Genomic DNA, 57,671 nt, shown 5'->3' with positions numbered 1-57,671 from the left:
GTGATGGACACCGAGGACATGGTGCGCGGCGCTCTGCGGGACGAGGCGGCCCGGGTCGCGGTGGCGCACTGGTCCGCCGGGCCGGTGCGCGATCACGTGCGCCGCCAGCGGCGCCGGCGCCGGGTGACGATGGGCGCCTCGGCCGTGGCGGTCGCGCTCGCGGTGGTCGCCGGGACGGGGGCGGTACTGTCCGCGCAGCACGGCCCCCGGGCCCTCGGGCCGGCCTCACAGGGCCCGCAGACCCTGCAACTACCGGTGGAGCCGGCCCCCGAGGCCCTGGTGGTGGAGCCGGGCCAGCAGCTGCCGCTGGGCCGCCAGGACTGGTGGATGCGGCTGAAGGACCAGGAGATCTGCATCCACGACGCCCCCGCCTACGGCAGCGGCCCGGACTGCGGCGGGCACTCCTGGATGCCGGGCGCGACCGAGATCACCATGCAGTACTACGGGAACCCTCCGCAGTACCACGAGGGCCTGTACAACCTCATCTACCAGGGGCCCGGGCAGGTGGCCCGGATGACCCTGGAGGTGGACGGCCGAGCGTACTGGGCCACCGTCGCCTCGCTCCCCGGCAACCCGGGCTACGCCACCGGCTACGTCTGGGGGCCCGGTAGCAGTACCCCCGACGATCCGACGGCCTACCCCCTCCAGGGCGTCAGGCTCGCCGCCTACGACGCCCAGGGGACGGTACTGGCGAGCAAGACGCTGTCGCCCTGACCCGGAGCGGGGTCGCGGCCCTGTTGCCGGCCGCCCGCCGCCGCTGCCCGCCCCGACCGGCCGGGAGCCGGTGACGTCCCTGGGGGTGTGGGGCGGTGTGCGGGCCGGGGCTTTGCGGGTGTGGTGAGGACAGGCGGGAGGGTCCTTCGGACCGTGAGTGGGGCGTCTGGACCAGGGTGTTGAGGGTTCTTCGGGCCCGAGCCCCACTCACGCTCCCGGACCCCCACGGGCACACCTGGCTTCGGTCACGGTCAGCAGCAGCGATTGTTCGCCGGTCTCGGCGGCAGTTGGTGATCGGCACGTTTGTGGATGCTCCGAGAACCGACGAGGGTGTCGCCTTGGGACGGTCAAATTCCGGTGCGTGACGTCCGGCTGGGTCTCAGACTGCGGACATGGATGAATCCACCGATCCCGCGGCCGTCGCGCCTGCAGAGCAGTCGAGTCAGCTACTGGGGTATCCACCTGATGCGCGGCTGCTGATCGTCAACTGCGATGACCTCGGGATGTATCCGGCGATCAACGCGGCAGTGATCGAGTCGGTCGAGGACGGCATCGCGAGTTCATGCAGCCTGATGGTCCCGTGTCCCGCAGCGCCGCAGGCCTTGGAGATGCTCAGCCGACGCCCTCGAATCCCATTTGGCATCCACCTCACCCTGGTGTGCGAGCTCCCTGACATCAAGTGGGGGCCGCTGACCGCCAGGGAGCAGGTTCCCTCACTGCTGGACCCTGCAGGCGAGCTGTTCTCACCGTCGCCCGCCGGACGAGCGGCCTTGCTCGGCCGGGCTCGGCTCGATGAGATCGAACTCGAGTTCCGTGCCCAGATCAACGCCGTAGCCGACGCCGGACTCGCGCCGACCCATCTGGACTTCCACTGTCTGGCCGATGGCGGCCGCGACGACATCCTCGACCTGACCGTGGCGCTGGCCGCGGAGTACGGCCTCGCGGTCCGGGTCTGGCTCGATCCCGCGCGCCGGACGATGCGCAAACGCGGGCTGCCGGTCACCGACAACGACTTCTTGGACAGCTTCTCCCTGGGCATCGAAGGGAAGGCCGCACGATACGTTCAGATGCTGCGTGACCTGCCCGCGGGACTCAATGAATGGGCGGTGCACCCCAGTCTGGGCGACGAGGAGTCGCAGGCCGTCGACAGCGGCTGGCCCGTGCGCCGGACGGACTACGAGTTCCTGACTTCGCAGCAGGCCCGTGATGTTCTCCAACAGGAGGACATCGCCGTCATCGACTATCGAACGGTCCAGCAAGTCTGGTCCCGAGGCACGAGCTTCGGATGAACGGTCTGGTCCGTCACCCGTGGGGGTGACGGACCCGCGTTTGTCGGGGCGCTGGGGTCAGCCGACCTTGGCGGGCGCCTCGACCCGGGCCCGGGCCGAAGCGTCGCCGCCTGGCAGCTGCGCGAGCACCCCGGCGTCGAGATCGTGTGTCGCGCCCGCGCGCAGGTCTTCGCCGACGGCGCCCGCGCCCCGAACGCCTAGCACTGCGCGGACAAATGGCACGTCTGGCACAACCTCGCCGAGGCCGTCGAGCGCCTCGTCCCGCGCTACCGCACCCTGCTCCGCACCCTGCTCCGCACCCTGCTCGAATCCGAGCCCGAACAGCCGGAATGGCCGCCAGCTCCGGCCCAGGCGGCCACGGCCGACGAGGCGCCGCCCGAACCACATCCGACGGGGAAGTTCCTCGACCGGCTCCGCGATACCCACGCCGCGGTGCGGGCAGCCCAGGTCGAGCACGGTCTCAGCCTGCGAGAGATCGCCAGACGCCCGGGTCTGAGGCGCAACACGGTCCGCACGTACGCCCGTGCGGCCGATCCGGAGGCGACGCTGCACGGCCAGTGGCAGAGCCGGACCAGCAAACTCGACCCGTTCAGGCCCTACCTCGAGCAGCGGATCGTCGAGGGCCGTACGAACCTGTCCCGGCTCCACCGTGAGCGGCCCTCAAGCACAGCATGCTCGGCGAGCGAAGGCTCCTTTGCTCCTTTGCTCCGCAAGCGGCTCCTGCTGATCGCGGCCGGCCGACGCCCCCCCGCGGGGACGTTCCCCCCGACCGACTACGAGGGGGAGTGAAGCAGTTACCTGAGCGGCACGACACCGGTATGCCGGGCGTCCTCTGGCCTGGAAAGGAACACCCTTCGCTGCGGCCGCTCGACGTCCGTAACAACGACTGACACCTCGTCGCCGACCTGAAAGACCTCCGGCAGGCCGGCTGCGGGCCTGCCGTGGACCTCTTTGAAGGGCACCAGGCCGACGACTCCGTTTCCGACGTCAACGAAGGCGCCGAAGGGGAGCACCTTGACGACTGTCCCGCGAAGCGTCTGCCCCACCACCGTGCCGTCGGCGAACACCTGGAAGGGGTCGAGTGACAGCGCACGCAACGACAGCCTGGCTTCCGCGTTGTGAGTGTCGAATTGGAGGAACTCGCATGAGACGCGCTGTCCGATCTCCACGACGTCAGCCGGAGCTTCGATGTGGCGCCAGGACAGTTCGGGGACCGTGATGAACCCGACGCCGGGGAACAGGGGATGGTCCGGTCCGTTGTCCAAGGCTACGAAGACCCCGAACCGCTCTATCGCCGCGACGGTGCCGGAAAGGATCTCGCCGCGGTGCAGTGACTCCAGGAACGCCCAGAGATCCGGGCTCTCAGACTGCCAATCCATGCCCGCCACCTTGGCACACGCCGACGGTCGGCCACACCCCCGTGGGACGGCCACAGACCGTAACGGCCTCGCGATCGACTTCACGAAATCCGTGCCTGAACTCTGTTCAACCGCCGCCGACACATAGCCCGACAGCAGGGGCACGCAAGCACGGGCAGAGCGGCTTTCAGGAGCGCCATCACGGGCTGATGTCTGTCGTTCATGCCCTGGTGGCACCCAGCGGCCGACTGTCGGCCTCGCCATGCCTGCACGCCGCCGCCCGAAGGAGAGGGTGTGACTCTCCGAGTCGAGGGTCGCAAGCGACCGGCCGTCACCGAAGGACTACGCAGATGCCCCGTCTCTCGAGGATTTCCGTGATGAGGTCGAACAGCGATGCCTCGCCATCGCGGGTGGGCACACGCTCCGTCAACCGGGACCTGGCCTCGTCCGAGGACTCCCATCGCAAGGTGAATGGCGGGGCTGCGCCCCACCTGCCACTCAGGCAGTCGTCCAGAGCGTCGAGGTTCCAGCCGAAGTATCCGCCGGGACCGTTGATGGCTTCACCCATCGCGCAGTAGAAGCTGTCCTCGTCAACAATGTGCCGACCGTTCAGCGTGAACATTCGACCGGCGGCGAGGTCGGGCTTCCCCTGTCGTCGGTACTGATGGGACCACAGCGCCACCGACAGCCACGCTCGTTTGCCCTCAGGGTCCAGCTCGTGCCACATGCCGGTCCGATTCATACGATCCGTACGGACCAGGTCCCATATGCCGTCCGCCCGCGGCAGGGCGTTCTCGCACCAGAGCGTCACCGTGAGGTCGAGGAGGCCGGCTCCGTGCGCGGAGGGCTGAACATCGACGACGGTGACCCCGCCGACGAAGTAGGAACCCATGGTGGCACCGTCGGCATCGAGGATTTCGAACCAGGCGTTCCCCGCCATGGCGCGACGAGTGCCGACAAGATCAACGCTCTTCAGCAGACCGCCCTGCGGGAAGCAGCCCGTGAGGTGCACTCGCCGCGTGCCCTCGTCCCCTGGCAGCGGTGTGAACAACCCATCGGCCGCCTGGGCGAAGCCCCAGAAGTCGGCATCGTCTTCGTCCGAGGTCAGAGCGTAGTTCCGCCCCTGGTCATCCTGACCTGCTGCTCGCATCGCACTCCCGTACTGACTTTAGCGCTTCAAGGAGACTGACCTGTTCGCGCAGCTGACCGGCAGCTGCGGCAGTTCGGCTGTTCGTCCCGGCGAGGAGATCCGCGCCGGCTGCCCCGTACTCGACGCGGCCACCGACCACGTCCGCGACCTCGCCGAGATGATGCGCGATCTGCGAGGCGACCAACTGTTCCAGTGGATGGAGTGAGTCGACCACAACGGCCTGCCCGCACGGCACTCCCGGGTCAACGGCCTTCGCCGGGACCAGGACCGCCGTCGTCGCCGAACTGTCCAGCCCCTGGAGCTCTGGCCAGCTCGAGGGAGAGAACACGAGAGTGCGGCTCCTCAAGCGCGCCGGGTAGGGCCGCGCCGACTTCGAGCTCCGACGCAAACGCATCCTGCACGGAACCCGGCCCCCGGTCACAGGATCAGGGGCGTTCTCCCTGGGGGCGGTGGTCGCGGGCGGTCGGCTCGGAGGTCTCTGGAGCCGGTCTAGCCGTGCAGCCAGATCCGCAGCGGACCGATCGGCTCGAAGCCGTGGCGGAGGGCGACCGCCAGGTCGTCGCCGTGCTCGTAGCCGACCACCGGCAGGGTGGGGAACAGCCGGTGCACCGCGTCCAGAACGATCGGCCAGGCCGCGTCGGAGCCGCCGTCCGGCGCGAAGACATTGGAGATTCCGACCACCTGGTCGCTGCGGCTCGCCACCGCGCCGACGACCACCTGGCCGTCGGCGGACCGTCCGGCGAGTACGAACGTGGCCGGGTCGTCGAGCAGTTCAGGCCGGAAGAGGTCCGCGTTGCCGTCCCCGTCGTCCCAGGCGAGGGCCCAGGCCCGCAGGGTGTCCGGGTCGCCGACCACGTCCCAGGCGAGATCCGACGCGGTGGCGGGCGCACCTGCCGGGCGGTGGATCCACTGTGCCTCGAACAGCATCTGGAAGCCGGCCCCCGTCAGGTCGAGGTCGGCGAAGCTGTCCTTGACCGTGGCGCCGGGTGCGTCGGTGTCGATCCGGGCTGCCAGCACGGCCGGGTCGACACCCGACACCAGCGTCACCGCGTCGGGGTAGTACAACGGCGTTCGGGTCGGGGCGGACCAGGCCTGCTCCCCGAACCCGCTCGCCAGGCCGTGCGATCGGCTCATCGCCGCGCACCATTCGGCGTTGTTGCGGGCGGCGGCCCGGACCAGGGAGTGCTTCGGTGTCGTCACGAGTGCGGATCATGATCCATCCCGGTCGGCGCTGTCGAACGGTTTTCCGCCGCCCGCAAGACGCACGCTTCGAACGTCGGCCAGCTCCTGGGAACCACGGGCTCTGTCGCCGACCACAAGATCGGCGGCAGAGTCGAATGACGTGACCGCTGACACCTCGCCCGGACGAGCAGCAGTGACCAGGATGCTGTGCCCGGAGCCGCCCGGAGCCGCCCGGGTACCGGCCCGTAGGGCCGCGTCCTGGCCCCGGCGCTCATGGCCGGGTGTGCACCGGTGCGCGCCGTCACCGCCGTTCCCGCCGTCGAGCAGCCGATCGAGGGTGGACTCTGAAAGCGTCGGAAGCGCGCGGTCGGCATTCCACGGCTCGGCCACCCGGTCGACCGGTCGCACGCTGTGACCTGCGCGGATACCGGCGATCCCCGTGTGTGGTCGGGGTGCGACAGCTCGGCGTGACAGGCTCGCGGACGCGGACCGTCGGCATCGACCGAAATGTGGCGAGCGGGTGGAAGCAACGCGCGCGACAGTGGACGAGGTACGCCCGCTCCGGGCGGGCTGCGGTCAGCGGGTGCGGATCGCGGCGGCGACGGCGGCGATCGGGGGCCAGGTCCACTGGCCGGCGCGGGCGACCAGGAAGCTGCGGCGGGTGCCGGCCAGCGGGTCGAGGCGGCGGAAGGCCACATCCGAACGGTCGCGCTCGATGCCGGACTCGGCCAGCAGCGCCACCCCCAGGCCCGCGCCGACCAGGCTGTTCACGAGGTGCAGGCTGTCCATCCGGTGCGGAATCCGGGGGACGAAACCGGCCATCGCGCACACCCGGTGCACCAGCTCGTCGTCGTCCGTGCCGCGGGAGTTGGTGATCCAGCCGCGCTCGGCGAAGGCGGCGAGCTCCGACAGCGCGATCGGCCCCTGCGAGTCCGAGTGGCTGCCCGGTACGGCCAAGTACAGCGGCTGCGCCTCGAACCGCCGGGCGCTCAGCTCCGACGGCCACGAGTGCGGCACCAGGCTGTAGTCGTACACCACCCCGAGGTCGACCTCGCCGGACCGCAGCAGCTCCACCGTGCGCTCCGGCTCGTGCTCGGAGATCTCCAGTTCCACCCGCGGATGGAGCCGCCGCATCCGGGCCACCACCGGCAGGACCACCGGCTCCACCGCCGTGTAGAAGCTCGCCAGACGCACCCGCCCGGCCGGTTCCGCGCCGTCGCGCAACTCGGCCGTCGCTTCCTCCACCGCCGCCAGGATCCCCACCGCGCGCTCCACCAGCCGCGAACCCGCGGGCGTCAGCCGCACCCGGCGGCCGACCGGCCGCAGCAGGGGCACGCCGACCTCCTGCTCCAGCACCGCCAGGTGCTTGGAGATCGCCGACGTGCCGTACCCCAAGTGGTCCGCCACGGCCGCCATCGTGCCGAGCCGGTCCAGCTCGACCAACAGACGCAGCCGCGTGAGGTCGGGCAACCGACCGAAAGGTTCCATGACGGTATTGTCCACTGATAGTGGATGATCACTCCACCAATAGACCGTGGACGGAAACGGCCAGCAGGCGATCAAATGACATCGTGACCGCATCAACCACCACCGCTGCCGACGGCGCGCGCCAGACGGCCGTGAAGTCCCTCCAGCCGAACACCCGGCGCCGAGTGCCCGGCGCCGCACTCGTACTCGCCGCGATGGCCGTACTGCACACCGGCAGCGCACTCGCCACCGAACTCTTCGACTCCGTCGGCCCGGCCGGCACCACCTGGCTGCGGATCGCGTTCGCCGCCGCCATCCTGCTCGCCTGCACCGGCCGCTCGCTCGGGCCCGCGCTGCGCGCCGCGTCCCGGCGCGACCTGATCGCCACCGCGCTACTCGGCGCCGTCAGCGCCGCACTGATGCTGCTGTTCTCCGAGGCGACCGCACGGGTGCCGCTCGGTACGGCCACGGCACTCGAGTTCCTCGGCCCGCTCACCGTCGCCGTCGCCGCCTCCAACCGCCGCTCCGAGCTCGGCTGGCTCGCGCTGGCCGCAGTCGGCGTCCTGCTGCTCACCTCGCCGTGGACCGGTGCGATCAGCGGCGCCGGGGTCCTGTTCGGACTGGGCTCGGCAGCCTGCTGGGCGCTGTACGTGATAGGCACCGCACACGTCGGCAGCCGCTTCACCGCCCAGCACGGCCTGGCCATCTCGCTCACCGTCGCCGCCGCGGTCAGCGCACCGTTCGGCGCACCCGCAGCCGCCGCCAACCTCGACTGGGGCGTGGTGACCGCGGCGGCAGGCATCGCGGTCCTGATGCCGCTGCTGCCCTTCCTGCTGGAGATGACGGCCCTGCAGCGGATCGGCAAGACCACCTACGGCACCCTGGTCGGCCTCGAACCGGCCATCAGCCTGCTCGCCGGGCTCGTCCTCATCTCCCAGACACCGACCGCCGTCCAGGCCGGCGGCACCGCGCTGGTGGTTGCCGCCGGCATCGGCGCGGCCCGCAGGGAACGACGCGGCTGACGAGGGCACCCGTGAGGTCCTGCCGCCGGGCCGAGGCCGAAGGGGCCTTTGGTCACCGCGTCTCCAGTAGGCCTTCGGCTCGTCGACCGACGCTCCGAGCCGGTGTTCCTGGTCGGGCCTCCGTCCACGAGGGAGGCCCGACCGCTCCTGACCTGCCGACTTCGTCGATGGACGGGATTCATGCGAGAGTCCGGGAATCCCGCTGGCACGGGCGCCGCCCCGGCTGGCAGAGTGAGCACCGTGCACGAAACAGACACCGAGGACGGCGATCTGACGGTCCCGCAACTCGTCCGCCACAGGTGGGGGAGCGACCTGCCGGAGGCGGGCCTCCTGCCGCGGTTCACCGAGCCCGGCTGGACCTACCAGGAACAACTGCCCCGCCCGTGCCCCGACTGCGCCGCGGACCTGCACTCGCTGCGCCGCCCGTACGAGTCGGGCGGGCGCCAGTACCGCTACGTCGCCCTGGTCTGCCCCGTCTGCCCGCGCACCTTCACCCTCGCCGACCTCGGTGTGAAGACCTACGACAAGCTCTCGCGCCCCACACCCCCGGTACGGGCCGAGTCCGTCACCCCCGCCCCCGGGCGGCGCGGACGGACCGGTGTCCCGACGGTGACGGTCCGCGCCGCTGCCCGTCTGATGGCCGGACTGGACACCGGCCCGTGCCCGACCGGGCCCGGGGTGACGGTCACCGCGATCCGCCTGCCCCACCCCACCCGCGAACCCGCGCCTGCCCCGGTTGCCCCGGCGTGGCCCGAGGACCTGCCCCTGCCCGCCCGGGAGGAGACCCGGGCCCTGTGGTGGGCCAAGATCACCGACCCCGCCCGGCCGCTGCCCGAGCCGGCGCTGCGCGCAGCCGACGACGTACGGGTCATCGTCCCGGCGGGGGAGCGGTTCGACGGCCTGCGCCACACCCTCACCGGCCTCGGGGCCCGGGTGCGCACCGCCGCGCACTGGGTGGAGGACGAGTTGGTGGCCACGGTGTCCGACCTCGGCGCGCCCGTCGAGCTGGCCGCCTGGCCGGGCGGCGCGGTGACACCGGCCGCGGGCCCCGCCGCCTACGCGGCCCGGGACGCGTTCGCCGCCCAGTGGGACGCCCTGGACGAACTCCCCGCCGGTGACATCGAGGCGTTCGTGCCCGTCGAGGACCTGGTCCCCGAACAGTGGAAGGCGCTGCTGCCGCACCCGGCGTTCAACCCGGTCCAGGCCGCGGCCGTTCCCGCCGTCATCGACGGCGACGAGCACGTGGTGGTCGTCGCCCCGACCGGTGCCGGCAAGACCGCGATCGGCATGGTCGCCGCCCTCACCGCCCACCGGCGCGGCCGTAAGGCCGCCTGGCTCGTCCCCCAGCGGTCCCTGACCGACGAGCTCGACCGCGACCTCGCCGCCTGGCGCCGGGCCGGGCTGCGGGTGGTCCGCCTGACCGGTGAGGCCGCCGTGGACAATGACCTCGTCCGGGACGCGGACCTGTGGGTGGCCACCACGGAGAAGTTCGAGGCCATCTGTCGGGCCGGCTCCCTGCGCGCCGCGCTCGCCGAGGTCGGCTGCCTGGTCGTGGACGAGATCCACCTGCTCGGCGACCCGGTCCGCGGCCCGGTGCTGGAGGCTCTCCTGGCGCGGGTCCGCGAGGACGCCGCCCGGGTGCGGATCGTGGGCCTGTCCGCGACCGTCGCCAATGCCGACCAGCTCGCCGACTGGCTCGGTGCCCGCCTGATCCGCTCACCCTGGCGGCCCACCCGTCTGACCTGGCAGCTGCCGGAGATGCCGATCGACGCGGACGCCCCGGACTGGGCCACCCGCAACCACACCCGCATCCGCCGCACCGTCGACCTGGCCCGCCACCACACCACCACCGGCGGCAGTGTCCTGGTGTTCTGCGGCAGCAAGCGTTCCGTGCGCACCACCGCCCTCGCCCTGGCGCAGGACCGCGGTGTCGACACCACCGGCGCGGACCCGGACGACAGCGACCTGGTGGAGCGTCTGTGCACCAAGGCCGGCGTGCGCCTGCACTACCGGGACTGGCCCCACAAGCGTGACGCCGAGCAGGCCTTCCGCACCCGGGAGGCGGACGTCCTCGTCGCCACCTCCACCGTCGCCGCGGGCGTCAACCTCCCCGCCCGGGCCGTCATCGTCCGGGACACCCAGATCGGGATGAGCCGCATCGAAGTGTCGATGGTCCAGCAGATGTTCGGCCGCGCCGGCCGTATCGGCGCCGGCGAACGCGAAGGCCACGCCTACCTGCTCACCGCCCCGAGCGAGCGCCACCACTGGCAGGCCCTCCTCGCGGCCGGTTACACCGTCACCTCCCGCATCCGCGACCGCCTGCCCGACCACCTCCTCGCCGAGGCCGTCCAGAACCGCCTCGCCACCCTGACCCAGGCCGAGAACTGGTGGAAGGGCACCTTCGCCTTCCACCAGGGCCACCACCCCTTCGACCCCCTCCACGACGCCACCGACTTCCTCACCGAGACCGCCTACCTCACCCGCGTCCCCGACCCCGACGGCGAGGGCGGCGACAGGCTCGAAGCCACCGAACTCGGCCGTCTCACCAGCCGCTTCATGGTCGACGCCGACCTCGCCTCCACCCTCGCCGACGCCACCGCCGACCTCCCCGTCCCCACCGACCCGGACACCGCCGAGGACGCCCTCGTCACCACCCTCGCCACCCGCCTGCCCGCACTCGAGCAGGCCCCCTTCACCGAGCGCGCCAAAGCCGAGCTCTACAACGTCCTGCGCACCCTCGGCCAACCCGACCGCGCCGACACCGACGCGAACCAGGACGAGGACGACGACCGGCAGCCGGTCGCGGGCGACCTCGCCCGCGCCGTCCTGCTCCTCGTCGCCCGCGCGCCCCGCGCCTTCCGCGGCCGGCCCGCCTACGTCCGCGGCATTCCCGCCGACTCCATGGCACCGGTCCTCGACGACGCCCAGCGCTACCTCGCCTGGCTCGGCGCCCAGGGCCCCCTCGCCACCGTCCACCCCTGGATCGCCGTCACCGCCGCCGACCTCGCCCAGCGCATCCGCTGGCGCACCCTGGGCCCCTCGCGCGGCGCCGGCCGGCTGCTGTGGATGTGCGAACAGATGGCCACCCCCGCCCACACCCACGCCCTCGTCCCCGCCATGTGGCAGGCCGCCCGCGCCCGCGGCATCGACTCCCCGGACTGGCCCGGCACCACGGCGCCAGGCGCCTGCCGCCTCGGCCCCGCCGACTACCGCACCCTCCTCGCCTCACGGACCACCGGCACCGAGATCACCCTCCACGCCGACCACGCCCACATCCGCGCACCGCGCGGAGCCACCGTGATCACCTGGAACGGCACCGCCACCGCCCGACACACCACCACCGACGAGCCCGTCGACGCCCCCTACCCGGCACCGCGGCACGACGACCCGTCAGCGGGACGCACCGGCGCCGTCGTCCTCACCCGAGGAGACCGCAGCGCGGCCGGCTGGGCCACCGCCTACAACCGTGCGAACCGAACCGCGCCGGGGAACGCCTGACCGTCGCCGCCGGTGGGGCGGCGTCGGGCGGCCACCGGATCGTGGGGTTGTCTCCTGCGGCACCGGCACCGGCACCGGCAGCCGACCGCCACCGGGTACGCCGGCATCGTCGCCCGGGTGCGGGCGGACCTGGAGGCCGCCGAGGCACAGGTGATCGATGCGACCCGGGCGGCGGGAGGAGTGCGACACCACCTGTTCCTCCCCTCCAGGGCCGGCCTCCAGGGTCTCCACCGGTTCCTTGTGCGGGCGGGGACCCCGGGGGTGCCGCTCCCGCTCGACGGAGGCCGCCGGCACCTGCCTCGTCGTTCGGGTCAGTGGACATCACCCTCGGCCGCCAGGCCGGCCGGGGTGGGGTCCGTTCCCGGCCCGGGGAGGGTCGGTGGGGCTGGGACCGCCCGGCCGTCGGCTCCGGTTCGCGCCTCGGTTCAGTTCAGGTTGGCGGTGAGGACGGAGTCGTCCCTGGTGAGGTGTTCGATGGTGAGTTCGCCGGACGCGCCGTTGTAGGCGCCCGTCCCGCCGGTGACCGCGAACGTGTGGGACCACGGCTGGTAGCCCACCAGCACCTCGGTCACCGCCGGCAGCGGCCGTTCGAAGGCGCCGGTGGCGGACAGCGTCCCGTCGGTCAGGCGCAGCACGACGGTGGCGAGGACGAGGGCCTTGTCCAGGCCGACGGTGACGGGCATGCTGTTCGCGCTCTCGGTACCGGCCGGCTGACCGGCGGCGTCCCGGAGCTCGTAGTGGACGAAGTACGGTGTGCCGGCGGTGAGGACGCTCGGGATGTCGGCCGCGGCCCGTTTGCCGGTCAGGTGCACGTTCGTGGCCCGCCGGGCCGCGTGGGCGGTTCCGGTCGTGCCGATGGCTGCCCCGGCCCCGACGGCCGCTGCGGATGCCATGCGCAGGGCGTTCCTGCGGTCGATGTTCTTCATCATGATCATGTTCCCGATGCCTGGTGTGGTGGTGTGCGGGAGCCCGAGTGGTGGATCCGTGCCCCGGTGGACATGCGGCTCTCTTCCCGGTTGCGTCTGCCGTATTCCGTCGTCGGCGCGGGATTCCCCGGAAGGGAGTACCGGGGGAGGGGTGGACGGGGTCGCCGGTGACCGCCTGGTCTCGACAAGGCCCCCGGCGTGCGCGACGTCGGCCGGCAGGTGTTCCCGCCGAGAAGCGGGTCGCCGGCGCGCGGAAGGGGCTGGACGAGTTCACCGGCCGGCTCTCGCGTCGGGTGGCCGGGCTCGCGGGGTACGAGGGCGCCCAGGCATCCCTGAAATCAGACCTGCCCGGAGTTCCGGAAAACCGGGATGACCTCACGCGTCGCGATGTCGAATACTTCCCCTATGCAGGTCTTCCCCATGAACCCGGATCGGCTCGAAGCACCCCTGGAGCTGCTGGACGACGCCGGTACCGCGTGGCAGCTCCGGAAGAAGCGAGTCGATCTTCGGGCTGTGCGTCGGTTGATGAAGGACCGCGCCTCGATCGTCGTACTCGGAGAGAGCGGCGGGACTCGCCCCCGACTCGTCGCGGAGGACGAGCGCCCGATGCTCTGGGACAAGGTCAAGGACGACGGCAAGGGGCCCGGCGGAAGCCGGACGGCAGGACGCTACCTCGCGCACGAGTTCCGGGCGGACGCCGACCGCCGCATGCTCTATCTGGAAGAGCACTGCTGACGGCGGGACGAGTCACGCCTGGACGAGGATCCGGGTGCGGAGAAGCTGGAATGACGTCCGGCCGTACATGGCTCTCTTGAGCGTTTTGATCCGGTTTGCCTTGTCTTCGACCTTGCGGAGTGTGCCGTTTTCGGCCATCTGTCCTGTGCAGGACGGGCGCTGAACGTCGGGTGGGCTGGTGCTCCGAGGTGGTGCGGCGCGCGAGGAGAGGGGTCAGGTGATGGTGATCTTGAACGTGCGGCTGTTGTTGCCCGGCGTCGGGTCGTCCGGGAGCTCGGCCTCGACGGTGCCGTCCAGTACCTCGGGGTCCATGCCGGAGGCGACCGAGATCCGCACCTCGGCGGTGACCGAGGCACCCGGCGCCAGGCCGGCCGGGACGACGCAGGCGACGGTGTGGCCGAAGGGCAGCGTGGAACAGGTCGCGCCGGAGGACTTCCCGGTGCCCACCACCCCCGGCGGCAGGTGCACGTACAGCGTGAACGGTACGGCGGTGGCGGTGTCGCCGGCGTTGGTCACCACCGGGTGCAGCAGGGTGGAGCCGCCGTCGGCCACCGGGGCGGGGTCGGCGGCCGAGACCACGAGGTCCGCGCCGGCCGCGCACGCGTCGGCGGCCGCCGGTCCGGCGCCCAGCAGCACCGCCGCGCACGCCGCCCGCAGGGCCCTGGACAGCAGCAGTCGGGACATCACGCTCACCCATTTCGTTCGGTACCCGCCGGACCACGGACCGGGGCCGGCGGCAGGCCCGCTCGGGCCGTGCCAGGGCCAGCATCGGTGCCCCGCCGCGTCACCGGAGCGGGACACGACGGGGCACGACGGGGCACCGCCCGTACGGGTGACCCTCGGGCCGTCCGGTGCGGGATCGTCAGACCGTGGCTGCCCGGCACCCGGTCGCTGATTCTTCGCGTCGACGATCGCCCGGGTCACGATCGTCGTACGCTCCACCACGGTGCCGGGCTTGACGCCGTTGAACTCCTTGACCTGCACACCGCGGCTGCCGAGGTCCTGGTGGCTCTCCCGGTCGAGGCTCCACTCCGACCGTTCGCCGGTCCGGGGGTCGAGCCGCGCCAAGGCGATACCGTCGCGGCCGGAGGCGTCCTGCGCGTGCTCGACCACCACGACGCCCGGGATCATGCCGACGGCCTCGTAGCGCGAGGCGGCGAGGCCGGAGGGGACGAGCTGCTCGCGGATGATGGAGCCGATCTCGTTGAACGCCTGCTGGTCGTGGTCCCGATCGCCGCTCACCGTCGCGAAGACGGCTTCAACAGGGCGTCGGGGTCGGTCGGCTGGGCCGCGAGCCACCTGTAGGTCTATTTCGCGCTCACCCGCAGCCTGCGGGCCACCTCCCTCGGCGGGACCCCGTCAGCGAACAACACGGCTGCCTCCGGCCGCACCGACTTGCGGTACTGACGCGCCTTCGCCGCCAAACCGCCCCCATCCGCACAGCGCATACCAACGGCAGAGCGCGCAGATGACCGCCGGTCAGCTGCGCAAACAGGCCAATCACCCTGAAGCGCCAAGGTCAGTCATGTCTCTACATCGATGTCGTCGCTTCGTCCGTCGGCGCTTCCTCGGGCGTGGGGCGCTCCGGTGTCCGGAGGAGCGCCGAGCCGAGGAGCAGCCAGGCGGTGGCGAGCAGCCACCCGCCCAGGACGTCGAGCGGCCAGTGGACGCCGAGGTAGACACGGGTGGCGCCGATGACAGCGGCGAAGGCGATAGCGAGCGCTGCGGCGGCCCGGCGGGCCCCGGGGCGGGTGCGGGCGACGGCGAGGGCGAGCAGCCCGGCGCAGACCGCGGCGGTGAAGGCATGGCCGGAGGGAAAGGCGAACCCGTAGGGCGTGAACGCCCATGCCGAGGCGGGCGGGCGGGGCCGCCCGAAGGCGTGCATCAGGCCTTGACGCAGCAGTTGGCCTGCGACCAGCCACAGCACGGGTGCGAGCAGCAGGGTGGCTGCCGCCCGGCCGGAGCTGTGTGGTCGGTAGGCGCGGGCGAGGACGACGCCGGCGGCGAGGGCGACCAGGTACGGGAAGACGCCGGTGCCGAGGGAGGTGACGGCGTCGGCGGTGGTGACGGCGGCGGACGGCCGGTGGGCGACGGCCCAGTCGACACTCGCCCGCTCGAACCCCAGGGGAGCCCATTCGTTCGAGGCGAGGACCATGGCGATGCTGGCGAACGCCACGACGCAGACCGCGATCCAGGGCGCCGTCCGACGTGTGGTCATGCGGTCAGCCATCGGCGCAGCCTCCCTTCGCGGGCCCGTTCGACCAGGGGTGCGCCGCGGCCGGCGAGCCGGCCGAGGCCGTACCCGGTGGCGGTGCCGACCGCGGCGCCGAGGGCGACGTCGTGCGGGTAGTGGACGCCGACCAGCACGCGGGACGCGCCCATCGCGATCGCGAGGAGCAGGGCGGGCGTGGCGAGGCGGCGGTCGACCTGCCACAGCACGGCCGCGGCGGCGAAGGCGATGACGGTGTGGTTGCTGGGCAGCGACCAGTCGCCGGCGGCGGGGCAGGTTTCGAGGGTGCGTCCGGCGTCCAGCACCTGGCACGGGCGGGGCTCGCGCAGGACGGACTTGAGGAGCGTGTCGGCGGTGAAGGCGGCGACGACGACCAGCGGTGCGGCCACCGCCCGGGCCAGCGTCGCGCCGTCCGCTCGGCGGGCGCGCCACCAGGCGAGGAGCATCAGCACGGCGACCAGGGCCAGGCCGTAGGCGGAGAACGCGGCGACGGCGTGCTGGACGGGGGCGGGCAGGTGCTGGGCCCACTCGTCGATGCGCCGGTACAGGCCGCCGTCGATTCCGCGGCCGTCGAGGGCGAGCTCGCTCGCGGGGCCCCTCACTGGGCCTTGGCCTGACGGCGGGAGCGCAGCACTTCCAGCACCAGCGGCAGCAGCGACACCACGACCACCACGGCGACGATCGGCAGCAGGTAGTGGTCGACGTTGGGGACGGAGGAGCCGAGTGCGTAGCCGGCCATGACGAGACCGACCGTCCACACCAGGCCGCCGACGACCTGCCACAGGGTGAAGGTGCGGGCGTCGACGCCGAGCGCGCCGGCCAGCGGGTTGAGGACGGTGCGCACCACGGGGACGAAGCGGGCGAGGACGACGGCCTTGCCGTGGCCGTACCGGGTGAGGATCTCCTCGGCCCGCACCGCGCCGTCGTGCAGGTGCTTGCTGCGGGAGCGGGCGAGCAGGGCGCGGCCGCCGCGGCGGCCGATCAGGAAGCCCACCTGGGCGCCGGCGAGGGCGCCGACCGCGGCGGCGGCGAGGACCTGGCCGAGGTTCAGGTGGGGGCCGCTGTGTGCGCTGGTGGTGCAGAGCAGGCCCGCGGTGAACAGCAGCGAGTCGCCGGGGAGGAAGAAGCCGACCAGCAGGCCGGTCTCCGCGAACATGATCACGGCGATGCCCAGTGCGCCGAACGCGGCCAGCAGTGAGCCCGCGTCCAGCGGGTTGACGGCCAGCAGGGCCGAGGAGGTGAGCATCGTGGCGCCTTTCCGAGTGGGGCTACCCGCCGACGGCGCCCGGCCCGGTCGCGGGAGGTCCTCCCCGCGGTGGCCGGCGTCGTGTCCGGACAGTCGTGTCCAGCATGGCCGAGCGGCGCTGAAGGGTTCCTGAAGACCTGAAGGTGTCTTCAGGAACCGCTCGCGCGAGCCCCCGCCCGGAGGGGTCTCTCAGTGGACCGTGCCGGCGTTCGGAGCGGGGACACCTGCGGTGACCAGGCTGATGATCAGGGTGCGGTGGATACGGGGTGCGCCGGGGTGGACCCACCCGGTGCGCAGGCCGCGGCACCGGCTGAGCTCCTCCGGCCGAAGGCCGAGCCTGCGGCGCTTCCCGCCGGTCAGCCTGCGGGAAGCGACACCACGAATCTCGCGCCCTCCGACGAGGGCGCGAGGACGATGTCGCCACCGGCGGAGCGGGCGAGGCGGCGGGCCAGCGGGAGGCCCAGACCGGCGCCGTCGTGGCCGTCGCTGGGGTGGGCGCGGCGGCCCGCCTCGAACACGGCCGCGCCTGCGCTCTCGGGGACGCCGCAGCCGTCGTCGGCCACCGTCACCAGGACCCGGCCCGGTTCCCGCTCGCACTCCACGGTGATCCGGCCCGCCGCGTAGCGGCGGGCGTTGTCGAGCAGCGGCACCAGGATGCGCTCCATGAGCGCGGCGGAGACGCCGGCGGTTGCGCCGTCGCCGACCACGGTGACGGGCGGGGCCTCGGGGTGTTCCCGGGAGCTGCGCTCGGACAGTGCGCGGGCCACGTCGGCCACGGTGCTCCGGCCGGGTATCCGGTGATCGCGGGTGCGGGCTTCGGAGAGCAGCGTCTCGCAGATCTGCTGCATCCGGGCCGCGGCGGCGGCGATGGCCTCGTGGGAGGTGCGCTGGTCGTAGGGGCTGCGTGGGCGGGCTGTGAGCCAGTCGGCCTCGGCTGTGATCCGGGCCAGGGGGGTGCGCAGTTCGTGGGAGAGTTCGGCGGTGAACCGTTGTTCGTGGCGAAGTACGGCGGCCTGCCGGTCGAGGAGCTGGTTGAGGTTGCCGGCGAGGCCCGCGAGTTCGGCGAGGTGGCTGTCGGTGCCGAACCGCTGGGCGGTGCCGTGCTCGCTCCACCGGGCGGCGCGGTCGCTCATCTCGTCCACCGGTCGAAGTGCCCGGCCGACGACGGTACGGGTGACGAGGTAGACACCGGTGAGCAGCAGGACGCCGAGGCCGATGGAGCCGGCCAGGACCGAGCGGGCGGTGGAGCGGTAGGCGTCCAGACCGGCCGAGGCCACGACCGTGCCCGCCTGCCGGTCACCCGCCATGATCGGCAGGGCGTACAGGCGGAAGGCGTGGGGCTCGGAGGTGTCGGTGGAGGACTCTCCGGTGCCGGCGAGCCGGTCCGCGCGGTCCTGGAGCGCGTCCGGGGCGTTGGGGCGTTGGACGGCCGTGGTGCCGTGGTAGATCCATATTCCGACGTCGAGGGCCGTGTCGTCGGCGGGCTCGTGCTCGACGATCCGCCCGTCGGGCTGGGCCTCCATGGTCGCGGCCACCGCCGTCGCGCGGGTGCGCACCAGCTCGTCGGCCTGGTGGCGCAGGCGCGCCCCGAGCTCGATGTTGAAGGCGGCGGTGAGCACGGCGACCCAGACGGCGGTGGCGGCCACCGCGAGGAGGGCGAGGCGGCCGCGCAGCGTGGCGGGGGATCGACCGGTTCTCATGCGAGGCGGTATCCGACGCCGCGCACGGTCAGGATGCTCCGTTCGCTGCCCGCCTCGCGCAGCTTGCGGCGCAGCCGCAGCAGGTACTGGTCGAGGGTGTTGTCGCTGACCCGGGCGCCCTCGGGCCATCCGGCGCGCACCAGGGCCAGTCGGCGGACGGCTGCGCCGGGGGTGGACATCAGGGAGGCCAGCAGCCGGAACTCGGTCGGGGTGAGGGCCACCGGGTCGGCGGCCGGGGACCGCAGCACGTGAGCGACGGGGTCCAGGCTCAGGCCGTCGACCTCCACGCCGGGTTCGCGCCCGTTGCGGCGGATCGCCGCGCGCACCCGGGCAGCGAGCTCGGCCAGGTGGACGGGCTTGGCGAGGTAGTCGTCGCCGCCGGCGGAGAACCCGGACAGCCGGTCGGGCAGCGCGTCGTGCGCGGTGAGGAAGAGCACCGGCGCGTCGAAGCCCGCCGCCCGCATGGCATGGCAGACGTCACGCCCGTCGGAGTCGGGCAGGCCGACATCCAGGACGACGGCGTCCACCCGGTCGTCGAGCGCGCGCAGCGCGCCCGCCCCGTCGGCGGCGGTGAGCACCTCGAAGTGCTCCTCGCGCAGGCCTCGGGCGAGCACGTCGCGAAGTCCGTGGTCGTCCTCGACGACCAGCACCCGGTGGGCAGTCATGCGGGCCAGTATCGCCCAGCCGGCGCACCACCCAGGACCGGTGCTCAGGTAGCGTTCAGGTTCGCCGTGCGAGCCTCGCACGCATGGCTACCAATACGGAGCGACGCTCGGCCACTCCCGACGTCCAAGGGCTGCTGAACAAGGTTCCCGAGGTCACGGTCTGGTTCTGGGTCATCAAGATCCTGTGCACCACGGTCGGAGAGAGCTTCGCCGACTGGATCAACATGACCCTCGGCGTCGGACTGATCAACACCTCACTGATCTTCACCGCCGTACTGGCCGCCGCCCTGGCCTGGCAGCTACGCACCCCTCGCTACGTTCCGTTCGTCTACTGGCTCACCGTCGTGGTGCTGAGCGTGACCGGCACCCTCTACACCGACATCCTCACCGACAGCCAGGATGTTCCCCTCGCGGTGAGCAGCAGCGTGTTCGCCGTCGTTCTTGCCGCCGTGTTCGGGATCTGGTTCGCCCGTGAGCGGACCCTGTCGATTCACAGCATCGTCACGCGTCCCCGTGAGTTGTTCTACTGGCTCGCGATCCTGGTCACCTTCGCGCTCGGCACCGCGACCGGCGACTGGACCCTGGAGCTCACGGGCTGGGCCCCCGGCATCGCGGTACTCCTGCCGCTCGGCCTGATCGCCTCGATCGTGCTCGGGCGGAGCCTGGGCGCCGGCACGGTGCTCTCGTTCTGGCTGGCCTACATCCTCACCCGCCCGCTGGGCGCGAACCTCGGTGACTGGTTCGCTTCGCCCGGCGGCGACGGCGGCCTGGGCCTGGGGACCGCGGTGACCAGCGTGGTCTTCCTGGCCGCGATCCTCGCGACGGTCGTCCACCTCACCCGCAGCCGCAGTGATGTGATCGAGGCCGACGGCCGGACCCACACCGTAGGTGCGGGGAACCCGACGCGTGAGCGGGTCATGCTCGGCTACTACGCCGTCGTGGCGATCGCCACCGCGGCGCTCCTCATCCGGGCGCACCAGCTGCCGCACGCCGCCATGGCCGGTGAGGAAGGCGACACCGCGGGCGCGGCGTCCGCCCCGCTCACCCCCGAGCAGGCGACCACCTTGTTCCCCGCCGCCGAGGTGGCGAAGTTCCGAACCGTCACGACCGAAACCCTGGCCAAGCTGAACGCCGGTGACCAGGCCGGCGCGACCACCCGGATCGGCGACCTGGAGAAGGCCTGGGACGACGACCAGCCGACCTTGCAGCCGAAGAACGGGCAGGCCTGGACCGTCCTCGACGGGCAGATCGACCAGGTCCTCGGAGCCCTTCGCACCTCGAAGCCGGACAAGACCACCGAGGTCAAGGCGCTCACCACCCTCCTCACCTCCCTCGGCTGACCGGCCACAGGAGTGCGTCGACGCCCCGCCCGAGCACGGCGGAGGACGGCACCGGATGATCGGGTACCGCCCTCCGCTCGGGCGCTGCTGTCATGGTGAACAGGGCGGTTCCGGCCAGAATCCGGTGGGTGATCACCGTGGCCGGCCGGGCCGGAGGTCCGTCTGCTGGGTGCAGAGCCAGCCGTTGACTCGGTTGCCGGCTGGCTGCCGTGGGTACTGTAGGTCGCCGAGACCCTGCCGGGGAGTCGCAGGCCGCCGGGGATCCTGCTCCAGCGGGACCACTGGTCGGCGTTCCGGTCCCGAAGGAAGCTGTAGTGGGTGGCGCCGCCGTCGTCGCCGACGCGGTATATCACCAGGGGCCCGCGTCGCGGCTATCCCGCAGCGGCCAGACGGGTGCCGAAGAAGTCGGCCAGTTTCGCGACAGTGGGGGTGACGTACTGCTCCTTGTCGTAGAGGTCGACATGGGCGGCGCCGTCGATCCAGTGCAGTTCCTTGGGTCCGGTCGAGCGCTGGAACGCCCGTACGCTCATCCAGGCGGTCACCGCCTCGCGTCCGGCGACCATGAGCAGCGGGCGCGGGGCGAGCAGGGGGAGGGCGGCGAAGGCGTCGAAGGCGGCGATGCGGTCGACACTGGACCAGGTCAACTCCTTCGCTGCGCGGGGGTGTTCGGCACGGGGTGTGCAGTAGTACTCCCAGCCGTCATGGACATGCGGGCCTCCGCGGCGCGCCTCCGCCTCGGTCGCCGGGAAGATCGGGAAGGTCCGGACGCCCCCGTCCCGGGCCTCGGCGGAACGGGCCGTGGCGGCGGCTTCGAGCATGGCCCGGAAGACGGCCGGGTCCTGGGCGCCGTCGGCGCCGTCGCGGAACTGACGGGCCATGTCGGTGGCGCTGACGGTGGCGACGGCCCGGACCCGGTGGTCGGTCGAGGCGCCGGCCAGGGCGTAGCCGCCGGAGGCGCAGATGCCCAGCACCCCGATCCGGTCGGGGTCGGGCTCGGCGCGGGTGGTGAGGAAGGAGACGGCGGCCTTGAGGTCCTCGACCCGCTGCGCCGGGTCCTCCAGGCCGCGCGGCTCGCCCTCGCTCGCGCCCTGGAACGCGGCGTCGAAGGCGAGGGTGACGAAGCCGCGCTCGGCCAGGAGCCGGGCGTACAGTCCGGCGGCCTGCTCCTTCACCCCGCCGCCGGGGTGGCCGACGACGATCGCCGGACGGGGGCCGCCCGTGCCGCCGTCGTCAGGGGTGTACAGGTGGCCGGCGAGGTTCAGGCCGGCGCTGGGGAAGGTCACATCGGTGATCACGGTCTGCTCCGGTGGTGCGACGGGCGGGTCCGGCCGAGGGGGCCGGCTGCGGGGCCTTCTTCGGTGGCCGCTCCTCCACCGTGGCGCGGGGGTGTGCGGGGTGCCAGGGAGGACGCTGCCTATGCACGCCGGTACCAGGCACGGGACCGCGGCGGTGGCGACACTGGAACCATGACCGCCCGCGACCGGACCTCCCCCGACCGGACCTTCCACGGCCGGACCTCCCACGACAGCGCGCTGGGCGACTACCTGCGCGCCCGCCGTGCCGCCCTCGACCCCCGTGGCGCCGGCTTCCCCGACGACGGGCGGCCGCGCCGGGTGCCGGGCCTGCGCCGAGAGGAGCTGGCACAGCTCGCCCATGTGAGCGTCGACTACGTCGTCCGCCTGGAACAGGGACGCACCCGGCGCGTCTCCCGGTCGGTCCTCGACGCGCTCGCCGACGCGCTCCGCCTGGCACCGGACGAACGCGCCTACCTGTTCGCCCTGGCCGACGCGGTCCCGGCCGACCGCGCCCCGACCCCCGCCGTCGCCCCGCCGTCCGGGCGCCACGCCGTGGACCCGCAGCTGCGGCAGCTCCTGGCGACCATGCACGACGTCCCCGCCATGGTCCTCAACCGTCGGCTGGACGTCCTGGCCTGGAACCACGCGGCCACCGTCCTGCTCACCGACTTCGGCGCCCTCGCCCACGGGGAGCGCAACCTGATCCGCCTCACCTTCCTCGACGACGCCTACCGTGCGCTGTACGCGGACTGGCCCCGTGCGGCGCGCGACTGCGTCGCCACGCTGCGCATGGAGGCCGGGCGCCACCCCGAAGACCCTGATCTCGCCGCTCTGATCAGTGAGTTGATGACGCATGACGCGGACTTCCGGGCGTGGTGGACCGGCCACCGGGTCCGCGGCCCCCGGCCGCTCACCAAGACCTACGTCCACCCGCTGGCCGGTCCGCTGACCCTCGACGTCCAGCAGTTCACCGTCGACACCCGGCCCGACCAGCAACTGATCGCCTACACCGCACCTCCCGGCTCGCCGGCCCACGAGAGGCTGAGGTTCCTCCTCCAGTGGGTGCCCTCTCCACGCGGATGACGTTCACGCACGGAGCCTGTGCGGAACCGCGGGGGCCCGGTCAGGGCCGGACTCGAGCCGGGTGGCCGGTACCGATGGCAGTTCAACGCGCCGAACGGGCTGGTGGCGGTGTCGACCGCCGTGTTCGGGACTCCGGAACTGGCGGAGCAGAGCTTCGAGGACCCGCGGGCGGCCGCGCCGGCACCGACGGCCGGGACCACCCACATCGGTGACGGCGTCAGCTGGGAATCCGCGTCGCGACCCGGGGTGATCGGCACCGTGTTCCCGGCAGCCGGGACGCGCGGGCGCAGGACTCTCCGGAATCCCGGCAATGAGGCGCTTGCCGGTACACGGCGAGGAGCCGACATGTCTGGACTGTTCGAGACGAGTGTCGAGGTGGACCGCCCTGCGGGGGAGGTCCTCGGCTGTCTCGCCGACGGTCGCCACGACCCTGAGTTCAGTCCCCGGGGCCTGGAGATCGCGAAGACTCCGGACGGCCCGACCGCGGTCGCGCGAGGACATCGCCGTGCCGGGCGGTGTCGTTCGTGGCAGGTCGGATGCGGAACTGCTTCTCTTTCATGATCATCAGGCGCAGAATGGTCTGCATGACGATGACACGGGTGATCACACAGCAGGCCATCGGGGGTTCCGACGTGCTGGAACTCGCCGAGATACCCCTTCCCTCGCCGGGTCCCGGCGAGGTCCTTGTGCGTGTACGGGCCACCGGTATGAACCCTGCGGACTGGAAGGTCCGGATCGGCAAGGTGGACTTCTTCGGGCCGCCGCCGTTCGTGCTGGGCCACGAGTTCAGCGGGACGGTTGAGGGTATCGGCGAGGGCGCGACCCGCTTCGCGGTGGGCGAGGAGGTTTACGGCTGGACCGTCCCGCCGCGGGGCAGCCACGCCGATCACGTGGTGGTGACCGAGGACCGGATCGCGCCCAGGCCGCGCACCCTCGACCACGTCGGTTCCGCGGCGCTGCCGATCTCCGGCTTCACCGCCTACCAGGCCCTGATCACTCTCTCCGATGTCCAGCCCGGCCAGCGGGTGCTGATCCACGGCGCGGCCGGCGGCGTCGGCCACCTCGCCGTGCAGATCGCCAAGGCCCGCGGTGCGTACGTCATCGGCACGGCCAGCGCCGCCAAGCACGACTATCTGCGCGGACTCGGCGCCGACGAGCTGATCGACTACAGGGTGGAGGACTTCTCGGCGCTGCGCGACATCGACGCGGTGCTGGACACGATCAGCAACGACTACGGCCCGCGTTCCCTGCTCACCCTCAGGCCGGGCGGCATCCTGGTCGACGTCGTCGGTGTCGGCGTGGACCGCACCGAGGTGACGGCCCGCGCCGCGGAACTCGGCATCCGTTTCGTGGAGTTCTTCCTGGAACCCACCCCCGCGGTGCTCACCGCTTTCGCCGAACTCGTCGACACCCACGGCGTGCGTCCCACGATCGCGGCGACTCTCCCGCTCACCGAGGCCGCGAAGGCCCACGAGCTCAGTGAGACCGGCCGGGTGCAAGGCAAGATCGTCCTCGTACCGTAGCCCCGACGTCCTGGATCCTCCAGGTCGGGAAGGTGGCCGCCCCGGCGCCGGTAGCGGGGCGGCCGGTCCCTGCTCCAGGGGGTGATGGTGATCGGGTGACATCGGCTACCGCCCGCAGGCGGGTAGGCCGCAACACTTGGTGCGGGCCGAGTCGGCAGGATGCGCGTCGCGCACGGCCGCCAGCCAGTCCCACCGGGGGGCAACCGGGCAGGCCGGACCGTCCACGGTCCGGCCTGCCCGGCGACGGTCCGACGGCGCAGTACAGGCGGCGGCGAAGAACGGTCCAGCGCATCCGGGCGCTGGCCAGGGTGCGGTGGCGGAGCGCCGCGCTCGGCCACCCGGTCCGCCGTCGACCACAACGCCGTTGTGGTCGACGGCGGACCGGCCCGGCGGCAGGGCAGAACGGGGTCACTGCCAGGCCAGGGAGATCGAGGGGTTCCAGCGCCGTACCGGACAGGAGCCGGCCGGTCAGGGCTCGATGCGCACCGTGACGTAGAGGCCGTCGGGCTCACCGCCGTTGTAGCCACAGCCGCCCGGGCCGCGAGGTCGACGATCTGGTCGACGGGCGACTCCGGACGGGGCACCAGGTCATTGTCACGGCTACCGCGCGATGTCGAGTGCTTCGTCCCAGACGTCGCCTCCGTCCGCCCAGGTCCACAGCCAATGACGCAGCGACGGTGCCGTGTAGCGCAGGCCGTCGTGGGGGTCCTCGCCCCAGTCGGGCTCCCAGCCGTCACCGTCCTGGCCAAGCTCTCCACCACCCGCGCTGACCTCACCCGCCCGCCCACCTGAACCCGGCCCTGTTCGCGAGCCTAGTTGCCGGGGGGTTGTGGCGAAGGCGTCGGAGATGCCGGGGGCGTCGCCGGATACGTTCACGTGATCCTGCGCTGAGCACGGCCGGACCGGGGGCACCGTCCCACGCCCCTGTGGGGGTTCCGACGGCGGTCTTGGGCCCTCCCCGAAAGGGGTGCTGCCCGCTCCCGCACCCACAAAGGACGGCCCGGCCCGGGCGCAGGGTCGGGACGTCCCGAGTCGGCCGGCCTCTACGCCCCCGACCAGCCCATGGCCCCGGAGGGTACCGCCGACGGCATTACACGACACGACTATCCTCACGCGTGGGCGGCGTCGGCGGCCGACTCCCCGGGGCCGGCGGCACGACCGTCCGGGCGGTCGGCACGGTCGGCAGGGTCGGCAGGGTCAAGCGACGGAGGCCCGAAAGGCGCCCCCTTCCCCGGAGCGGAGTGCGTGACGGCCCGTCAGAACCGACCGGAATGCAGCGAAGGCCGACGCTGTCGGCGGAGATCCGGTTTCACCGGGAAATGAAATGGCAACACCCCTGGCGCTCATTTCGTATATCGCATATGTTGCGTCCACGGTTCCGGCAGTTGCACCGACGTTTCAACACCGCACCGCTTCGGAGCTGGATCGCAACCGGCCCCTCCCCGCCCCGCACGTACCGGGACGGCCGTCGGCCGCAGTCCGTCGCACAAGGAGACCCACGCCGTGGCACCACCGCTCCCAGACTCACCGCCATCTCCCTGACAGCCGCTTCCACACTCGCCGCCCAGGCCTGACCGTTCCAGCGGCAGGCTCCGGAACCCGCCGGCCCGGCCACCGTCGAGCCCCGAATCCCCGCGGTACGGACCCCGATCCGCCCCCCACGGTCCGACATCGCGAAGCACCGAGCGGGACGGCATCCACCCGCCGGGCAACCCCACGCTGCCGCCACCGGGCACCGCACCGGCCAACCGGTCGCCTGCCCGGAGCGCCAGAACACCTCCCGAAACCGGCCGCACCCCCTCAGCCGGCACCGACCACCTTCACCCCCGCCCACACACCCGTCCCCCACGGAGGAAGAACATGTCCAGACCCGAGCCGCAAGGCATCAGCCGCCGCTCCATCCTGCGCGGCGCGGCCGTCGCCGGCGCCGCAGCGGCCGTCTCCCCGCTGCTCAACCTCTCCAGCGCCGCGGCCGCCACGGCCGGCAACTACACCATTCGCTTCGACCTCGACTCGGCGAAGAAGCAGACCATCCTCGGCCTCGGCTTCGAGATCCAGTCCGACTCCATCAACTCCGGCAACGCCGGCACCAGCAACCTGGTCAGCGCCGTGCCCTACGACCTCACCCCGAGCGAGCGAGCCCGCTTCTACAGCCAGATGCTCAAGGGAGGCCGCTCCGACCGCGGCTTCCGCTACTGCCGCCTCGCACTCGGCCTCTACCACCGCGGCCTCACCCCCGACCGCAAGCGCTTCATCGACCGCTACCCGGGCCAGACCGACCTGCTCGCCGAGATGGTCCGCGAAGCAGGCATCGAAGGCCTCGGTGTCGAGTACTGGTCCCCGGCACCCGGCTGGAAGTCCAACAACCTGCTCGGGAATCCCAACTACGGGAACCCAACGCTTGCAAGCAGGCTCGCGTCCTTCGAACCCGCCTTCCTCAGCCAGCTGGGCGACGCCATGGTCGCCGACCTCAACTACCTGACCGGCCCCCCGGAGAACCCGCGGCTGAGAATCTCCTGGTGGGGACTGCAGAACGAGCCCTACCTGGACGCCTCGTACGGCGGCTGCGTGTACTCCGGCAACGAATACCTGCAGGCCTTCAACGCCATCGCCCCCAAGATCAAGGCCGCGTACCCCGATGTGAAGATCCACGCCACGAGCCACGAGGGCTGGGAACAACAGTGGGGTCAAGCCCTCAGGGGCTCCACCGACGCCCTGAACCACATCGACGCCTGGACCTACCACCGCATCGGGCACGACAGCAACGACCAGATCACCACCAACTACATCCCCGACCCCGCCGTCGTCGGCACCGCCGCCGTCAAGCCCGTCTTCAACAACGAGTTCGAGTACCAGTCGAGCCAAGTCACGGCGAACGCCGGTGAGAACACCCTCAACACCGCCCAGTCGATCATGAACTGGATGACCTTCCAGAACTCCCCCACCTGGTGGTGGCTGCACGCCCTCAAACCCACCACCAACGCCGAATCCAAGGGCTACTCCCTCGGGTTCTGGCGCCCCCCGCACGACACCGACTTCGGTCCCAACCACTTCCCCGACCTCCCGGTCGGCCACTGGACGTGGAACCCCCGCAACTGGAACGCCGTCGCCGGCTTCGTCAAGTTCATGCCCTGGGACTCCGTGCGCTACCACGTCGACGAACCCCACCCGAGCGACGGCGTCCTCAACCCGCTGCAGAATGCCAGGTTCAACCCCAACCAGCGCATCATGGCCTGGAAGACCCCCGGCGGCAAACCCGTCATCGCCATCACCAACCGCTCCGCCACGCCCTACACCTACACCATCGACACCGGAACCTCCGCCACCTTCCGCGGCTACCGCTACGGACCCACCACCAACCAGCAAGGCATCACCAACACGAACGGCACCTACGGCAAGAGCGGCCCGACCCTGGAGCTCACCGTCCCTCCCATGTCCATCGAGTTCTGGGTCCGCGACTGACACCAACCCGTCGGGGGCGGCACCACCACCCGACACCCCGCCCCCAACACCCCGACACCCCGCCCCCGAAAACCCCCAAGCAGACCACCACCGCGCCCCCGCGACCCACCCGCACGAACCCAGCACCCACTCCGGAAGCAACACGACGCCGTCGGCACCCCCGCCCGAACACCACGACCGCCGACCGGAACACGCCCCTTCCGATCCTCAGCTTCGTCCTCCCCCGCGGACCCACCTCTGCGGGCCCGACCCGTGGGGGGTCGAGGAAGGGACGAAACCGATGGGTGTGGGCGGAGCGTCTGTAGGGGCAGGGGTAGGGGCGCGGTAGCTTGTGGTCGCGGGCCCGGGTTGCCTCCCTGACAAGTCGCAGCCAGGGCCCGACCTTTAGACGTGGCGAAGGGCTGGACCGGACCGCGGCAGGGCAAGGATGTGCCCGCTGGTTCCGGGACGGGTGCCTCAGGGGTCGGATCCACGGCGAGATAGCATCAGGGCGCCGACTGACGGCTGCTCAGGTTCATCGGCCCTGTCGCGCGACTCGCGCGAGGCCGCCTTTCACCCCTGGAGGTCATGTGTCGACCATCAATGTGCTGGCGCCCGAATTCCCCGAGTCTCAAGGGGACGCCACCCTCTTGAAGTGGATCTACAAGGTCGGTGAGGGAGTCAAGCACGACGACATCATTGTCCAGATCGAGACCACCGATATTGTCTTTGACGTGCCTGCGGGTAAGGACGGCACTCTGCAAACGGTCCTGGTGAACGATGGCTCACTTGTCACCTCGCAGCAGGTCATCGCGACCATCGAGCTCTGACCGCCCCGCAGCAAGGCGGACCGAATCGCCCGTCGGCTCGACCCCGAACCGGGTGCCGTGCGATCTCTGATGTCGCTGCTGCTCCAGCACGACCTGCGAGGGTGCCGCATCCTGGTCCGGCAGAAGTCGGTGCCCGATGATTCCTGTCGACTCTGCAACAAGGGCGGCGGCACACTGCTCGGTGCCGAGCAGCCCGGACCCTGGGCTGCTCGGCACCTTCGCGGGTGCGGGAGCGGGATGAAGGGGCCCGAAGCCAGGCTCTGGTGGTTGGCGGCACTGGTCCGCGGCCTGCTTGGTCGCTGACAGTCCAGCCTTTCCGTGCTGTCGGGGGTGTGTCAGTTCGGGGTGGGGAAGAGGGATTTCTGGGTGGCCCGGTAGCGGTAGGACTCGGTGCCGGTCTGGATCAGGGTGCAGCGGAAGGTGATCCGGTCGGCGATGGCCGCGCTGAGGCGGGCGTCGCCGAAGGTCTTGTCCCATTCGGTGAAGGGAGAGTTCGACGACCGCGGTGGCCTTGCGCTCCTCGCGCTCGGTGAAGATCTGGAACAGCAGCTTGGCGCCCTTGCGGTCCAGATTGAGGTAGCCGAACTCGTCCAGGCACAAAAGATCGATCTTGCTGTAGCGGGCGATCACGGAAGACAGCCGGCGGCTCGCGTCGGCCTCAGCTTCTTCGCCTCCGTCGACGAGAAGCTGCACCGGATGGCGGCCGCCGCCCCCGGGGTCAAGCCGGGAGGCCAGGAAGTGATCAACCTGCTCGCCCGGCGGGCCGGTTCCCTGCACCTCGGGACGGCGAACTATTGCTGCTTCACCGACCCGTCCAAGGCCCTGTGCCTCGCCCTGGCCGGCACCCCTGCCGCGACGAAGCCGGCGGGGATGTGCGACTCTACGCGCTGCCCGCAGGCCACCCACCACCCCTGCCACCGGCCCGTCTGCGCCTCCAATGCCGAGAACAAGAAGGCCTTCTTCACCCGCGCCGTCGTGCCCCGCTTGGGCACAGGCAGGGTGAGCCCGCGCAGACCATGGGACCCAGATGCTGCAATCCCTCGAAGGTGGCCGCCTCGAATTGGGCGTCGCGGGTGGAGGTGGTTTTGGTGAGGTCGGCTTGGCCGAAGCGGGGCTTTGCGGCCAACTGAGGGAGTTCGCCGGTCTGGAGCTTTCCGTGGTTTGTGGGCCGGTTGTTTCCCGCATCGTTGGAGATCATTTCCCGGGGGAGCTTCGTTCACTCGACCCCGAGGGCATCCGGCCTCACGGTTCGGGGCGGGCGCCTGATCGGTGGGTCGGCGTCGGTCGGCGGCCTGTTCGTCTGTCGTTCGTCTGGCGTGGTTCCGCCTTGCGGACCCGTGTCTCGCTCTCCTTGACCGACCGGGCCCGGGTCGCGATGGTGCGGGGAGGCAGGGGGTGCGGGGTGGGGGTCAGTGGTGCAGGGTGAGGGGCAGTGCTTCCAAGCCGCGCAGCATCATCGTGTTGCGCCAGCGTAGGTCGTGTTCCTGGCAGGCCAGGGTCGTTCCGGGGTAGCGGGCGAGGAGCGCGGTGAGTGCGATCTCGGTCTCCAGTTTGCCGAGGAGGGCTCCGAGGCAGCGGTGGATGCCACCGCCGAAGGCGAGATGGCCGGTGTCCCGGCGGTCGAGGATGAGGCGGTCGGGGTCCTGGAAGCGTGTCGGGTCGCGGTTGGCCGCGCCGAGGGACAGCAGTACGAACTCGTCCTTCGGGATCTCCACTCCGCCGACGTCCACCGGTTCGGTGGTGAAGCGGGTGGTGGCCATACAGATGGGGGAGTCGTAGCGCAGAAACTCCTCGACGGCGCTGGGCATCCGGGTGAGGTCGGCGCGCAGCCAGGCGGCCTGGCCGGGGTCGCGCAGCAGTGCGAGGCAGGAGGTGCTCAGCAGGTTCACGGTGGTCTCGTGTCCGCCGATCAGCAGCAGGGCGACCATGCCCACGATCTCGTCGTCCGTCAGCTCTCCGCGCTCGCGGGCCTCCAGGAGCTCGGTGAGCAGGTCGGCGGGGCGGTCGTTGCGGCGGATACGCCGGTCGGCGATGGCCAGGGCGTAGGAGCCCATTTCCTGGACGGCTCGCCGGAACGCCGTGTGGTCGCCCTGCTGGGTGACGATGGCGGTCGACCATGTCCGGTAGAGGTCGCGGTCCTCGGGCGGGAAGCCGAGCAGTTCGCAGACGACGAGGATCGGCAGGGGGAAGGCGAAGTCACGTACCAGGTCCACCGTGGCGGTGGTGGTGCTGGTCGTGTGGCGGGCGGCTGCCGCGTCCAGCCCGTCGAGGAGTTCGAGGGTGATGCGTTCGACCATCGGCCGCATCGCCTCGACCCGCTTGCGGCTGAACGCCGCCTGGACCACGTGGCGCAGGCGGGTGTGGTCGGGCGGATCGCTGCTGAGCATGTGGGTGATCTCGCTGCCCAGGGTGGCGCCCTCGACCCGGCTGTCGGCCAGGGCCTGGGCGCGCCGCGCATCCTGGGCGAAGCGGCGGTCGGACAGCGCGGCCCGGACGTCGACGTAGCGCGGGATGATCCACAGCCGCGGGCCGCCGTCGATGTGCAGCACGGAGACCGGGGCGGATTGCCGCATCCTGGCCAGGGTCGGGTACGGGTCGCTGAGGAACGTCGGCGGGTTCCGGTGCGGTTCCGTCGTCTCGGGCTTGTCCGGCCGGTGCGTCTCCGGCCGGGGACCGTTCGTCCGGTGCGTCTCCGGCCGGGGACCGTTCGGCCGGGGACCGTTCGTGCGGGGTGCTGCCGTCGCTGCGGTAGCTGTGGTCATGGTGTTCTCCTGTCCTCACCGGCACGGCCGGCGCCGCGGCGGGGTGCCGGGCGTGGCACCCCGCTACGGCGCCGCTGGGGCTCACTGCAGAGGCGACTTCTCCTCCGTGTCCGTCTTCGTGCGGGTGGCGCAGGTCCGCGCCGGGCCGTTCGGCCGGACCGGGACCGCCTTGTCCAGGGCGGCCTGGGTGTGCGGCGGAATGATGATCCCGCGCTCGCGCTCGGTGGCGCTGATGGGGTCGACGCGCAGTCCGTGACGCTTCATGGGGTTGACCTTTCTTCGGTGTGGTGGACGGGGTGGTGCGAGCCGGTCCGCCCGTTGGTGCGGCGGTCGGCGGTTCTGGGGGAGGCGCGCAGCGTGTCGTCGGCGTAGCGCACCATGGCGGCCCAGGCGGCGGCGTGTCCGGCCGGGTCACGGCCCACGTCGTGTCCGCCGCCGAGCCACCGGACGCGATGCGGGACGTCGCGGCGCCGCAGCGCGGCGAGGTAGCGCTCGATCTGTTCCGGAGGGCACTTCTCGTCGTCCGCCGAGGCGGCGAGGAAGAGCGGGCCGCGTACGCGGTCCACGTAGGTCATCGGGCAGGCCGCGTGATAGCGGTGTGGCACCTGCTCGGGGGTGCCGCCGAAGAGGCGGTCGTCGACCTCCCGCAGTGCCGGGGTCGTCGCCCGGTACGCCGCCGTGTAGTCGGCCACCGGGGCGACGGCCAGCCCCACGTCCCACAGCCGGGGCTGGACGCCCATCGCCAGCAGCGTCAGATAGCCGCCCCAGGAGTAGCCGCACATGCCAGTACGGCCCGGCTCCGCGACTCCCGCGTCGATGAGGTGGCCGCGCACCGCGGCGAGGTCTTCGAGCTGGGCGAGGCCGACCCGGTGGCCGAAGTCGTCCCGCCAGCGGGGGCCGTAGCCCGTCGAGCCGCGGTAGTTGGTGCGCACCACGGCGAATCCGGCCCGGACCAGGGCCTCGGTCCGGGCGTCATAGGCGTCCCGGTCGTGGGTGTGGGGCCCGCCGTGGACGAGGAAGACCGTCGGCCAGGGGCGGTGGCCCGCCCCGCGTCCGGGCGGGGTGGCCACAAAGCTGTGGATCCGCCCGTACGGCCGCCGTGTCCACAGCTCGCGGCGCCCGGATCCGGTCGTTCCGCCGGGCGCCGTGCCGCGTGACGCCGTCGTGGAGGGGTCGGAGGGGTCGGAGGGGTCGGGGCGGTCGGAGCGGTCGGGACGTTCCGGGGGTTCCGGGTGCTCCGCACGTTCCGGGTTTTCCGGGTGGTGGATCAGTGGCCGGGGCGGTTCGCCGTCGCGGCTCCACAGGCAGTGGACCGTGCGGTCGGGTGCGCAGGAGAAGTCGATGATCGTGCCCTCGGGCGTGGGAAGCACCGTCGTCGTACCGCGGTCGAGGTCGGCGCGGAGCAGGCGGCTGCGTCCCGCCCGGTCCTGTTGGACCAGCGCCGTGCGGCCGGGCCCGTACCAGCAGGCGGTGATCTCCGTGTCGAAGTCGAGGGCGGAGCCGGGACCGTGCGTACGGATCCCCTCGCCCTGCCGCCAGAAGGCCAGGGTGTAGCGGCCCGCGCGTTCGAGGATCAGCAGCAGTTCCGGCCGTGCGGTGGTGAGGTCCGGGCGGAAGCCCAGCGCCCACACCGCGCCGCCGGCGCCGTCCCCCGCTGCGCTGTCCCCCGCTGCGCCGGGGACGGCGTCCACGAGGACGCCGGAGGCCGGTGACCACAGCCGGACCGCGGCCGGTCCGGCCGGGCCCCCCGCGGTGGCCAGCAGTCGGCCGCCGGGGGCCAGGCCCGCCACGGCCGCGTAGCCGGGCTCCTCGGCCACCAGGCGGGCGCGCTCGCCCGGCCGGCCGAGGTAGTACCGCGAGCGGTCCGCGACCCCGACGCCGACGGCGGCGAGGCCGCTGCGAGGGTCGAAGGCCAGGCCGTGCATCCGCCCGGCGGGTACGCCGTCGAGCGCCGGGCGCGGGTGGCCGCCCTCGAACGGCGCGCGCAGCCAGCGGCCTTGACCGCCGGGAGCGGCGTCGAACCACCACAGGCCGTGGCCGTCCGGCTCGATGGCGGCGGTCTCCACACCCAGCGGTGCGGTGGTCACCTGGCGGCGCTGACCCGTCGTCAGGTCCCAGGCCACGATCTGCGGGAGACCGTCCACATACCGGGTCTCGACCGCTCGCCCTCCGTCGCGGGCGGCGAAGGACGGGACGTGCACCGCCGTTCCGATGTCGCCGCTCATCGCCGTCCCTCCCTTCGTCGGTATCCGCTCCCGCCGCCGGTGGCCTTGGCTGTGGTGGGCTCCGACGGCCATCACGCTGCCGGACGGGCGGGCTGCGTGGCAGGGAAGAAAGCGCAGCGGCACCGACAGTGGGCTCCTGCCGGGCCTTCCCTGGCACCGGACGGTGGGCGGGCGACAGGGTACGGGGGCGACCACACGACCCGGACCCACCGAGGAGAAAGGGGCGACCCGATGACGATCGCGGCGACCCGGCCCGGCGCAGCCCCCGTCCCACCCGGCGCAGCGCCCGTGCCAGCCGGCGCAGCGCCGAACGGCACAGCGGGTGGCAGGCCGAGCCGTGCGCTGACGGCGGTCTATGTCGCGGGCGCGGTGACGGCGTTGGGCACCCAGATGACCATGCTCGCGCTGCCCTGGCTGGTGCTGGAGACCAGCGGCTCGGCCACCCGGGCGGGTCTGGTCTTCGCGGCCCAGGTGCTGCCCATGGCGCTGCTCGGCTTCGCGGGCGGGGAAGTCATCCAGCGCCTGGGCGCCCGCCGGACCATGGTCGTCTCCGATCTCGCCCGCGCCCCGGTCGTGGCGCTGATCCCGCTGCTGCATGCCCTGGGCGCGCTCGATCTGGCCGTCCTCGTGGCGATCGTCGTGGCGCTCGGGGCGCTGGCCGTTCCGTACCACGCGGCACAGCGGGTGCTGGCGATGGAACTGCTGAGCCCGCACGCCCGCTCTCTGGCCCGGGCCAACAGCGCGCTGGCAGGTGTGCAGAACGGCTCGGCGTTCGCCGGACCGGCGCTCGCGGGGGCGCTGATCCCGCTGGTGGGGACCACATCGGTGGTGTGGCTGGACGTGGCCACGTTCGCCTTCTCCGGGTTGCTGCTGCTGCGCCGCGTCCCGGCGGGCGGTGGCGGGGCCGCAGGGTCCGCGGCCGGGCCCCGCGGCCTGTGGGCGGGGGTGCGGCATCTGTGCGGTGACTGGTTCCTGAGCCGGGCGATGCTGTCCACCGTGGTGTTCGGGCTGATGCTGCGAACCCTGATGATCACCCTGCCGGTGCTGGCGTTCGCCCGGTTCGAGGGGGACGCCAGGGTCGGCGGCCTGCTGATCGCCGCCGATGGTGCCGGTGGCCTGGTGGGCGCGGTGGCCGCCTATGTGCTGGCGGCACGGATCGCCCCCGTACGACTCGCCCGTACGGCCCTGGTCTGTGTCGCTCTGCCCCTGTGGACGCTCCTGGTGCCCGTGCCGGCCGGCGTGCTCGCCGTCGCCGTCGGCCTGTCATCGGCCGCCGCGCCCCTGGCGAACGCGCCGCTGATGGGCCTGCTCTCCGCCCGGCTGCCGGACGGCTTCGGGCCCAAGGTGTTGCAGGCCGTGGTCACGATCAGCGCCCTGGCCGGGCCGCTGGGCTTCCTGGCCGCGGGCGCCGTGCTGGACCGGGCCGGTGTCGCGGCGACCCTGTGGGGCGTCGCCGCGCTCGCGACGTTCGGCAGCGGCAATCTGATCCTGGCCCTGCGCCGCCTCCAGGCCACCGGGGCCCCGGACTGACCCGGTCCTGCGGGAGGACCCCGGTGGACGAGGGTCACGCGGCGGCGGAGTTCACCGGAAGTCCTCCTCGCGGTCCTCCGCGTCCGAACCCGCCGCGGTGGCCTCGCGCAGCTCGATGCGGCGGATCGGGATGTGGTTTGTCCGGACGGTGAGCCGGGCGTGGTTGCGGGTTGCGGGTTGCGGGTTGCGGGTTGCGGGTTCCGGCGTTGGTGGCGGGGTCAGTGGCGGGTCTCGATTCGCAGGTTGCCGGTGGTCACCCGGCGGATGGGCTCGCCCGTCAGCAGTTCGTGCGGTTGGCCGAGGGTGATCGCGCTCGCCGCGTCGAGTCGGGCCTGTTGGGTGTTTGTCAGCTCGACCGTCAGGGCGCCCAGGTTGTCTTCCAGTTGGGCGGGGGTGCGGGCGCCGAGCAGCGTGCTTGTGACGCCCGGTTTCCGCAGGGTCCAGGCCAGTGCGACCTGGGCCGGGGTGCGGCCCAGCTCGTCGGCTGTCTTCCGGACGACCTCGGCGACGTCGAGGTTGTGTTCGGTGAGGGTGCCCAGGGCGAGGTTGTGGCTGCGGCGGGTGCTTCCGTCGGGGCCGGCGCCTGTTGTGCCGATGTCGTTCCGGCGGTATTTGCCGCTGAGCACTCCGCCGCCGAGCGGCGAGTACGGGATCACGCCCAGGCCCAGTTCCCGGGCCATCGGGATCAGGTCGCGTTCCGCGGTGCGTTCGATCAGGCTGTACTCGAGCTGCAGCGCGACCAGGGGTGACCAGCCGCGCAGGTCGGCGATCGCCTGCATCCGGGACACCTGCCAGGCCGGGGTGTTGGAGATCGCCACGTACAGTACCTTGCCCTGCCGGACGAGGTCGTCCAGGCCGCGCAGCACCTCTTCCACGGGGGTTCGGGAGTCCCAGACGTGCAGGTACAGCAGGTCGAGGTAGTCGGTGGCGAGCCGTCGCAGGCTGCTCTCCACGGAGCCGAACAGCGCCTTGCGGTGCCCGCCCCCGGAGTTCGGGTCGCCGGGGCGGCGCAGGGTCGAGTACTTGGTCGCCAGTACCAGGCGTTCGCGTTCCTGCTGGGCGAACTCGCCCAGCAGGCGCTCGGAGCTGCCGTCGGTGTAGGTGTCGGCGGTGTCGAGGAGGTTGCCGCCGAGCCCGACGTAGCGGTCGAACAGCTTGCGGGCCTCGGCCCGTTCCGCGCCCCAGCCCCATTCGGTGCCGAAGGTCGCGGTGCCCAGGGCCAGCGGTGAGACCCGCAGTCCCGAGCGGCCCAGCAGCCGGTAGTCGTCGAGGGCCAGTGCCATCGGGTTCTCCTGTGTTCGCGTGTGTTCGTGTTCCGTTGCCGGGACCGAGTCTGCGGCGGGGGCGGTCCCCGGATAAGGGAGGGGCTTTCCTGGGAAGGCCGGTCCCACCCCGGCGGTTGGACCGGTCATGACGACACGAACGGTGGACACCACCGAGGAACTGGCCGCCTTCCTGCGTGGCAGGCGCGAACGGCTGGACCCGGAGCGGCTGGGCCTGCCCGCGCACCGGCGGGCCCGGCGGACGCCGGGACTGCGCCGCGAGGAGGTCGCCGAGCTGGCCGGGGTCAGCACCGACTACGTGGTCCGGCTGGAGCAGGGGAGGGGGCTTCGGCCCTCCGCGGAGGTGCTGGCGGCGCTGGCCCGGGCTCTGCGGCTGGCACCCGGCGAACGCGACTACCTGTTCGACCTGGCCGGACACCGCCGCCCTGGCGGCACCCGGGGCGGGGCGGCCACCGGTGCGGCGCCGGCGCTGGCCCGTCTGGTCGGCGAGCTCTCCCCGCTGCCCGCCGCGTTGCTGGACCACCGCTACGACCTGCTGGCCTGGAACCCGGAAATGGCCCGGCTGCTGCCGGAGTTCGACGCCGTGCCGCCGCAGCGGCGCAACGCGATGTGGCTGTGCCTGCTGTACCCGCCGATGCGCGGCTTCTACGCCGATCGCGAGGGGGTGCTGCGCGACGGTGTCGCCCATCTGCGCGCGGCCTGGGCGGCCCACCCGCAGGACCGGGAACTGGCGGGGCTGATCGCCGAGTTCACCGCGCAGGACGAGGACTTCGCCCGGCTCTGGGCCGAGCGGGAGGTCCGTGTCAACGGCCGCGGTCGCAAGCTGCTGCGCCACCCGGCCGTCGGGGCGATCGCCGTCGACTTCGAGGTCCTGCTCCCGCTGGAGGACCCGGAGTTGCGGCTTCTGGTCTACCGTGCCGCGGACGACGAGAGCCGCGCAGCCCTGCACCGGCTGTGCGGCGCTGACGGGTGCCGAGAAGGCTGACAGCTCGCGGTTGGTCGCAGGAAGCGTGAGCAGGTGGTGCCGGCAAGGGTGTCCCAGGGAGTGGTGCCGGTAAGGGTGTCCCAGGGACCCGAAACCGCAGCTCGCCGGCCCTGACCGGTTCCGACTGACGTGTCCGGGCTCATCCGGTTCGCCTCGGGTGACGCGGGCCCGGATGCAGGCGGGGACGGCACGTCGCTTCCGGTCGTCGGTGATGGCCCGGTTCCCGGGCTGTTCCTGCGGTTGGGCGACCGTGTGGTTCCAGATCGCGGGCGTCGGTGTCCGGTGGGCGAGGCATGGGCGGCGGTGCTGGTGGTCGGTGCGGGGCGAGGCTTTGAGGTCGGCGGCGATGGCGTCCGGGGCGGGGTCGAAGGCGTGGGGGTTGTCCTGGGCGCGGGCCCACCTGCCGAGTCTGGTGGGCCCGGTGCCGTGCTCGCCGGCTTCGATGCCCGGGAACCGGGCTGCTTCGAGCGGGCCGCGGCCGCGAGCGCGTCGGACGAGGTGGGTGGCCCGCGTTGCGACGTGGGATGAGGCCGCCGGCGGCGGTGAACGCGCTGAGGTGCCGGTCGGCCCGTTTCTGGGGGAGGAGGGCCGGGATCTGTTCGGGCCGGTGGCCGACCTGGCTCGTGGGGATGCGCCGGGTCGGCTGCCGCCCGGTACGGCGATGGGTGGGGACGAGGGTCTCGGCAACGGCGCGGAACCGCCACGAGCACGACGGGCGTTGCCGCTTGAACACGTGGCCCCGGCTCTGGTGGCGGGTGGGGACGATGCCGGTGCGGGTGCGGTTCTCCACCGGGGCCGGGGGAGGCATCGCGGCGGCGGAGGCCGTCCGCGGTCAGGATGCTGTCGGCGGCGTGGAGGAAGGCGGCGCCGGCGCGGGCATCGGTGGGCAGGGTGTTGGAGTAATGCTCCTCGCCGGGGCCGTGGTGCTCGGCGGTGTATCGGTCGGCGGCCTCGGCGGTCTCGGTGACCGCGGTGGGTGTGCCGGGGCGGACCCGGGTCCAGGTGATGATGACCGGCGCGGCGACGGGCTGCGGCTCGGCGAGGTACTGGCCCGATGTGACCGCGGGGCGTTGCGGCGCGAGCATCAAGAGGATCTTCTCCTGAAGCGCGAGGGGTCCTGGACCGGGACGGGGTGCCAAGAGGTGGGACGGGCAGCCGGACCGGTGAGGCGGCCCACGGCCCGATCCCTCTCGCCCTCCCGTGGCGGCCTCCGGCTCCGAAAGCGGTCCCGTCTCGCCTCCTCGGCGGCTGTCCCGCAGGGTCGCGGTACGCCCGGCCGCCCGCGGCCCGCGGCCGGCCGCCCGCCGTCGCTGCCCGCTGCCGGTCGGCGCGGCCGCGGGCGGGAGCGGGGTCGGTCAGCGGTCGAGGTCGATCGTGAAGCGCCTCGTGCCCGCAGCCATCGTGTCGGCGTGGATCGAGCCGCGGGCGCGGTCGAAGTCCCCGGTGCCGGGTGTCGCGGGTGAACCTGGCGGGGCTGGGGGCCGCGTCGGTCGCGCTGACCGTCGCGTTCGTGGTGATGCCGCGCCCGGACGGCGAGGTCGACCTGCTGACTTACGGCCAGGGCTCGTTGGGCCGATACGTCTACTGGGTGTTGCTGACCGGCGACATCGCGATCGGCCTGGCTGCGGCGGCGCGGCTCTGCTGGATCCACGGCAGGCACGTCGCGCCCGGCCCGGCGCGGACCTCGTTGTGGCTGATGCGGGTCTCCACCCTGCTCGGGACGGTGTACCTGCTCCACCGCCTGGTGTACCTGACGGTGGATCAGGCGGGGTTCGACGTACCGCAGCCGGCCGCGATAGCCGGGACCACCCAGGTGCTGCTGGCGCTCACCCTGGTGCTGTTCGCACTCGCCGTCGTCTGGCCGGCGCTCGCCGAGTACCGGCACAAGCGCGCGGCCGCGCGGCAGGCGGAACGGATCGCGCCGCTGTGGCGGCTGCTCCAGACCGCGACGCCGGGGGTCGTCCTGCCATTGCCCGAGGAGCTGAGGCGCAAGAACCCCCGGTTGCGGCTGTACCGGTACGTGATCGAGATCAGGGACAGCGTGCTCGCCCTGGAGGGGCACCTCAGTGACGCCCATCCGGCCTTGGCCGAGCGGGAGTTGCGGGCGGCGGGCGTCTTTGGCGGCGAGCTGGCGCCGGCCGTGGAGGCTGTGCTGGTGCGCCATGCCGCCGCGGCCGAACTGGCCGGTCGGGCGGCGGCTTTCGGCGGCCGCACGCTCGTGCGGGGTGAACTGGACCTGGCGGCCGAGCTGCACTGGTTCGAACAGGTCGCGGCTGCGGTGGGCTCGCCGGCGGTGGTGTCCGCCGCCGAACGGCTGGACGCCGTACCCGGCGCGTCGGTCGGCGGACACCCGGGGTGACGGGTTGACGGGTCGGCGGACACCCGGGGTGACGGGTTGACGGGTTGGCGGACACCCGGGGTGACGGTTGACGGGGTGGGGGGTCCCGGGGTGCGGGTGGTGGTCGCACCCCGGGGGTGGGGGTTATCGGGGGTTGCCCCAGGCGATGTAGGTGGGGGAGCCGTCGTCGTTGCGCAGGTGGAAGGTGGAAGGTGGCGGTGGAGGGGCGCCAGATGCCGATGTTGGCGGCGGGTCCGCCGTTGCCGCCGTCCCAGTTGCCGGCGACGGGGATGTCGTTGCCGCCGCCCCAGTCGAGGAGGACGAGGCTGCCGTCGTCCATGCGGAGGTGGAACTGTCCGGTGGAGGGGCGGAAGATGCCGACGTTGTCGGGGCCGGTGCCGTCCCAGTTGCCGGAGACGGGGATGTCGCCGGGGCCGCCCCAGTCGACGTAGGTGGGGGAGCCGTCGTCGTTGCGCAGGTGGAACATGCCGTTGCGCCAGATGCCGACGTTGGAGGCGGGGCCGCCGTCCCAGTTGCCGGCGACGGGGATGTCGTTGCCGCCGCCCCAGTCGATGAGGACGAGGCTGCCGTCGTCCATGCGGAGGTGGAACTGTCCGGTGGAGGGGCGGAAGATGCCGACGTTGTCGGGGCCGGTGCCGTCCCAGTTGCCGGAGACGGGGATGTCGCCGGGGCCGCCCCAGTCGACGTAGGTGGGGGAGCCGTCGTCGTTGCGCAGGTGGAACATGCCGTTGCGCCAGATGCCGACGTTGGAGGCGGCGCCGCCGTCCCAGTTCCCCGACACCGGCCGGTCACCACCGGCGCCGTCGTCGACGATGCTGTTGTTCCGGACCGGCGCGTAGCTGCCGTGGCCGGAGAAGTACGGGTAGGGGATCTTCCGGTGGTGCACGCCGCTGGCTTGGCCTGACGGTCCGGGATGGATGACCTGGAGGGAAGTCCGTGCGGGGCTGTCCGGCCCAGGGTGTTCTGCCACCCCCTGCCGTCCTGCCGCCCTGCCCGGCCCGCCTTGCGGTCCCGGCCCGGCGCCGGGCCCGCCAGGGCCGGGTAGTCCGCCCCTGCCGTCCTGCTATCCCCTGCCGCCCCTGCCCGTTGCTGCGGTCCCGGCCCGCCCGCCTCGCCCGGCTCTGGTTGTCCTGTTCGGGTACTGGAGGGGGTTTCGTGACGGGCTGATTGTCACGGAACCAGGCCCTGCCCGGCCCGGCCTGGTCGGTCTTTGCCCTGCCGGGTCGGTCCCTGCCCTGTCCTGTCCGGGTGCCCGGTCCGGCTTCGGCCGCCAGGGCCTTGCCCGGTTTGGTGGGCCGGGCCCGCTTCTCGCCCCGTCGGGCTGGGTCCCGGCTGCTCGGCTCCAGCGGCTCCTGGCTGTCCGGCCGGGTGCCGGTCTGTGACCTCACACCGTTTCGAGCGCCAGGATCGCGTTCTGGTAGACCAATCCGGGTCGATGTGCCGGGCCCGGTCCGATGGTCCGGATCGCTGCGGGTGATGGGTGGAGTGTGGGTTGCAGCGTTGGTGCGCCGCCTGTTTTCAGTCGCTGGGCGGTGGTCGCTGCTGGTCAGTGCCGCGTATCGCTGAACGGTGGTGTCGTGTTCGTGCTGAAGAGCAGTGTCGTAGGCCGGCGAAGTTCCGGTGTCGCCTGTAACAGAGACCGCGATGCGAGCGGCGCGGCTTGTACCGGGGCGGTCACTGAGCTGCGGTGCGGTTCTGCCTGAGGTGGAGCTCGACGGAACGGCACAGGCTCAGCGCGTCGTGCGGGTCGTCGGCCCGGTGGCCGAACCGGCGGATGAGCACCACTGAGTCGAGCGTGACGCCTGCGCGGGCCAGCACGAACAGCAGGGTGAGCAGGGCGGCGCGGGCGTTGCCGTCGTCGAATGGGTGGAAGAAGCAGACATCCAGGTAGGTCCGGGCCGCCCTGGCGGCCAGCGAGAGCCGGCCGTCGGTGGCCTGCGTCAGACAGGCGTCGAGACGGGTGCGGGTGTCGGGGCCGATCCCGTAGCGCTCCTCGCCGTCTTTGGCGAAGGCGGGGCGGGCGCGCAGCGGTGGCGGCTCGGGTGTGCCCAGTACGTGCTGCTGCCAGCCGCGCAGTAGCTCGAAGTCGAGCGCGGCACCACGTGCCGCGTCGGCCCGCACCAGTTCCAGTGCGGCGAGCAGGCCGGCGGCGCGGGCGGGGTCCACTGCGGCGTCGAAGGAGCGGAAGTCCTCCGCTGCGCCGTCGCGGGCGGGGGTCGCCGGTCCACTGTCCGCGCTGTCCTCGCGGTTTGGCCACGGCACGCTCTCGCGCACCGCGAGCCAGCGCTCCAGGTGGTCCGGGAGCTCGCCCGGGTCCGGTGACCAGTGGGTGTCCTGCGGGCGCAGTGGGCCGACCAGCCGCTCAGCGATGTCCTCCGCCAGGACGGTGTCCGGCGCGGTCCAGCTCTTGAACCGGCCGCCGACCGCCTGTCGCACCAGCCGCTCGGCCAGCTCGGGGGCGACACCCCAGGAGCTGAGGAACCAGCCCAGGACCTGCTGGCAGTGCCCGTACCAGCCGCTCTCGGCGCCTGTCCGGTCGGCCACCTGCAGGATCAGGTTGCGGGCGGCGCGCTCCCACAGGATCCGGTCCGCCACCAGGGTCTGCGGGTCCAGGGGGTAGGCCTCGAACCACTGGGCGAGGTGCTCCAGCCAGTCGCGCCACTCGCACAGCGCCGCCGCGACGTGGTCCAGGGTCTGCTCCGGAGTGGTGATCGAGTGCGACCCGCAGCACCAGTTCCCGACCGGCCCGCCGTCGACGTCCCCCTCGCCGAGCGACCAGCGCCACCCCGCCGCCCACCGGCCGTAGCGCTCGATCAGCACATGCGTCATGGCATCGGACCAGGGCTTGGCCACCTCCCAGGCCCAGTTGACTTTGGTCAGATCGAGGTTGGGGTCCAGCCGTGAGGGCACCCGCCGTGCCGGGCCGAGGGAGTGGACCACCTGTGCCGCCGAAGCGCGGTCGAAGGGGTGGCCGGCGGGGTCGACCTCGTCCCAGGTCAGGCCTGTGGGGTGGAGCGTATTGAACACCCGGTCAGGGTGCCACGGGGGCCAGGGGTGTGAGCAACGCTATTTCCCTCCAGGCCGAGGCAAGGCGGACCGCCACCAGGACTCCAGCTCCGCCGGGTCGCCAGCTCCGCACCAGGGAGGGCCACCCGCCCGTCTCGCTGGTCCTCGTGCAGACCGCGGGGGAGTAGACCGTGGCGTGCTGACGAGACGCGCCGGGCGGTGTCCCAGGGACAACTGCAACGAGCCACGTCGTGCTGCTGAACGATGCCGTCGTCCTCACCCCACGGCTCCGGCCGCCGAAGGCCCCGGCCTCCGGATGTGCTGCTCCCGCTGAAACACGGCGCCGGGGGTGGTTCCGTCCATCGTGTGGTGCTGGTCGGCGTGTCGGGATGAGCGGTCGGTCCGCGGGACAGTCTCGCTTCCGTCGGACGACAGCGTCGTTTCAGCGGACCGGAGGTGCCGTGATGTCGGGACTGGCCAACCAGCCTTCGTCACCCGATCCGCGGCAGTCAGGACCGGCCGCCGTGGTGGGGCGTGAGGGATCGGTGGCCCGGCTGATGGATCTGGACAGCCGGGGTGAGTTGACGACCGCTCATGTGCGGCTGGTGGCATCCGCGTGGGGATGACGGAGAGGGCGGTCTGGTACTGGGTGGCTGCCGCCCGCACGGAGGGGCGGCTCTCGGCCCGGCCGCGCGAGCGGACGGTTCTCACCCCGGAGGTCCGGCGTCTGCTGGCTTTCTGGGGCGGGAACACCGCCGCGGTCCACCGCGAGCTTGTCGCTCAGGCCGCCGACAATCCCAACGTCTCCGTTCCATCGCTGCGCGCCCTGCAACGGGCGGTACGCAGGGATCTGTCGGTGGGGGAGCGGGCCGGCCTGAGGGGTGGGGAGGCGGCCCGCCGGGCTTATGACGTGTTCGGGAAGCGGCCGGCGTTGTGGAGGAACGCGTGCTGGGAGGGCGATCACAAGCACGTGCCGGTGCAGGTCGATGTCGAGGGCGAGTTGGTGTGTCCGTGGATCACCTGGTTCATCGACTGCGCCACCAAAATGATCACTGGGGTTGCGGTGACCCCGCACGCTCCGTCCAGGGACGCGGTGCTGGCCGCGCTGCGTACCTCGATCACCCGTACCGAACCGTTCGGCCCTGCGGGCGGCCTGCCTGCCCTGGTGCGCGTGGACCGGGGCAAGGAGTTCCTGTGCGCCACGGTGACCGCCGCGCTCAGTGCGTTCGCCGTCCCCGTCCATGACCTGCCGGCCTACAGCCCGCACCTGAAGGGCACGGTCGAGACGCTGAACGACGCGGTCGAGGAGATGTTCCTCGTCTCCCTGCCGCGCTACACCCACCGTCAGAAACTGACCGGAGGCCGGCTTGCTGATCGGGACGCGCCGCCGCTGGCGTTCGCCGCGTTCGTCGCGCTGCTCCTGGACTGGGTGCGCTGGTGGAACACCGAGCACCACCCGGCCGCCCTGGGCGGCCTGACCCCCCTCGAAGCGTGGAACGCGGACCCGACGCCGCTGCGCGACGTCCCGCCCGAGCACCTCGCGTTCTTCGCCCTGGAGGACGACGGCCGCACCCGCACGATCACCACGAACGGCATCTCCTGGCGCCGCCGTGCCTACATAGCCCCCTGGATGGTCGGCCACACCGGCACGAAGGTCCGACTTCGCCATCTCCCGCACCACGACGGCGAGATCGAGGTCTTCGACGCGTCCACCGGCCGCCACCTCGGCGCCGCCTATCTCGCTGAGCAGGCGAGCCCGGAACAGGTACGTGCTCTGCGAGCGGCCCGCACCGCCGCCGCCCGCCGACTGCGCGCGGATCTGAAGGCCGCGGAGGAACTGCGCCGCCGGCGGTTCGCCGCTGCGACCAGCCCGGCCCCGCCGCAGCCGCTCGGCACCCTGACCGCAGCCGAGGCCGACGCCGAGCTCGCGGCAGCCGACGGCCGGGACCTTCGGGCGCTGGCCCTGCCCGGGCTGCTCCCGCACGCCCCGGTCCCGGACGAATGGGTCCTGCCCCGCACCAGAGCGCATGCCGAGCCCGAGCACGCCGACGGCGGCCCAGCGGATCCGCCGGCCTGAACAGCCGCAGCCCGCACCACACCGCACCGCAGTCGCATCCGTGTCCTGCAACGCCCCGTTTCAAGCCCCGCCTATCGCCTCACCCCGGCCGGCCGGGCCGTGACCCCACTCAGACCTGCCGGCGCCTCATCTGCCCCGCCCGTTCCTGTCTCTTGAGTCCGTAGGAGCCCGCCGCCGTGACCACCGAGTACACCGTCCGCCCCGGCATGCTGCCGCCCGAGCGCGCCGACCACTACCTGCACCTGGAAGGCGCCCGCACCGTCGCCACCGAGGCGCTGCGCACCGCCCAGGACAACATCGCCGCCACCCTCGCGGCCAAGGCGATGATGTGCATCGTCGGTGCCGCGGGCAACGGCAAATCCCTGTCGGTGAACGCCTCGCTGCGCCTGCTCGCGCCGGACAACTCCTACCGGATCGCGTTCCGGGCCCGGCCCACCCCGCGCGACATCCGCCACGAGCTGTTCCGCGCCCTGCGCCTGCCCGGCGAGCCGCCGGGGCGGCCGATCGAGTTCGACACCATTCTCAGGAGCGCCCTGGCCCGCGGCTTCCACGTCCTGGTCTGCGACGAGGCCCAGTGGATGTCCCGCGAGTGCTTCGAGTACTGGCGCTACCTGTGGGACGACCCCTCAACCGACATCGCCGTCGTCTTCGCCGGCGGCGACGGCTGCGCCAAGGTGCTGCGCCGCGAGCCGATGCTCGCCTCCCGCATCTACATCTGGCAGCACGCCGTCCCGCTCACCCTCCCGGAGGTCCTCCAAGTGATCCCGGCCTTCCACCCGCTATGGGCAGGCGTCGACCGTGATCTGATCTCCCTGGTCGACAAGCAGGCCGCCCACGGCAACTTCCGTGCCTGGGCCCGCATCACCAAACTCGCCGCCGACGGCCTCGCCGCCCAGGGCCGCACCTGCGTGGACGAGCACCTGCTGCGCCAGGTCTACGGCCGCCTCGGCGTCGGGACGTGACCCTGCACCCGGTGCGCGGTGTCATCACCCTCGCCCTGGACGTCGGCGACGAAGCGGCCTGCACCCGGGCGGCGCTGGCCGCCCATCGACCGGGCGTCGGCCGGATCACCGTCCACCCGACCCTGGCCGCCGGCCACCCCGAGGACCTCGCCCTCGATGTCCTCGCCGCCCTCGGAAAGCCCTACACGGCCCCCGGCCCCTGGACCCGCCAGCCCGCTCTCCTGTGTGCGGCCGCGGCGGCGTGGATCCACACCCTGCCCGTCTGGCACCTGATCATCCTGCGCGCCCACCTGCTCACCGCCCCCAACTGGCATCACCTGCTGGAGCTGCACCACCGGACCGGCGTCCACCTGACCATCGTCTGCCACCGCACCCCACCCCGGGCCCTGACCGACCTGCTCCACGCCACCGACCACCGCACCACCACCGGCCTGCCCCCGAACATCCCGCCCGATCCCTTCCCCCAGGCGCCGGTCCCGCCCATCCCACACCCCACCACCCTTGCCCGCCTCGCCTTCCCCGCCCTGAGCCGCCTCGCCCGGTCCCACGCCCTCCCGCCCTCCTGCGCCTGCACCCCTCGCCACCGCCCGCGACCCCTCCCCGCCGACCTCCTCCTCAACCGGGCCGTCGAACGCATCCACCGCCTCGCCCACCCCCCAGCACGCCGCCGCCCTCGCCATCGCCCTGGCCACCGGCACCCCCTACCACCACCTCGCCACCGCCACCCCCGCCGACTACGACCCCCACCACACCACCATCACCCTCCATGACCCACCCCGCTGCGCCACCCACCGTCTGCCGGCCTGGGCCCTGCCCCTGCTGGACAGCGCCGCCCGCTACGTGCGCCTGGTAGACACCGGCCCGAACCTCCTCGCCCCACCCGGCAGCTCACCGGCCCTGCTCCTGCAGTGCGCCGAGCACTGCCGCCTCGTCCCGTCCATAGACCCGGGCCACGACTGGCCGGCCGACCGGTCCAGGGTCGCCGGTTCCCTGCCGGACCGCCCCGGCCAGAGGACAGCCGCCAAGGTGTCCAGCCGCCGCTTGCGCCGGGGAAGCCCCGCCCCGAGGAGACGGCGGGCGCGGGCGCGGGCGCAGGACACGGTCCGGCGGGAGTGGGAGCGCATGTACGCGGTGGCGGCGGCGTTCGCCGCAGAGCACGGCCACCTGGATCCCGCTGGCAACGGCGTGGACCGGGAACTGGCCCATTGGGTCGCCCGCCAGCGGCACCTGTACGGCGAAGCACGGCTCCGCCCTATCTGGATTTCCCGCCTGGCCGAGCTCGGGATGATCTGGAACGACGACTCGAACGCCTGGGAGCGCGGTCTTGCCTACGCCCGCGCCTTCGCCACCCGAACCGGCCACCTCGCCATCCCCGTCGCACAGACACTCGACGGCTACCCGCTCGGCACCTGGATGGCCGCCCAGCGCAGAGCCAACAAGCTGACCAAACACCGGCAGAAAGCACTCGACGCCCTGGACTCCCTGTGGCGACTGGAACCGGGCTGGAACCGCTCCTACCGACGCATGACCGCCTACCTCGCCGCCGGAGGCACCCTCACCGGACCGGCCAACCGCACCGCCCACCCCACCGACCCCCACTTCCACCCGGGTGCCTGGTTGTGTCGGCAGACGCGACGTGCCGCGGACAAGAAACTCAACCAGCAACAGATCGAACTGCTGAACTCCCTCAGCACAGTCCGCTCCACCTGACCCGAGCCACAGGCCGGCCATGCCCGGCGGGACCGTTCAGGCTCCGTGCTCGCCGAAGGACGGAGGGTAGGGTGCGGATCATGGGTGAGGGTGGGGAGCCGCGCGTTTTCGGGAACCGTTGGGCGGATGCTGTTGGCCCGGCCGGGCAGGTGGCGGACCGGGACCGGTGTGCGTGCCTTGGGATGGGCAGGTCGGCTCGGCAGTTGCCCGTGGCGTTCCACCCAGAACGTCAGGACACCGAGGCGCCGGGTTGGCTGCATCTGCTTGCTCTGATCGAGGAGGCGGCCGCGGATGGCCGCGAGGTGTTCAAACCCCTGGTCGAGCTCAGCGCCGAGGAACGGCGCCAGGTCATCACGCTGCCACCAACCATCGCGAAGCTCACCGCTGTCCGGCACCTGGTGCTGTACGGCAGCAATCTGGTCCGGCTCCCGCCGGAGGTCGGTGCGATGGAGAGCCTGGAGGAGTTCACCCCGTACACCTCCCGCCGCCTGCACTGGTTCCCGTACGAGCTGGCGCGGTGCCCGAAGCTGGTCCGCAGCACCGTCAGCACCCGTGCGTTGTACGGCAACTTCAAGTACCGCCCGCAGTTTCCGCTGCTCGCGCCGACGGCGCCCGACACGACACGGCTCAACCCCCACCGGCTGGATCCCGGCCTGTGGGGAGCGGAGGCGATCCAGTCCTGCAGCGTCTGCGCGCGGCTCGTCGAGCCCGCGGACCTGCAGCAGGTGTGGATCTCCCTGCTGGTCGCCACCGACGTCCTGCCGCTGCTGGTCAACGCCTGCTCCCAGGCGTGCGTCGATGCGCTGCCCGCCCCTGCCCGCGGACACGTTGCCACGGTTCACCGCGGCGGCCCCACCATCGTCCAGCCGCCCCCCGGGTGGTGAGATCCCTCAGCGGGCCCGAGCGCTGGGAAGCGGCCGCTCACGCGTCGGGCACGAACGCCGCAGCGCCCCGTCAGCTGACTGCAGGCGCGCGGTAGCCGGTCTCGCAGCTCCGGGCACTGCGAAGTCGGGCACCCCCACCAGGTACCTGGCCAGCCCGCCCGCCACCCGGCTGCGGCCGGTCCTCGTGGTGTCGGTGACTGGTCGTAGAGTCCGGCCGTGACCGTTTCCGACCCGCACGCCGCCCGGCCCGTCCCCGAGCCCCTGCCCGACCCGCAGACGGTGCTGCGCCGGACCGACTGGCCGGCGCTGCAGACAGCGTTCGGGACCGGAAGCACGCTGCCTCAGGTCCTGACCCGGCTTCTCGGCCCGGACCTGACCGTGGAGGAGACCGGGGACGCTCTGGGCGCGCTTGAGCCGGTGCGGCATCAGAACACGATCTACGAGGCGACCGCGCCGGCCACGTTGTGCGTCGCGGCTGTCCTGGCCCGCCGCGCGGAGCAGTATCCCGGGGCGGCGGACAGGGCGTGCGGGCTGCTGCCGGACTGGCTGGCCGATGTCGCCCGCGACAGCGACGACACCTGCGTGGAGGCCGGCCAGCGGCACTCCACCGAGGACCACCTGGAGGGATACCCGGCGATGGCTGCCGTGCGTGCCCTGAGACCCGGGCTGTACCAGGCCGTCGCCCCGCGTACCTCGACGACCCCGACCCGGCGGTCGCCGACTCCGCGCTGTCCGCCGCCCTGGCGTTCGCCGAGCACCCGGACCTGGCCGGGCACCGTGACGGCCTGGCCGAGCGCGCCCGCCACCTCCTCCTACTCACCTGCGACACGCGGTGGCGACGCCGGCAGGCCCTTGACGCCTTGATCGCCTGGGGCCACGACACCACCGGTCTCCCCCGGCCCGGTGACGACGACCGCAGCCCGTACGTCACTGGCCAGCCCTGGCCAGGCGGCGGCCGGGACCCCGGCGACCCGCCATTCTGACCAGCCAGGCCTGGGCATGCGGGCCTACGGACCGCTATCGGTTGCTGGTCCTCCTCGATACCGCGCGACAGCAGGTCTTGCCGGTCCGCCTTCCCCACGAGGAGGCCTGTCCGTAGGAACGCAAGGAGCGGCTGGAACGGGAGGCTGAAGAGCAACTGGAAGCCGCCCGCCTCGTCAACGCCGTGCTGCGCCGGTTTTGGACGTGTCGGGGCTCGATCGGCGGGAAGGCGGGCCCTGACCGGCTCGAGTGTCCGCGGTGCGTCAGCGACCGGGAGGTGGAGGAGCTGGGCCCGTTGGTGCTGCCGGTCCTGACCATGCGCGAGCTGGTGGCCGTGCTGGTCTCCACTCCAGACGACCCGTGGTGGGAGGACCAGGTGCTGCACGCAAAGCTCTGCCCGGCGAAGGACCGTGGGTGTGACCTGGTGGTGTTGTGGGGCGTGTGTTGGCCCCACATGCGGTGCGGTCTGGACCTATGGAGGGATCTGTCGGGGCGCGGGGCGGGCGGGTAGCTGCGGCTTGGTCGGTGCTCTCTGTCGCGCTCCGAACGGTGGCCGGGCTGTACCGAGTGCCAGGTCGGTCTACCCGGTGGGCCGGAGAGCGACGAGATAGCCGGGCTGGACGCCGTTGATGTTGCGGATGGCGCTGCCGGAGGCGGTGCGCCTGGTCCATGCCGCCGGCTCCGGCCCGGACACCCCCGAGGACCCGGCGACGATCACCCTGTGCGGTGCTCCTACAGCCGCCACGCTCCCCACACACTGGCACCCTGCTGCTCCGGGTGAGCGATGGCCGCCCCCAGTGGCACGCCTGGGTCTGCCGCACCTGCGACCGTGCACTGCGCAGCCTTGCCTTGACCCCGGGGCGGCCCGCCGGACCAGGCTCGGTGGTAGGCAGCGAGGGGTCATTCCCACCACCCCTCGACCTCCAGATCACAGTGGTAGCAGAGCATTGAGGCACTGTCGGCTAGATCGAAGTGCAGCCCTGGATTCGCCTGGTGCATCGCCCGCTCAACGGTCTCGCACCCGCCGACACAGTGTTCGCCCTCAGCGACTGGCTCACGTCGTGGCGGACGCACCGTGCACTTCGTGTATCGGTGAAGCGGGTCATGGTCGACCGGATCGGTGCACCCAATGGGACATGGCCAGTTCTGCGCCGCGGCAGGGGTACAGCGGACGCAGGTCTCCGGGGCCAGTTGGTGCGGGCATCGGGACCGGGGAGGGAAGTCCCGGCCGTTGCGCGGGCAGATGAGCCCGAGGTCCCGGTAACGGGAGTAGAGCTGGCTCGCGCAGTTGTAGCAGTTTCCTCTCAGGTACCACTCTGGCTCCTCGCGGCTGACTCGTGCCTGCGCGGGCAGCTTCCTCTTGCAGACCGTCGTCAGGCCATCGAATGTGAAGTGCCTGGTCTGTGCATTCCACCAGGCGATCTGGACCGGTTGGCTATCAGTCGTCACGTCGGCGCCCTGCGGACGCAGCTGGTCGCCGTCCGGCGCCTTCGTGTTCGTGCGGCGGGCCTCGGGGAAGGTGGCCGCCACCGCCGCGCCCTGGTCGGCGAGCTGCGAAGCTCCAAGGGCCGTACCACGGGGGAGTGGCCTTGGAGCTTCGCAGCTGGTCAGCGGACTGCCAGGATGCCCGCGTGGTAGAAGGGGCCGGCGTCGTGGCTTCCCTCGTGGCCGAGGGGATGTAGGCAGAGATCCTCTTCCTCACCGACGTACGGGCACGGTTCGAGCACGGTGATCTCGTAGGGTTCCTCGGTGCCGGGCCAGACCAGCCACCAGTCGGCCTCCGGCATGCCTTCCTGCTCCTGGCTCTGCAGGAGCGTGAAGTGCGCACCGGAGTGGCCGGCTTCGATCTGGCACTGCTGCTCCGTTCCCATCTCGTGGGCGGCGTTCGGGAGGTTGTTGAGGCGTTCGGCTTCCTCGGCCGTGATCGTGGTGGTGACGCCGCAGTGCGGGTAGCGGGGGGCGGAGCAGCCGCTGCCGTCGGGATGTGAGGCGGGCAGTGCGCAGTCGGCGCAGGAGATGCCCGTGACCAGCTGGCAGCCGGTGGGATCCCAGCTGAGCCAGACAGAGGTGAAGGGCGGTTCTTCGTCGAGTGCGCAGTGGTCGGCGAGGACGATGTGTGGGCCGGGGTGGTCTGCGTACAGGTCGCACATGTAGTGGTCTTCGTCGACGAGTTCTCCGCCGGGCAGGCGGGCGAGGCGCGTGAAGTCGTCGTCTGTGAGGGTGAGGAAGGCGCGGCATGGCATGAGACGGATGGTCGCACCCATCACTGACAATGACGCCAATGTTGCGGAGGGTTATCCAATCGCTGGTACCCGGCGGTAGCTCTCCTGGCGTGACCTGTTGGCTGTTGTGGCGGGTCGGTGATCGGCTGAACAGGGTTGTTTGCGGGCTGGGGGTTGATGGGTTGGTTGAGAAGAACCGGGCCGTGGCGGGGTCGTGTTCGGGGCGGGGCCGGTTCTGAAGGATGCTGCCGGCTGGCTGCCTTGACTGGTTGACCTGGGGGTAGGCAGTCGGCCAGCAGCGCCCCGCCGTCCGCGTAGCGGGCGAACAGCTGCGGCACCCAGGAACGGACCGTGCCGTCGTCCTCGCGCCACAGCAGCCGCACCGGGAGATCTCGTCTTAGGAGAGAGGGGCAGGGGCTGGGACGGTGAGCCCCCCGTACTGGCCCGGCTCCCGGCCCGCCGCCCCGGTGACCGCCTAGGCTGGCCCGATGAGCGACGGGGTGTGGGAGACGTTCCTGGCGGGAGTGACGCCGGGGGCGGAGCTGCGCAGGCGGTGGCGGTCTGGGCTCGGGAGCCGGGCGGACGCCCCGGCCGAGGTGCTGCTCGTCCTGCTGGACGGCGACGAACTGCACTTCCTGTGCCGGCGGGGGCTGCCCGCAGCGGTGCTGAACGCGGCTGTCGTGCACCCGTCCAAAGGGGTGTGGGGGCGGGTGGCCGAGTCCGGGGCGCTGTCCCCCGGGCAGTGGGAGCGGCTGCTGGACGCGCTTGCCGGGCGCGGCGCCGGCGCGGCCCTGCTCGCAGGACTGCGCGAGATGCGGGACGACTTCGCCGCGCGCGGGGAGCGCACCGCGGTCGGGGTGTCGCGCCCGCCCGGTCCGGACGCGGTGCCGCCCCGGACGCCCGCGGAGATCACCGCGCTGGCCGACACCGTCCCCGAGATCCCCGCCGAGGACCGGACGTACGGGCTCTGGTGGGTCGGCGCGCTGTTCCACGACCCGGACGCGATGCGGCAGTTGGCCGCCCACCCGAACCGCTGGGTCCGCCGCAGCGTTGCCCGCGCGCCCCATCTGCCCGCCGACGTCGCCGCCCGCCTCGGACGGGACGAGGACCGGGTAGTGCGGCTGTTCCTCACCGAGTCCTGCGCAGATGCCCCCGCCGAGACCCTACTGGACGTGTGGAGCTGGTGGCCCGGCAGCTTCTCCTTCCCCGGCCAGCCCCGCAACCACCCCAACTTCCCCCGCGACGGCCTACGCCGCTTCGCCGACGACCCTCGGCCCCGGGTACGGCTGCTCGCCCTGGACGACCCCGCCGCGCGGCCCGCGCTGGCCGTCCGCCTGGCCGCCGACCCCGACCCGGAGGTCCGGGCCCGCGCCGCCGAGGACCCGCGCCTATCGCCGGCCTCGGCCCTCGCCCTGCTCGACGACCCGGACGCGACGGTCCGTCAGGTCGCCGCCCGTCACCCGGCGCTGCCCGCCGCGACGCTGGCGGCCCTGCTCCGCGACCCCGCCACCGCCGAGAATGCCGCCCGCAACCCGGCTGTCCCGCTGCCAGTGGCCCTCCGGATGGCCGCCTGCTGAGGAGCCACTCCACTCCGGATGATCCGTGGGAGGTGCGGGTGCTGCACGCCAAGCTCTACCCGGCGAAGGGCCGCTGGGTGTGACCTGTTGGTTGTTGTGGCGGGTCGGTGCTCGGCTGAGCAGGGTTGTTTTCGGGCTGGGGGTTGATGGGTTGGTTGAGAAGGTCCAGGCCCGCGGTGGGGTCGTGTTCGGGGGGAAAGGCTGGTTGAGGGGGTGTGGCTGGCCGGGTGTCCGGGTGGTTTGACCTGGGGGTTTTGGTGGTTGATCGAGAACTTGTGGATGCCATGAGAAGTGGTGGGGGTTCCTGCGGTTTGGATGGGAGCCCTGTATGCGCCTGGGTGGGTTGGGGTGGCTGGGGCCTGGTTGGCCTGCTGTTGTGCCGCCGTCCGGCCCGCTGCCTGCCTGCCGGCGTTGTGCTGCCGCCCTGCCTGCCGTCCGGCTCGCTGCCACCCTGCCACCCTGCCACCCTGCCTGCCGGCGTTGTGCTGCCGCCCTGCCTGCCGTTCCGGTCCCGGTCCTCCACCCTGCCGCTGCGCTGCATGCTGTTCCGGCCGGCCGCCACTGGCTGCCGTCGACGGGCCGGCCACCTGCCGGCGCTGTACTGCTGCGCGCCGCCCGCGGCCGCACTGTCCGTGGCCCTGCCCGCCCCGCCCGCCCGCTCGCCGCTCGCCGCCCGCCGGCCCGCCCCGCCGTGCTCCGGCCTGGGTCGGTCTGCCGTCCCGTCCCGGTCTGTTGCCGGGGTGTCGCGCTGGCGGGGGGTGCAGGGGAGCTCGGTCCGTCGCGGGTCGGTCCTGCGTTCCGGGTTGTCCGTCGTTCGGCCTGCTGCTGCCGGGCCGGCCCTGCCTGCCGGGCCGGGTCGTCCAGGCCGGGCTACGCCCGGCTGCTTGCTCGGCTCGCCGCGGCGCTGCTTCTGGTCTGCCCGGCTGCCGGCCCGGCCCCAACCCGGGTGTGTGCTGTCCTGTTCCACGAACACCGCTTGGCCCTGATCCGGCGCGGGCGCCCCGACGGCACCCAGCACTTCCTGCCCGGCGGCCGCGTCGAGCCCGGCGAAGAGCCGACACCGCGTTGCACCGCGAGCTCCTGGAGGGACTCGGCCTGGGACCTGGGCGGACACGGCTCCTGGCGCTGCTGGAGCTGTACGCGGACGGCCCGCTGAGCATGGACTACCGGTTCAGCCCGGTCACGGCCCCGCGTGGTGCCCACCGTCGAGGGTGTCCTGGTGGTCCCGGGCGGAGCTCCTGCCGGCTGCGCCGGCGCGGGGTCCGCACCGGCCTGTGCGGCCCGGCCTGCCGCCCGTTCGTCGCTGCGCTGCCGTCCGGCCCGCCGTCCGGGCCTGCCCGCCTGCCGGTGCTGTTCCGCCGCTGCGCTGCCGTTCCGGCCCGTCGGCCGGTCCGGGCAGCCGTGACGCCGCGCCCGCCCGCGCTGCGCTGCTGCGCCGTCCCGCGGTCTGCCTGCCTGTCGGTCGACGTCGCCGGCCGGCGCCCGCGGTCCTGCTCTCCCGCCCGCCCCGCGGGCCGCAGGGTGTGACCTGTTGGCTGCTGTGGGCGTGAAATGGCCTCGTAGGCCTAGTTGTCTGGACCTTTGGTTGGACCTGTTGGTGCGTCCTGCGGGGTCGGTGGCCGGGCTGCTCTGATGACTGTGTGTGGTGGTTGGTGGGGTCGGGGGCTGGGTCGGCCCGCTCGAGGGCCGGTGGGGTGTTGTTGGGTGTGGAATGGGGGTGAGTTCCGCCGGGTATTTCGTTGGGTTGTTTTGCTGGATTGGTTGCTGGTGGTGGTCTGAATTCGGTTCGGAATCGTGGTTGGCGAGGTGGTGGCGGGATTGGTGTTCGGTTTGGTGGGGGTCGGGCCCGCGCTGTCCGGGCCTGCTGTGCCCTGCTTGGTCGCCGCCGTCCGGGCCGGGCCTGCCGTTCCCGTTGGCTGGGCCGTGCCCGTGCCCGCCCCGCCTGCGGCGCCGCCCGGTGGTGGGCCCCGCTGGTCCGTTGCCGGGGCCCTGACCGCCGTCCTGGTCGGCCGCCAGGCCGTCCCGCTGCGCCTCCACTGGCCGCGTGGGCGGAGGCCGGAGTCTGACACCGACGGCGCCAATGGTCCGGGAAGTCGCTTGGACTGGCAGTGGCCTTGTGTCGTTCGGCGTGACGCGCTGAGACTGAAGCCTTGTTGGGTCTCTGCTGCGGGAGCCGGATGTGAGTGATCTTCTGAACGCCCGGGACAAGCGAGTTGGCAGGGTCATGAGCGACGGCTGGGTCTTCGACCTCCAGGACAGGCAGGTCGGCAGGGTCATGAGCAACGGCTGGGTCTACGACGCCCGGGACAGGCGGGTCGGCAGTGTCCGAAGTACAGGGAACACCGACCGTGAGACGAGGAATCACGGAGGGGCGGCCTTGCTGCTGCGACTGCTGCGTTGAGACCAGCGGCACCGCGGGTCCCACGCCCAGCCACCCGTCGAGAGGCCGTCAGGCCGTCTCGGGGGCTGTTCTGGTGGCTGTGGTGGTGGTGCGGGGAGGCCGTCCCGGCGCCGTCCTGGGCGGCCGGTGGGTTGTCGCGTCTCCCTGTCGTGTGGGGTGCTGTCGTGTGTTGTGACGTGGGCGGACGCGTTTCGACCTCTGGCTGTGGTCTGTGTGCGACAGGGGCCGGGGTGGGTTTGCGGCTGATGTTCGGGTGGCGGACTGGTTTTCGGGGGTTGGGACGAGGCCGGCGAGCAGTGGTTCCCGGCCGTGCAGGACCACGTGCGGCATCGGTCCGGGGCTGACGCTGGGAGGTGGCCGGGCCGCCGCACCTGAGGGTGCGTGCCCGGGGCCCGGGCGGAAGGGGGTACTCATCGGCCGGGGAGCCAGTAGTGGGTCAGGAGCCAGATCGGGATGCCGCCGGCCGAGGTGGCGAGGCCGAGCAGAGCGCGGACGGCGTAGGCGCGAGGGCCGGGCCAGCCGCGGCGACCGTGCCTACGACCCTGCGGATCTCCAGGGTGGGGGTCAGCGGGCGTGGGCATGGTGGGCCTCCAGAAGGGCGTGGTTGGGGAGTGGGCGGACCGTGCGCGACCCGCCCGGTGATTTTCCCGAGGAGTGTTGGTCTCAACGCTCCTTCTACCTCGTGGGGGTGAAAGACCCCGGGGCAGGCCGTTCCGGGGACTCCCACCCGCGTCGCCCGGTGCCGCGCCCGGCTGCTGGGTCCTGGCCGCCGTCCTGGTCGGCCGCCAGGCCGTCCTGCCCGCGCCCGCCCTGGTGGCGCCCCGCCCGCCTGCTGCTGGGCCCTGGCCGCCCGTCCAGGCTGTCGTCCTGGCGGTCCCGGCTCCGGGGTTGTTCGGCCGTCTCGGGGCCCGCCTTGGCGTCGTCCTGGTTCGGTGTTCGGGTTGGTGTCGCTGTTCCGGGAATTGCTCCGTTGACGTCGAGCGGGATTTCCTCGGCGGCCTGGAACGGCGGTCTCCGTGTCGGCGGCGAGGACCGTAGGCCCCTTTCCGGTGTGCCTGAATTCGATTTCCGTCCGCTGCGCTCCGAAAGGCTTTCTGATTGCCGCCTGAAAGAGAGTGGAAAGAAATCCGCATTCCCATCGAGAGCGCTGCCGGATAGAGCCTGGATGGACGGTTTCCGTGAGGTTGGCTGTTCGCGTCTCGCGCCTGTCTGGGGCCCGCTTTGATAGAGCTGTACAACGCTCTCGGAAACGCGGCCGGAAACCTCTCGAAAACTCTCCGGATTTCGGTTGGGAGTCTGTGGTTGAGGGCCCGTCAGGGACCGCCGTGCGGGGCGCCCGTGAGGGCCCGCCACCGGGGCGGGGGAGGCCGAGCCGGACCGGTGGCCCGGAGGTTGCTCCCGAGGGCCGCAGGCCCCGCTCCGGGGGTGGAGGATGGGCCGTCAGCCCAGCAACCACAAGGCGGAACCGCCCCCGAGCGTCCCACCGGCCGGGACCGGGGGAGGGCCCTCGGGGGTGGGGGTGTGACTGGTACCCGAAGTCCGCGTCACATCGTCAACGACGAGGGGCCGCAGGCCCCGGCCGGCACCCCGCCCGTCCGGAGGGATGGGCCACTACCCGAATTTCGCGTCACATCGTCAACGCTCACCCCCGGGCGCAGCCCGGGAAACCCTGCCAGCCAATCGGCCCGTAGGGCCGTGAAAACACCAGCCCAACAAGGAAGGGAAGCCGACCGATTGACGGGCCGTAGGACCGGCACAATGCCACCGGATAGGCGGAGCGCAGCGACGCCAGACGCCCGCCACAACGGCGCGTGCCGTACCCGCGAATTCGCCATCGGCGAATTCCCCCAACCACCCACCCACCGGCCGAGGCGCAGCCGAGGCCACACCATGCACGGTGACGGCGTAGCCGGCACCCCCCGGCCGACGCCGCGCTCAAGACCACCACCGTCTGGGAACTCGCCGCACCGGCGGGCTGACGCCGGGTCCGGCCAACGGCCGTCCCGCACCGCG

44 protein-coding genes and 5 pseudogenes (1 of these 49 running past the window's edge) are annotated in these 57,671 nt (G+C 72.3%); 24 read left to right on the top strand and 25 right to left on the bottom strand.

Translation table 11 applies throughout. The annotated features are described in order from the left end of the window. The 3 genes from ACWDRR_RS33890 to ACWDRR_RS33880 all read left to right on the top strand — a co-directional run. A protein-coding gene (locus ACWDRR_RS33890; protein WP_449776096.1) for a SigE family RNA polymerase sigma factor crosses the window boundary here: on the top strand, window positions 1-4 show its 3' end. It extends 617 nt beyond the left edge of the window; only the last 4 of its 621 coding nucleotides appear in the window; the start codon falls outside the window, past its left edge; it ends in the stop codon at window positions 2-4. Then, window positions 4-714: a hypothetical protein gene (locus ACWDRR_RS33885; protein ID WP_449776095.1), complete on the top strand. Its 711-nt coding sequence runs from the start codon at window positions 4-6 to the stop codon at window positions 712-714. The genes ACWDRR_RS33890 and ACWDRR_RS33885 overlap by 1 nt, the downstream gene beginning before the upstream one ends. A gap of 392 nt (window positions 715-1,106) precedes the next feature. Beyond that, the gene (locus ACWDRR_RS33880; RefSeq protein WP_449776094.1) at window positions 1,107-2,003 is read left to right on the top strand and encodes a polysaccharide deacetylase family protein; all 897 of its coding nucleotides are present in this window, start codon (window positions 1,107-1,109) and stop codon (window positions 2,001-2,003) included. A gap of 57 nt (window positions 2,004-2,060) precedes the next feature. Here the strand turns inward: ACWDRR_RS33880 and ACWDRR_RS33875 are convergent, their stop codons facing one another. The 5 genes from ACWDRR_RS33875 to ACWDRR_RS33855 form a co-directional block, all read right to left on the bottom strand. Continuing rightward, window positions 2,061-2,459: a hypothetical protein gene (locus ACWDRR_RS33875; RefSeq protein ID WP_449776093.1), complete on the bottom strand. Its 399-nt coding sequence runs from the start codon at window positions 2,457-2,459 to the stop codon at window positions 2,061-2,063. Window positions 2,460-2,797: 338 nt separating this feature from the next. Beyond that, on the bottom strand, window positions 2,798-3,382 hold the full coding sequence (locus ACWDRR_RS33870) for a S1 RNA-binding domain-containing protein (protein WP_449776092.1): 585 nt from the start codon (window positions 3,380-3,382) through the stop codon (window positions 2,798-2,800). A 310-nt stretch (window positions 3,383-3,692) separates the two neighbouring features. Continuing rightward, the gene (locus tag ACWDRR_RS33865; protein ID WP_449776091.1) at window positions 3,693-4,511 is read right to left on the bottom strand and encodes a barstar family protein; all 819 of its coding nucleotides are present in this window, start codon (window positions 4,509-4,511) and stop codon (window positions 3,693-3,695) included. 489 nt (window positions 4,512-5,000) lie between these two features. Then, entirely contained in the window at window positions 5,001-5,711 is a 711-nt protein-coding gene (locus ACWDRR_RS33860; protein WP_449776090.1) for a hypothetical protein, read from the bottom strand. A gap of 558 nt (window positions 5,712-6,269) precedes the next feature. Continuing rightward, on the bottom strand, window positions 6,270-7,181 hold the full coding sequence (locus tag ACWDRR_RS33855; RefSeq protein ID WP_449776089.1) for a LysR family transcriptional regulator: 912 nt from the start codon (window positions 7,179-7,181) through the stop codon (window positions 6,270-6,272). A gap of 83 nt (window positions 7,182-7,264) precedes the next feature. On the opposite strand from ACWDRR_RS33855, the gene ACWDRR_RS33850 reads away from it, so the two are divergent. Both ACWDRR_RS33850 and ACWDRR_RS33845 read left to right on the top strand, forming a co-directional pair. Further along, window positions 7,265-8,182, top strand: a complete 918-nt coding sequence (locus tag ACWDRR_RS33850; protein WP_449776088.1) for an EamA family transporter — start codon at window positions 7,265-7,267, stop codon at window positions 8,180-8,182. A 240-nt stretch (window positions 8,183-8,422) separates the two neighbouring features. Beyond that, window positions 8,423-11,680, top strand: coding sequence for a DEAD/DEAH box helicase (locus ACWDRR_RS33845; RefSeq protein ID WP_449776087.1), 3,258 nt, complete (start codon window positions 8,423-8,425; stop codon window positions 11,678-11,680). Between the two features lie 425 nt (window positions 11,681-12,105). Here the strand turns inward: ACWDRR_RS33845 and ACWDRR_RS33840 are convergent, their stop codons facing one another. Continuing rightward, complete coding sequence (locus tag ACWDRR_RS33840) at window positions 12,106-12,609, bottom strand: hypothetical protein (protein ID WP_449776086.1); 504 nt, start codon at window positions 12,607-12,609, stop codon at window positions 12,106-12,108. Between the two features lie 402 nt (window positions 12,610-13,011). Here ACWDRR_RS33840 and ACWDRR_RS33835 point away from each other — a divergent pair, with 402 nt between their 5' ends. Continuing rightward, window positions 13,012-13,341, top strand: a complete 330-nt coding sequence (locus tag ACWDRR_RS33835) for a hypothetical protein (protein ID WP_449776085.1) — start codon at window positions 13,012-13,014, stop codon at window positions 13,339-13,341. A 213-nt stretch (window positions 13,342-13,554) separates the two neighbouring features. Here ACWDRR_RS33835 and ACWDRR_RS33830 read toward each other — a convergent pair whose 3' ends face one another. The 7 genes and pseudogenes from ACWDRR_RS33830 to ACWDRR_RS33800 form a co-directional block, all read right to left on the bottom strand. Then, a complete protein-coding gene (locus tag ACWDRR_RS33830; RefSeq protein WP_449776084.1) occupies window positions 13,555-14,583 on the bottom strand; it encodes a hypothetical protein in 1,029 nt (342 codons plus the stop codon). 68 nt (window positions 14,584-14,651) lie between these two features. Beyond that, window positions 14,652-14,789, bottom strand: a pseudogene (locus ACWDRR_RS33825) (IS630 family transposase); the annotation flags it as partial. Between the two features lie 83 nt (window positions 14,790-14,872). Further along, window positions 14,873-15,559 carry a phosphatase PAP2 family protein gene (locus ACWDRR_RS33820; RefSeq protein ID WP_449776083.1) on the bottom strand — a complete coding sequence of 229 codons (687 nt, stop codon included), beginning with the start codon at window positions 15,557-15,559 and terminating at the stop codon, window positions 14,873-14,875. Continuing rightward, the gene (locus tag ACWDRR_RS33815; protein WP_449776082.1) at window positions 15,556-16,173 is read right to left on the bottom strand and encodes a phosphatase PAP2 family protein; all 618 of its coding nucleotides are present in this window, start codon (window positions 16,171-16,173) and stop codon (window positions 15,556-15,558) included. The genes ACWDRR_RS33820 and ACWDRR_RS33815 overlap by 4 nt, the downstream gene beginning before the upstream one ends. Next, the gene (locus tag ACWDRR_RS33810) at window positions 16,170-16,817 is read right to left on the bottom strand and encodes a DedA family protein (protein ID WP_449776081.1); all 648 of its coding nucleotides are present in this window, start codon (window positions 16,815-16,817) and stop codon (window positions 16,170-16,172) included. Before ACWDRR_RS33810 ends, ACWDRR_RS33815 begins: the two co-directional genes overlap by 4 nt. A 356-nt stretch (window positions 16,818-17,173) precedes the next feature. Beyond that, the gene (locus ACWDRR_RS33805; protein ID WP_449776080.1) at window positions 17,174-18,517 is read right to left on the bottom strand and encodes a sensor histidine kinase; all 1,344 of its coding nucleotides are present in this window, start codon (window positions 18,515-18,517) and stop codon (window positions 17,174-17,176) included. Then, window positions 18,514-19,182 (bottom strand): response regulator transcription factor, encoded by a 669-nt coding sequence (locus ACWDRR_RS33800; protein ID WP_449776079.1) that lies wholly within the window; start codon window positions 19,180-19,182, stop codon window positions 18,514-18,516. Before ACWDRR_RS33800 ends, ACWDRR_RS33805 begins: the two co-directional genes overlap by 4 nt. An 83-nt stretch (window positions 19,183-19,265) precedes the next feature. Here ACWDRR_RS33800 and ACWDRR_RS33795 point away from each other — a divergent pair, with 83 nt between their 5' ends. Next, the gene (locus ACWDRR_RS33795) at window positions 19,266-20,522 is read left to right on the top strand and encodes a COG4705 family protein (protein ID WP_449776078.1); all 1,257 of its coding nucleotides are present in this window, start codon (window positions 19,266-19,268) and stop codon (window positions 20,520-20,522) included. Between the two features lie 371 nt (window positions 20,523-20,893). Here ACWDRR_RS33795 and ACWDRR_RS33790 read toward each other — a convergent pair whose 3' ends face one another. Beyond that, the gene (locus ACWDRR_RS33790; protein ID WP_449776077.1) at window positions 20,894-21,817 is read right to left on the bottom strand and encodes an alpha/beta hydrolase; all 924 of its coding nucleotides are present in this window, start codon (window positions 21,815-21,817) and stop codon (window positions 20,894-20,896) included. Between the two features lie 171 nt (window positions 21,818-21,988). Between ACWDRR_RS33790 and ACWDRR_RS33785 the strand changes: the two genes are divergently transcribed. The 5 genes and pseudogenes from ACWDRR_RS33785 (at window position 21,989) to ACWDRR_RS33765 (ending at window position 28,694) form a co-directional block, all read left to right on the top strand. Beyond that, complete coding sequence (locus ACWDRR_RS33785; RefSeq protein WP_449776076.1) at window positions 21,989-22,900, top strand: helix-turn-helix transcriptional regulator; 912 nt, start codon at window positions 21,989-21,991, stop codon at window positions 22,898-22,900. 345 nt (window positions 22,901-23,245) lie between these two features. Then, a pseudogene (locus tag ACWDRR_RS33780) lies at window positions 23,246-23,389 on the top strand (SRPBCC family protein); the annotation flags it as partial. A 95-nt stretch (window positions 23,390-23,484) separates the two neighbouring features. After that, entirely contained in the window at window positions 23,485-24,423 is a 939-nt protein-coding gene (locus ACWDRR_RS33775; protein ID WP_449776075.1) for an NADP-dependent oxidoreductase, read from the top strand. A 1,860-nt stretch (window positions 24,424-26,283) separates the two neighbouring features. Continuing rightward, window positions 26,284-27,885 (top strand): hypothetical protein, encoded by a 1,602-nt coding sequence (locus tag ACWDRR_RS33770; RefSeq protein WP_449776074.1) that lies wholly within the window; start codon window positions 26,284-26,286, stop codon window positions 27,883-27,885. Between the two features lie 569 nt (window positions 27,886-28,454). Next, window positions 28,455-28,694 carry a biotin/lipoyl-containing protein gene (locus tag ACWDRR_RS33765; RefSeq protein WP_449776073.1) on the top strand — a complete coding sequence of 80 codons (240 nt, stop codon included), beginning with the start codon at window positions 28,455-28,457 and terminating at the stop codon, window positions 28,692-28,694. Window positions 28,695-29,029: 335 nt separating this feature from the next. Here ACWDRR_RS33765 and ACWDRR_RS33760 read toward each other — a convergent pair whose 3' ends face one another. From ACWDRR_RS33760 to ACWDRR_RS33740, 5 genes and pseudogenes are all read right to left on the bottom strand, one after another. Further along, the gene (locus tag ACWDRR_RS33760) at window positions 29,030-29,131 is read right to left on the bottom strand and encodes a hypothetical protein (protein WP_449776105.1); all 102 of its coding nucleotides are present in this window, start codon (window positions 29,129-29,131) and stop codon (window positions 29,030-29,032) included. A gap of 121 nt (window positions 29,132-29,252) precedes the next feature. Further along, window positions 29,253-29,879: pseudogene (locus ACWDRR_RS33755) on the bottom strand (hypothetical protein); the annotation flags it as partial. A gap of 224 nt (window positions 29,880-30,103) precedes the next feature. Beyond that, complete coding sequence (locus tag ACWDRR_RS33750) at window positions 30,104-31,267, bottom strand: cytochrome P450 family protein (RefSeq protein ID WP_449776072.1); 1,164 nt, start codon at window positions 31,265-31,267, stop codon at window positions 30,104-30,106. A 270-nt stretch (window positions 31,268-31,537) separates the two neighbouring features. Then, window positions 31,538-31,720: a hypothetical protein gene (locus tag ACWDRR_RS33745; RefSeq protein ID WP_449776071.1), complete on the bottom strand. Its 183-nt coding sequence runs from the start codon at window positions 31,718-31,720 to the stop codon at window positions 31,538-31,540. Then, the gene (locus tag ACWDRR_RS33740; RefSeq protein WP_449776070.1) at window positions 31,717-33,681 is read right to left on the bottom strand and encodes a prolyl oligopeptidase family serine peptidase; all 1,965 of its coding nucleotides are present in this window, start codon (window positions 33,679-33,681) and stop codon (window positions 31,717-31,719) included. Before ACWDRR_RS33740 ends, ACWDRR_RS33745 begins: the two co-directional genes overlap by 4 nt. A gap of 231 nt (window positions 33,682-33,912) precedes the next feature. On the opposite strand from ACWDRR_RS33740, the gene ACWDRR_RS33735 reads away from it, so the two are divergent. Further along, complete coding sequence (locus ACWDRR_RS33735; RefSeq protein ID WP_449776069.1) at window positions 33,913-35,211, top strand: MFS transporter; 1,299 nt, start codon at window positions 33,913-33,915, stop codon at window positions 35,209-35,211. Between the two features lie 218 nt (window positions 35,212-35,429). On the opposite strand, the gene ACWDRR_RS33730 is transcribed toward ACWDRR_RS33735, so the two are convergent. After that, entirely contained in the window at window positions 35,430-36,494 is a 1,065-nt protein-coding gene (locus tag ACWDRR_RS33730) for an aldo/keto reductase (protein ID WP_449776068.1), read from the bottom strand. A gap of 127 nt (window positions 36,495-36,621) precedes the next feature. Between ACWDRR_RS33730 and ACWDRR_RS33725 the strand changes: the two genes are divergently transcribed. From ACWDRR_RS33725 to ACWDRR_RS33715, 3 genes are all read left to right on the top strand, one after another. Then, complete coding sequence (locus ACWDRR_RS33725; protein WP_449776067.1) at window positions 36,622-37,479, top strand: helix-turn-helix domain-containing protein; 858 nt, start codon at window positions 36,622-36,624, stop codon at window positions 37,477-37,479. Window positions 37,480-38,938: 1,459 nt separating this feature from the next. After that, a complete protein-coding gene (locus ACWDRR_RS33720; RefSeq protein WP_449776066.1) occupies window positions 38,939-39,838 on the top strand; it encodes an MAB_1171c family putative transporter in 900 nt (299 codons plus the stop codon). 169 nt (window positions 39,839-40,007) lie between these two features. Next, the gene (locus ACWDRR_RS33715) at window positions 40,008-40,742 is read left to right on the top strand and encodes a hypothetical protein (RefSeq protein WP_449776065.1); all 735 of its coding nucleotides are present in this window, start codon (window positions 40,008-40,010) and stop codon (window positions 40,740-40,742) included. A 770-nt stretch (window positions 40,743-41,512) separates the two neighbouring features. On the opposite strand, the gene ACWDRR_RS33710 is transcribed toward ACWDRR_RS33715, so the two are convergent. Continuing rightward, window positions 41,513-42,865, bottom strand: a complete 1,353-nt coding sequence (locus ACWDRR_RS33710) for a Fic family protein (protein ID WP_449776064.1) — start codon at window positions 42,863-42,865, stop codon at window positions 41,513-41,515. 524 nt (window positions 42,866-43,389) lie between these two features. On the opposite strand from ACWDRR_RS33710, the pseudogene ACWDRR_RS33705 reads away from it, so the two are divergent. The 6 genes and pseudogenes from ACWDRR_RS33705 (at window position 43,390) to ACWDRR_RS33680 (ending at window position 49,341) form a co-directional block, all read left to right on the top strand. Continuing rightward, window positions 43,390-44,921: pseudogene (locus ACWDRR_RS33705) on the top strand (transposase). Window positions 44,922-45,097: 176 nt separating this feature from the next. Beyond that, window positions 45,098-45,883 (top strand): AAA family ATPase, encoded by a 786-nt coding sequence (locus ACWDRR_RS33700; protein ID WP_449776063.1) that lies wholly within the window; start codon window positions 45,098-45,100, stop codon window positions 45,881-45,883. Next, a complete protein-coding gene (locus tag ACWDRR_RS33695) occupies window positions 45,880-46,653 on the top strand; it encodes a hypothetical protein (protein ID WP_449776062.1) in 774 nt (257 codons plus the stop codon). Before ACWDRR_RS33700 ends, ACWDRR_RS33695 begins: the two co-directional genes overlap by 4 nt. A 70-nt stretch (window positions 46,654-46,723) precedes the next feature. Continuing rightward, window positions 46,724-47,593 carry a helicase associated domain-containing protein gene (locus tag ACWDRR_RS33690; RefSeq protein ID WP_449776061.1) on the top strand — a complete coding sequence of 290 codons (870 nt, stop codon included), beginning with the start codon at window positions 46,724-46,726 and terminating at the stop codon, window positions 47,591-47,593. A gap of 209 nt (window positions 47,594-47,802) precedes the next feature. Beyond that, complete coding sequence (locus ACWDRR_RS33685) at window positions 47,803-48,477, top strand: leucine-rich repeat domain-containing protein (protein ID WP_449776060.1); 675 nt, start codon at window positions 47,803-47,805, stop codon at window positions 48,475-48,477. Window positions 48,478-48,693: 216 nt separating this feature from the next. Further along, a complete protein-coding gene (locus tag ACWDRR_RS33680) occupies window positions 48,694-49,341 on the top strand; it encodes a hypothetical protein (RefSeq protein ID WP_449776059.1) in 648 nt (215 codons plus the stop codon). 697 nt (window positions 49,342-50,038) lie between these two features. On the opposite strand, the gene ACWDRR_RS33675 is transcribed toward ACWDRR_RS33680, so the two are convergent. From ACWDRR_RS33675 to ACWDRR_RS33665, 3 genes and pseudogenes are all read right to left on the bottom strand, one after another. Beyond that, window positions 50,039-50,176 (bottom strand): hypothetical protein, encoded by a 138-nt coding sequence (locus ACWDRR_RS33675; RefSeq protein ID WP_449776058.1) that lies wholly within the window; start codon window positions 50,174-50,176, stop codon window positions 50,039-50,041. 889 nt (window positions 50,177-51,065) lie between these two features. After that, window positions 51,066-51,701, bottom strand: coding sequence for a hypothetical protein (locus ACWDRR_RS33670; RefSeq protein WP_449776057.1), 636 nt, complete (start codon window positions 51,699-51,701; stop codon window positions 51,066-51,068). Window positions 51,702-51,964: 263 nt separating this feature from the next. Next, window positions 51,965-52,066, bottom strand: a pseudogene (locus ACWDRR_RS33665) (TnsA-like heteromeric transposase endonuclease subunit); the annotation flags it as partial. Between the two features lie 102 nt (window positions 52,067-52,168). On the opposite strand from ACWDRR_RS33665, the gene ACWDRR_RS33660 reads away from it, so the two are divergent. Then, on the top strand, window positions 52,169-53,257 hold the full coding sequence (locus tag ACWDRR_RS33660) for a HEAT repeat domain-containing protein (protein ID WP_449776106.1): 1,089 nt from the start codon (window positions 52,169-52,171) through the stop codon (window positions 53,255-53,257). A gap of 2,179 nt (window positions 53,258-55,436) precedes the next feature. Then, window positions 55,437-55,658, top strand: coding sequence for a hypothetical protein (locus tag ACWDRR_RS33655; RefSeq protein WP_449776056.1), 222 nt, complete (start codon window positions 55,437-55,439; stop codon window positions 55,656-55,658). Window positions 55,659-56,068: 410 nt separating this feature from the next. Here the strand turns inward: ACWDRR_RS33655 and ACWDRR_RS33650 are convergent, their stop codons facing one another. Next, entirely contained in the window at window positions 56,069-56,239 is a 171-nt protein-coding gene (locus tag ACWDRR_RS33650; RefSeq protein WP_449776055.1) for a hypothetical protein, read from the bottom strand. Window positions 56,240-57,671: the final 1,432 nt, after the last annotated feature.

This window comes from Kitasatospora sp. NPDC003701 (genome assembly GCF_053587085.1).
Note: the sequence above shows the minus strand (reverse complement) of the source record. Positions and strands in the feature narration are given on the sequence as shown.

Excerpts from the sequence above, each read along its gene's own strand:
- ACWDRR_RS33795 (WP_449776078.1), top strand. The coding sequence starts at position 19,266 with ATGGCTACCAATACGGAGCGACGCTCGGCCACTCCCGACGTCCAAGGG.
- ACWDRR_RS33750 (WP_449776072.1), bottom strand. The coding sequence starts at position 31,267 with ATGCGGCAATCCGCCCCGGTCTCCGTGCTGCACATCGACGGCGGCCCG.
- ACWDRR_RS33725 (WP_449776067.1), top strand. The coding sequence starts at position 36,622 with ATGACGACACGAACGGTGGACACCACCGAGGAACTGGCCGCCTTCCTG.
- ACWDRR_RS33865 (WP_449776091.1), bottom strand. The coding sequence starts at position 4,511 with ATGCGAGCAGCAGGTCAGGATGACCAGGGGCGGAACTACGCTCTGACC.
- ACWDRR_RS33660 (WP_449776106.1), top strand. The coding sequence starts at position 52,169 with ATGAGCGACGGGGTGTGGGAGACGTTCCTGGCGGGAGTGACGCCGGGG.
- ACWDRR_RS33810 (WP_449776081.1), bottom strand. The coding sequence starts at position 16,817 with ATGCTCACCTCCTCGGCCCTGCTGGCCGTCAACCCGCTGGACGCGGGC.
- ACWDRR_RS33735 (WP_449776069.1), top strand. The coding sequence starts at position 33,913 with ATGACGATCGCGGCGACCCGGCCCGGCGCAGCCCCCGTCCCACCCGGC.
- ACWDRR_RS33880 (WP_449776094.1), top strand. The coding sequence starts at position 1,107 with ATGGATGAATCCACCGATCCCGCGGCCGTCGCGCCTGCAGAGCAGTCG.
- ACWDRR_RS33745 (WP_449776071.1), bottom strand. The coding sequence starts at position 31,720 with ATGAAGCGTCACGGACTGCGCGTCGACCCCATCAGCGCCACCGAGCGC.
- ACWDRR_RS33800 (WP_449776079.1), bottom strand. The coding sequence starts at position 19,182 with ATGACTGCCCACCGGGTGCTGGTCGTCGAGGACGACCACGGACTTCGC.
- ACWDRR_RS33670 (WP_449776057.1), bottom strand. The coding sequence starts at position 51,701 with ATGCCATGCCGCGCCTTCCTCACCCTCACAGACGACGACTTCACGCGC.
- ACWDRR_RS33730 (WP_449776068.1), bottom strand. The coding sequence starts at position 36,494 with ATGGCACTGGCCCTCGACGACTACCGGCTGCTGGGCCGCTCGGGACTG.
- ACWDRR_RS33650 (WP_449776055.1), bottom strand. The coding sequence starts at position 56,239 with ATGCCCACGCCCGCTGACCCCCACCCTGGAGATCCGCAGGGTCGTAGG.
- ACWDRR_RS33770 (WP_449776074.1), top strand. The coding sequence starts at position 26,284 with ATGTCCAGACCCGAGCCGCAAGGCATCAGCCGCCGCTCCATCCTGCGC.
- ACWDRR_RS33870 (WP_449776092.1), bottom strand. The coding sequence starts at position 3,382 with ATGGATTGGCAGTCTGAGAGCCCGGATCTCTGGGCGTTCCTGGAGTCA.
- ACWDRR_RS33840 (WP_449776086.1), bottom strand. The coding sequence starts at position 12,609 with ATGATGAAGAACATCGACCGCAGGAACGCCCTGCGCATGGCATCCGCA.
- ACWDRR_RS33820 (WP_449776083.1), bottom strand. The coding sequence starts at position 15,559 with ATGACCACACGTCGGACGGCGCCCTGGATCGCGGTCTGCGTCGTGGCG.
- ACWDRR_RS33785 (WP_449776076.1), top strand. The coding sequence starts at position 21,989 with ATGACCGCCCGCGACCGGACCTCCCCCGACCGGACCTTCCACGGCCGG.
- ACWDRR_RS33775 (WP_449776075.1), top strand. The coding sequence starts at position 23,485 with ATGACGATGACACGGGTGATCACACAGCAGGCCATCGGGGGTTCCGAC.
- ACWDRR_RS33805 (WP_449776080.1), bottom strand. The coding sequence starts at position 18,517 with ATGAGAACCGGTCGATCCCCCGCCACGCTGCGCGGCCGCCTCGCCCTC.
- ACWDRR_RS33855 (WP_449776089.1), bottom strand. The coding sequence starts at position 7,181 with ATGGAACCTTTCGGTCGGTTGCCCGACCTCACGCGGCTGCGTCTGTTG.
- ACWDRR_RS33740 (WP_449776070.1), bottom strand. The coding sequence starts at position 33,681 with ATGAGCGGCGACATCGGAACGGCGGTGCACGTCCCGTCCTTCGCCGCC.
- ACWDRR_RS33885 (WP_449776095.1), top strand. The coding sequence starts at position 4 with ATGGACACCGAGGACATGGTGCGCGGCGCTCTGCGGGACGAGGCGGCC.
- ACWDRR_RS33835 (WP_449776085.1), top strand. The coding sequence starts at position 13,012 with ATGCAGGTCTTCCCCATGAACCCGGATCGGCTCGAAGCACCCCTGGAG.